The 55,766-nt window shown below is 62.3% G+C and carries 57 protein-coding genes (2 of these 57 running past the window's edge); 45 read left to right on the forward strand and 12 right to left on the reverse strand.

The features are described from left to right. A protein-coding gene (gene lysM, locus ACF8ML_RS25145) for a peptidoglycan-binding protein LysM (protein ID WP_016446469.1) crosses the window boundary here: on the reverse strand, window positions 1–77 show its beginning. The gene continues 394 nt to the left of window position 1, outside the view; the window shows 77 of its 471 coding nt (coding positions 1–77); it begins with the start codon at window positions 75–77; the stop codon falls past the left edge of the window. A gap of 185 nt (window positions 78–262) precedes the next feature. On the opposite strand from lysM, the gene ACF8ML_RS25150 reads away from it, so the two are divergent. The 20 genes from ACF8ML_RS25150 to ACF8ML_RS25245 all read left to right on the forward strand — a co-directional run bounded on the left by ACF8ML_RS25150 (window position 263) and on the right by ACF8ML_RS25245 (window position 20,758). Next, window positions 263–1,075: a type III pantothenate kinase gene (locus ACF8ML_RS25150; protein ID WP_016446468.1), complete on the forward strand. Its 813-nt coding sequence runs from the start codon at window positions 263–265 to the stop codon at window positions 1,073–1,075. A gap of 199 nt (window positions 1,076–1,274) precedes the next feature. Beyond that, window positions 1,275–2,981 (forward strand): type II secretion system ATPase GspE, encoded by a 1,707-nt coding sequence (gspE, locus tag ACF8ML_RS25155; protein WP_016446467.1) that lies wholly within the window; start codon window positions 1,275–1,277, stop codon window positions 2,979–2,981. Beyond that, complete coding sequence (locus ACF8ML_RS25160; protein WP_047469286.1) at window positions 2,974–4,191, forward strand: type II secretion system F family protein; 1,218 nt, start codon at window positions 2,974–2,976, stop codon at window positions 4,189–4,191. Before gspE ends, ACF8ML_RS25160 begins: the two co-directional genes overlap by 8 nt. Before the next feature lie 32 nt (window positions 4,192–4,223). Then, complete coding sequence (gene gspG, locus ACF8ML_RS25165; protein ID WP_392408261.1) at window positions 4,224–4,664, forward strand: type II secretion system major pseudopilin GspG; 441 nt, start codon at window positions 4,224–4,226, stop codon at window positions 4,662–4,664. Between the two features lie 52 nt (window positions 4,665–4,716). Further along, entirely contained in the window at window positions 4,717–5,163 is a 447-nt protein-coding gene (locus tag ACF8ML_RS25170; RefSeq protein WP_046240069.1) for a GspH/FimT family pseudopilin, read from the forward strand. Next, window positions 5,163–5,567 (forward strand): type II secretion system protein, encoded by a 405-nt coding sequence (locus ACF8ML_RS25175; protein WP_392408262.1) that lies wholly within the window; start codon window positions 5,163–5,165, stop codon window positions 5,565–5,567. The genes ACF8ML_RS25170 and ACF8ML_RS25175 overlap by 1 nt, the downstream gene beginning before the upstream one ends. Beyond that, on the forward strand, window positions 5,564–6,256 hold the full coding sequence (locus tag ACF8ML_RS25180) for a prepilin-type N-terminal cleavage/methylation domain-containing protein (protein WP_392408263.1): 693 nt from the start codon (window positions 5,564–5,566) through the stop codon (window positions 6,254–6,256). The genes ACF8ML_RS25175 and ACF8ML_RS25180 overlap by 4 nt, the downstream gene beginning before the upstream one ends. A gap of 47 nt (window positions 6,257–6,303) precedes the next feature. Then, entirely contained in the window at window positions 6,304–7,044 is a 741-nt protein-coding gene (locus tag ACF8ML_RS25185; RefSeq protein ID WP_392408264.1) for a type II secretion system minor pseudopilin GspK, read from the forward strand. A gap of 65 nt (window positions 7,045–7,109) precedes the next feature. Further along, the gene (locus ACF8ML_RS25190) at window positions 7,110–8,249 is read left to right on the forward strand and encodes a PilN domain-containing protein (RefSeq protein ID WP_047326208.1); all 1,140 of its coding nucleotides are present in this window, start codon (window positions 7,110–7,112) and stop codon (window positions 8,247–8,249) included. Beyond that, window positions 8,246–8,821, forward strand: coding sequence for a type II secretion system protein GspM (gspM, locus tag ACF8ML_RS25195; protein WP_047326207.1), 576 nt, complete (start codon window positions 8,246–8,248; stop codon window positions 8,819–8,821). The genes ACF8ML_RS25190 and gspM overlap by 4 nt, the downstream gene beginning before the upstream one ends. Then, entirely contained in the window at window positions 8,818–9,546 is a 729-nt protein-coding gene (locus ACF8ML_RS25200; RefSeq protein WP_374006150.1) for a hypothetical protein, read from the forward strand. The genes gspM and ACF8ML_RS25200 overlap by 4 nt, the downstream gene beginning before the upstream one ends. A 38-nt stretch (window positions 9,547–9,584) precedes the next feature. Continuing rightward, the gene (gspD, locus tag ACF8ML_RS25205) at window positions 9,585–12,107 is read left to right on the forward strand and encodes a type II secretion system secretin GspD (RefSeq protein ID WP_392408265.1); all 2,523 of its coding nucleotides are present in this window, start codon (window positions 9,585–9,587) and stop codon (window positions 12,105–12,107) included. A gap of 199 nt (window positions 12,108–12,306) precedes the next feature. Continuing rightward, on the forward strand, window positions 12,307–12,609 hold the full coding sequence (locus ACF8ML_RS25210) for a hypothetical protein (RefSeq protein WP_235434572.1): 303 nt from the start codon (window positions 12,307–12,309) through the stop codon (window positions 12,607–12,609). A 224-nt stretch (window positions 12,610–12,833) separates the two neighbouring features. Further along, window positions 12,834–14,534, forward strand: coding sequence for a cell surface protein (locus tag ACF8ML_RS25215; protein ID WP_392408266.1), 1,701 nt, complete (start codon window positions 12,834–12,836; stop codon window positions 14,532–14,534). A 281-nt stretch (window positions 14,535–14,815) separates the two neighbouring features. Continuing rightward, a complete protein-coding gene (locus tag ACF8ML_RS25220; protein WP_392422646.1) occupies window positions 14,816–15,544 on the forward strand; it encodes a peptidylprolyl isomerase in 729 nt (242 codons plus the stop codon). 218 nt (window positions 15,545–15,762) lie between these two features. After that, window positions 15,763–16,563: an ABC transporter permease gene (locus ACF8ML_RS25225; protein ID WP_392408267.1), complete on the forward strand. Its 801-nt coding sequence runs from the start codon at window positions 15,763–15,765 to the stop codon at window positions 16,561–16,563. Further along, window positions 16,560–17,846: an ABC transporter ATP-binding protein gene (locus ACF8ML_RS25230; RefSeq protein WP_047326201.1), complete on the forward strand. Its 1,287-nt coding sequence runs from the start codon at window positions 16,560–16,562 to the stop codon at window positions 17,844–17,846. The genes ACF8ML_RS25225 and ACF8ML_RS25230 overlap by 4 nt, the downstream gene beginning before the upstream one ends. Window positions 17,847–17,924: 78 nt before the next feature. Beyond that, window positions 17,925–18,911, forward strand: a complete 987-nt coding sequence (locus ACF8ML_RS25235; protein WP_160310738.1) for an acyltransferase — start codon at window positions 17,925–17,927, stop codon at window positions 18,909–18,911. Window positions 18,912–18,956: 45 nt separating this feature from the next. Next, on the forward strand, window positions 18,957–19,856 hold the full coding sequence (locus tag ACF8ML_RS25240; RefSeq protein ID WP_047326199.1) for a bifunctional 2-polyprenyl-6-hydroxyphenol methylase/3-demethylubiquinol 3-O-methyltransferase UbiG: 900 nt from the start codon (window positions 18,957–18,959) through the stop codon (window positions 19,854–19,856). A gap of 41 nt (window positions 19,857–19,897) precedes the next feature. Beyond that, entirely contained in the window at window positions 19,898–20,758 is an 861-nt protein-coding gene (locus ACF8ML_RS25245; RefSeq protein WP_047326198.1) for a cyclopropane-fatty-acyl-phospholipid synthase family protein, read from the forward strand. A 52-nt stretch (window positions 20,759–20,810) separates the two neighbouring features. Here ACF8ML_RS25245 and ACF8ML_RS25250 read toward each other — a convergent pair whose 3' ends face one another. Beyond that, a complete protein-coding gene (locus ACF8ML_RS25250; protein WP_392408269.1) occupies window positions 20,811–24,635 on the reverse strand; it encodes a methyltransferase domain-containing protein in 3,825 nt (1,274 codons plus the stop codon). A 348-nt stretch (window positions 24,636–24,983) separates the two neighbouring features. Between ACF8ML_RS25250 and ACF8ML_RS25255 the strand changes: the two genes are divergently transcribed. The 7 genes from ACF8ML_RS25255 (at window position 24,984) to ACF8ML_RS25285 (ending at window position 33,506) form a co-directional block, all read left to right on the forward strand. Then, the gene (locus tag ACF8ML_RS25255; protein ID WP_392408271.1) at window positions 24,984–25,757 is read left to right on the forward strand and encodes a glycosyltransferase family 2 protein; all 774 of its coding nucleotides are present in this window, start codon (window positions 24,984–24,986) and stop codon (window positions 25,755–25,757) included. A 5-nt stretch (window positions 25,758–25,762) separates the two neighbouring features. Then, on the forward strand, window positions 25,763–26,866 hold the full coding sequence (locus tag ACF8ML_RS25260; protein ID WP_203401067.1) for a glycosyltransferase family 4 protein: 1,104 nt from the start codon (window positions 25,763–25,765) through the stop codon (window positions 26,864–26,866). A gap of 109 nt (window positions 26,867–26,975) precedes the next feature. Next, the gene (gene argB / locus ACF8ML_RS25265) at window positions 26,976–27,866 is read left to right on the forward strand and encodes an acetylglutamate kinase (RefSeq protein WP_012203251.1); all 891 of its coding nucleotides are present in this window, start codon (window positions 26,976–26,978) and stop codon (window positions 27,864–27,866) included. Window positions 27,867–27,987: 121 nt separating this feature from the next. Then, window positions 27,988–28,707: a response regulator transcription factor gene (locus ACF8ML_RS25270; RefSeq protein ID WP_016446445.1), complete on the forward strand. Its 720-nt coding sequence runs from the start codon at window positions 27,988–27,990 to the stop codon at window positions 28,705–28,707. A 37-nt stretch (window positions 28,708–28,744) separates the two neighbouring features. Further along, complete coding sequence (locus ACF8ML_RS25275; protein WP_016451814.1) at window positions 28,745–30,232, forward strand: ATP-binding protein; 1,488 nt, start codon at window positions 28,745–28,747, stop codon at window positions 30,230–30,232. An 82-nt stretch (window positions 30,233–30,314) separates the two neighbouring features. Next, window positions 30,315–31,010, forward strand: a complete 696-nt coding sequence (gene slmA / locus ACF8ML_RS25280) for a nucleoid occlusion factor SlmA (RefSeq protein ID WP_012203254.1) — start codon at window positions 30,315–30,317, stop codon at window positions 31,008–31,010. A 780-nt stretch (window positions 31,011–31,790) separates the two neighbouring features. Then, on the forward strand, window positions 31,791–33,506 hold the full coding sequence (locus tag ACF8ML_RS25285) for an AIPR family protein (RefSeq protein ID WP_392408272.1): 1,716 nt from the start codon (window positions 31,791–31,793) through the stop codon (window positions 33,504–33,506). Window positions 33,507–33,714: 208 nt separating this feature from the next. On the opposite strand, the gene ACF8ML_RS25290 is transcribed toward ACF8ML_RS25285, so the two are convergent. The 10 genes from ACF8ML_RS25290 to ACF8ML_RS25335 all read right to left on the reverse strand — a co-directional run bounded on the left by ACF8ML_RS25290 (window position 33,715) and on the right by ACF8ML_RS25335 (window position 40,155). Continuing rightward, window positions 33,715–34,131, reverse strand: a complete 417-nt coding sequence (locus ACF8ML_RS25290; RefSeq protein WP_392408273.1) for a Mor transcription activator family protein — start codon at window positions 34,129–34,131, stop codon at window positions 33,715–33,717. 44 nt (window positions 34,132–34,175) lie between these two features. Next, complete coding sequence (locus ACF8ML_RS25295; protein WP_392408274.1) at window positions 34,176–34,652, reverse strand: regulatory protein GemA; 477 nt, start codon at window positions 34,650–34,652, stop codon at window positions 34,176–34,178. 2 nt (window positions 34,653–34,654) lie between these two features. Continuing rightward, window positions 34,655–35,176 carry a host-nuclease inhibitor Gam family protein gene (locus tag ACF8ML_RS25300; RefSeq protein ID WP_392408275.1) on the reverse strand — a complete coding sequence of 174 codons (522 nt, stop codon included), beginning with the start codon at window positions 35,174–35,176 and terminating at the stop codon, window positions 34,655–34,657. A gap of 5 nt (window positions 35,177–35,181) precedes the next feature. Then, on the reverse strand, window positions 35,182–35,442 hold the full coding sequence (locus tag ACF8ML_RS25305; RefSeq protein WP_392408277.1) for a hypothetical protein: 261 nt from the start codon (window positions 35,440–35,442) through the stop codon (window positions 35,182–35,184). Window positions 35,443–35,444: 2 nt separating this feature from the next. Beyond that, entirely contained in the window at window positions 35,445–35,597 is a 153-nt protein-coding gene (locus tag ACF8ML_RS25310) for a hypothetical protein (RefSeq protein WP_392408278.1), read from the reverse strand. A gap of 37 nt (window positions 35,598–35,634) precedes the next feature. Beyond that, window positions 35,635–35,856, reverse strand: a complete 222-nt coding sequence (locus ACF8ML_RS25315) for a hypothetical protein (protein WP_392408279.1) — start codon at window positions 35,854–35,856, stop codon at window positions 35,635–35,637. Window positions 35,857–36,285: 429 nt separating this feature from the next. Beyond that, window positions 36,286–36,906, reverse strand: coding sequence for a hypothetical protein (locus ACF8ML_RS25320; protein ID WP_392408280.1), 621 nt, complete (start codon window positions 36,904–36,906; stop codon window positions 36,286–36,288). Beyond that, window positions 36,903–37,634 (reverse strand): AAA family ATPase, encoded by a 732-nt coding sequence (locus ACF8ML_RS25325; RefSeq protein WP_269197511.1) that lies wholly within the window; start codon window positions 37,632–37,634, stop codon window positions 36,903–36,905. Before ACF8ML_RS25325 ends, ACF8ML_RS25320 begins: the two co-directional genes overlap by 4 nt. Window positions 37,635–37,693: 59 nt before the next feature. Then, a complete protein-coding gene (locus tag ACF8ML_RS25330; protein ID WP_392408281.1) occupies window positions 37,694–39,856 on the reverse strand; it encodes a Mu transposase C-terminal domain-containing protein in 2,163 nt (720 codons plus the stop codon). Further along, the gene (locus ACF8ML_RS25335) at window positions 39,856–40,155 is read right to left on the reverse strand and encodes a hypothetical protein (RefSeq protein ID WP_392408282.1); all 300 of its coding nucleotides are present in this window, start codon (window positions 40,153–40,155) and stop codon (window positions 39,856–39,858) included. Before ACF8ML_RS25335 ends, ACF8ML_RS25330 begins: the two co-directional genes overlap by 1 nt. 34 nt (window positions 40,156–40,189) lie before the next feature. Between ACF8ML_RS25335 and ACF8ML_RS25340 the strand changes: the two genes are divergently transcribed. The 18 genes from ACF8ML_RS25340 to ACF8ML_RS25425 form a co-directional block, all read left to right on the forward strand. Continuing rightward, window positions 40,190–40,597 carry a helix-turn-helix domain-containing protein gene (locus ACF8ML_RS25340; protein WP_392408283.1) on the forward strand — a complete coding sequence of 136 codons (408 nt, stop codon included), beginning with the start codon at window positions 40,190–40,192 and terminating at the stop codon, window positions 40,595–40,597. Between the two features lie 146 nt (window positions 40,598–40,743). Beyond that, complete coding sequence (locus ACF8ML_RS25345; RefSeq protein WP_392408284.1) at window positions 40,744–41,388, forward strand: lysozyme; 645 nt, start codon at window positions 40,744–40,746, stop codon at window positions 41,386–41,388. Continuing rightward, window positions 41,385–41,636: a hypothetical protein gene (locus ACF8ML_RS25350; RefSeq protein ID WP_392408285.1), complete on the forward strand. Its 252-nt coding sequence runs from the start codon at window positions 41,385–41,387 to the stop codon at window positions 41,634–41,636. Before ACF8ML_RS25345 ends, ACF8ML_RS25350 begins: the two co-directional genes overlap by 4 nt. A 7-nt stretch (window positions 41,637–41,643) precedes the next feature. Continuing rightward, entirely contained in the window at window positions 41,644–42,195 is a 552-nt protein-coding gene (locus tag ACF8ML_RS25355) for a hypothetical protein (protein WP_392408286.1), read from the forward strand. A gap of 5 nt (window positions 42,196–42,200) precedes the next feature. Continuing rightward, on the forward strand, window positions 42,201–42,491 hold the full coding sequence (locus tag ACF8ML_RS25360; protein WP_046986407.1) for a hypothetical protein: 291 nt from the start codon (window positions 42,201–42,203) through the stop codon (window positions 42,489–42,491). Further along, complete coding sequence (locus ACF8ML_RS25365) at window positions 42,492–42,989, forward strand: DUF1804 family protein (protein ID WP_392408287.1); 498 nt, start codon at window positions 42,492–42,494, stop codon at window positions 42,987–42,989. A 3-nt stretch (window positions 42,990–42,992) separates the two neighbouring features. Next, window positions 42,993–44,663: a phage terminase large subunit gene (gene terL / locus ACF8ML_RS25370; RefSeq protein WP_392408288.1), complete on the forward strand. Its 1,671-nt coding sequence runs from the start codon at window positions 42,993–42,995 to the stop codon at window positions 44,661–44,663. Continuing rightward, window positions 44,660–44,839, forward strand: coding sequence for a hypothetical protein (locus ACF8ML_RS25375; RefSeq protein ID WP_392408289.1), 180 nt, complete (start codon window positions 44,660–44,662; stop codon window positions 44,837–44,839). Before terL ends, ACF8ML_RS25375 begins: the two co-directional genes overlap by 4 nt. Before the next feature lie 3 nt (window positions 44,840–44,842). After that, window positions 44,843–46,333, forward strand: coding sequence for a hypothetical protein (locus ACF8ML_RS25380; RefSeq protein ID WP_392408290.1), 1,491 nt, complete (start codon window positions 44,843–44,845; stop codon window positions 46,331–46,333). Next, a complete protein-coding gene (locus ACF8ML_RS25385; protein WP_392408291.1) occupies window positions 46,317–47,192 on the forward strand; it encodes a hypothetical protein in 876 nt (291 codons plus the stop codon). Before ACF8ML_RS25380 ends, ACF8ML_RS25385 begins: the two co-directional genes overlap by 17 nt. Window positions 47,193–47,394: 202 nt before the next feature. Beyond that, window positions 47,395–48,228 carry a hypothetical protein gene (locus ACF8ML_RS25390; protein ID WP_392408293.1) on the forward strand — a complete coding sequence of 278 codons (834 nt, stop codon included), beginning with the start codon at window positions 47,395–47,397 and terminating at the stop codon, window positions 48,226–48,228. A 160-nt stretch (window positions 48,229–48,388) separates the two neighbouring features. Beyond that, entirely contained in the window at window positions 48,389–48,637 is a 249-nt protein-coding gene (locus tag ACF8ML_RS25395) for a hypothetical protein (RefSeq protein ID WP_392408294.1), read from the forward strand. A gap of 8 nt (window positions 48,638–48,645) precedes the next feature. Then, a complete protein-coding gene (locus tag ACF8ML_RS25400; RefSeq protein WP_392408296.1) occupies window positions 48,646–51,009 on the forward strand; it encodes a hypothetical protein in 2,364 nt (787 codons plus the stop codon). A 163-nt stretch (window positions 51,010–51,172) separates the two neighbouring features. Then, window positions 51,173–51,856 carry a hypothetical protein gene (locus ACF8ML_RS25405; protein WP_392408297.1) on the forward strand — a complete coding sequence of 228 codons (684 nt, stop codon included), beginning with the start codon at window positions 51,173–51,175 and terminating at the stop codon, window positions 51,854–51,856. Then, window positions 51,853–52,350: a hypothetical protein gene (locus ACF8ML_RS25410; RefSeq protein WP_392408298.1), complete on the forward strand. Its 498-nt coding sequence runs from the start codon at window positions 51,853–51,855 to the stop codon at window positions 52,348–52,350. The genes ACF8ML_RS25405 and ACF8ML_RS25410 overlap by 4 nt, the downstream gene beginning before the upstream one ends. Next, window positions 52,347–52,862, forward strand: coding sequence for a hypothetical protein (locus ACF8ML_RS25415; RefSeq protein WP_392408300.1), 516 nt, complete (start codon window positions 52,347–52,349; stop codon window positions 52,860–52,862). The genes ACF8ML_RS25410 and ACF8ML_RS25415 overlap by 4 nt, the downstream gene beginning before the upstream one ends. 197 nt (window positions 52,863–53,059) lie before the next feature. Beyond that, a complete protein-coding gene (locus tag ACF8ML_RS25420; RefSeq protein WP_392408302.1) occupies window positions 53,060–54,079 on the forward strand; it encodes a hypothetical protein in 1,020 nt (339 codons plus the stop codon). 79 nt (window positions 54,080–54,158) lie between these two features. Continuing rightward, window positions 54,159–55,766: the 5' portion of a tape measure protein gene (locus ACF8ML_RS25425; protein WP_392408303.1), read on the forward strand. It continues 1,584 nt past the right edge of the window; only the first 1,608 of its 3,192 coding nucleotides appear in the window; its start codon is at window positions 54,159–54,161; its stop codon lies off the right edge, out of view.

Here is a 55,766-nt window from a genome sequence, read left to right on the forward strand (position 1 = left end):
GCAGGCTCGGCTGCCTGTGCGGCGCTGCCGCCGAACAGCTTTTCGCCGGCTTCCTTGATGAAACTGAAAAGTCCCATGGGTGACTCCTGTTGGTGGGTGGAAAAACGGAAAGGCCAATGTAACGCCTAACAGTGGCAGCGCGCGCTGCCGGGCAGGAGCGCTCCCGGATTTTTGACATTTGCGCCATTCTTGCGTTCACGTCCTCACTCAGTTGTCGTCCATGGCTGACGCTATCCTCCGGAAAACTCCGATAATCCCGCCCATGACTTTTTTGGCCATAGACATCGGCAACACCCGCTTGAAATGGGCGATGTACGACGCGCATCGGCCTGGCGCTGCCCTGCTGGCGCACGGCGCCGAGTTCCTTGAGCACATCGAGCACCTGGCCGAAGGGCCGTGGAGCGACCTGCCCACGCCCACGCGCATGCTGGGCTGCGTGGTGGCTGGCGACACGGCGCGACGGCGCGTGCACGACCAGATCGACATGATGCTGGGCTGGGATTTCGAGCCGCAGTGGGCCGTGCCCAGCGCAGCCGAGGCCGGCGTCACCAATGGCTACGATTTTCCGTCGCGCCTGGGTGCGGACCGCTGGGTGGCCATGATCGGTGCGCGCCAGCACATCCTGCAGCGCGGCCCCGAGCGGCCCCTGATCGTGGTCATGGTCGGCACGGCCGTCACCGTGGACGCGCTGGACCAGCATGGCCACTTCATGGGCGGGCTGATTCTTCCGGGCCACGGCATCATGCTGCGCGCCCTGGAAAGCGGCACGGCCGGCCTGCATGTGCCCACGGGCGCGGTCACGCCATTTCCCACCAACACCAGCGACGCCCTGACCAGCGGCGGCACCTACGCCATCGCCGGTGCCGTGGAGCGCATGTACCAGCATCTCTACATGCACTGCAGCATGGAGCCTGCCTGCGTCATGGCCGGCGGCGCCGGCTGGAAGATGGTGCCCAGCATGACGCGGCCTTTCGAACTGGTGGACAACCTCATCTTCGAGGGGCTGCTGGTCATGGCCCAGCGCCGTTGGGGTGATGCCAGCGGCCTGCCCGCGGAGGCGGTGAAGGCGGCTTGAAGCCGCCTTGAACCACCTGACAACGCCTGAAACCGCCTGAGGCCACTTTTCATCGTGCAGCGCAGCATCGCGCCGCACGATTGCGCGCGTAACAGTTGATGACGGGAAGGCGGCGCCCCTGGGTGTCGCATGCTATGCCTTTGGCGGGGGATGCGGCGACAGTGGATAATCCGCGGCAATGTCTTCCACCAATCACCTCATGGAACCGATTGCCGCTGTCGAAGCCCCGATCAAGGGGCGGCTGGGCGAACGCCTCCTTTCCGCCGGCAAGCTGAACGAGCGCGATCTGCAAAACGCCCTGCAGGCGCAGCAGGAGTTGGGCGGCTACCTGGGCCAGGTGCTGGTACAGCTGGGTGTGGTGGCGGAAACCGACGTGGCCCAGGCGCTGGCCGAGCAGCTGCAGATGCGCTGGCTGCGTGCGGAAGAGTTTCCCGACCTGCTGCCCGACGTGCCTGGCCTGCTGGCCAGTTTTCTGGATGCGCAGTGCGTCTGCCCCATTTCGCTGCAGGACGGCGTGCTCGAAGTGGCCATGTCCGTGCCGCAGGACCCCTTCATCACCAAGGCGCTGCGCCTGGCCACGGGGCTGCAGATCAAGCCCGTGCTGGCGCTGGAGGCCGACATCCGCAAGGCACTGTCCGAAGCAGGCCAGGAACCCGAAGGGGAAGAAGGCCAGGACTGGGAATCGGACGCCACGGGTGGCGACTTCGTCGAACATCTGAAGGATCTGGCCAGCGAGGCGCCCGTCATCCGCCTGGTCACAGGCATCATTTCCCGCGCCATCGAGCTGCACGCCTCCGACATCCACCTCGAGCCCTTTGAAGCCGGCCTGCAGGTGCGCTACCGCATGGACGGCGTGATCCACGCGGCCGAACTCGTGCCGCCGCGCCTGAGCGCCGCCGTCGGCTCACGCGTCAAGCTGCTGGCCCATCTGGACATTGCCGAGCGCCGCCTGCCGCAGGACGGCCGCATCAAGACCCGCGCCAAGGGCCGCGAACTGGACCTGCGGGTCTCCACCGCGCCCACGGTGCATGGCGAGAGCATCGTCATGCGGGTGCTGGACCGCGCCAGCGTGAGGCTGCGCCTGGAAAGCATGGGCTTCGAGGCGGACACGCTCGAGAAATTCAACACGCTGCTGGCCAAGCCGCACGGCATTGTGCTGGTCACGGGCCCCACGGGCTCGGGCAAGACCACCACGCTGTATGCAGCCCTGTCCAAGATCGACGCGGTTTCCAACAAGATCATCACCGTCGAGGACCCGGTCGAATACCAGCTCGACGGCATCAACCAGATCCAGGTTCATCCCCAGATCGACCTGACCTTCGCCAACGCCCTGCGCTCCATCCTGCGCCAGGACCCGGACATCATCATGATCGGCGAAATGCGTGACGGAGAAACCGCGCAGATCGCCGTGCAGTCCGCCCTGACAGGTCACCTGGTGCTGTCCACGCTGCACACCAACACCGCCGCAGGCGCCGTCACCCGCATGCGCGACATGGGGGTGGAGAGCTACCTGATCACCTCCTCGGTCAACGGCGTGCTGGCCCAGCGGCTGGTGCGCACGCTGTGCTCGCGCTGCAAGCAGCCCGACACACTGCCGACGGCCGCCATCGAGGGCAGCGGCCTCAAGCGCTTTCTGCGCGAGGGCTCGCCCATCTACCGCGCCGTCGGCTGCGAGCACTGCCGCGGCACGGGCTACAAGGGGCGTACCGGCATCCACGAACTCATGGTCATCGACGAGCCGCTGCGCCGCGCCATCATCGAAGGCCAGGATGCCAACGCCCTGCATGCCATGGCCGCCAAGAGCGGCATGCTGAGCCTCTATGACGACGGCCTGCGCAAGGTGGCTTCGGGCGTCACCACGCTCGACGAAGTGCTGCGCGTGACCCAGGACCAGAGCGATGCCTGATTACAGCTGGGAGGCCGTGGACAGCCGCGGTCAGATGGTCAAGGGCACTTTTTCCGCTGCGGCCGTGGCCGAGGTGGTGGTGCACCTGCGCAAGAGCCGCCTGTCGCCCATCAAGGTCGAGGAAGCCGCAAGCCTGGGCAATGTGCCGCTGGCGGCGCGTGCGCTCAAGAAAGGCCGCATCAAGGCCGACGACATCCAGGGCATGACCACCGAACTGGCCATCATGATGCGTGCCGGCCTGTCGCTGGACAATGCGCTCAAGGTCCTGGTGGAGATGAGCCACAAGGTGCAGATGCAGGCCATGCTCCAGTCCGTGCTCGACAGCGTCAAGGCCGGCATGCCGCTGAGCCAGGCGCTGGGCAAGCACCATGACCTGTTCGGCGACTTCTATATCAACATGGTGCGCTCGGGCGAGGCCAGCGGCCAGATGTCGGGCGTGCTCAACCGGCTGGTGGAACACATGGCGCGCCAGCGTGCCCTGCGCGACAGCGTGGTCTCGGCCACCATCTATCCGGCCATCCTGCTGGGCGTGGCCGTGCTGTCCCTGGTGGCCATGCTGGGCTTCGTGGTCCCGCAGTTCGAGCAACTCTTCAACGACATGGGCGACGCGCTGCCCCTTCCCACGCAGTTCGTGATGGGGTTGGGCCATGCGTTTCGCAGCTACGGCTGGGCGGTGTTCATCGTGCTGGGCGCGCTGGGCTGGGCCTTTTCCCGCTGGGTCAAGAGCCCCAAGGGCCGCCAGACCTGGCAATCGTGGCTGCTGGGCCTGCCGGGCCTGGGTGGCGTGGTGCGCAAGTACCAGCTCACATTGTTCAGCCGATCGCTGGGCACGCTGCTGGGCAACGGCGTCACGCTGCTGACCGCACTGCGCATTGCCAGCGACACGGTCTCCAACGTCGCCATCCGCGAGCGCCTGGAAAAAATGGGTCCCATGGTCAAGGAAGGCCATCGCATGGCCCATGCTGCCCAGAAAACCGGAGAATTCGAGCCCCTGGCCCTGAATCTGGTGCGGGTGGGCGAGGAAACCGGCCGCCTGGGCGACATGATGCTGGAGCTGTCCAACATATTGAACCGCGAGGTCGAAAACGCGATCAAACGCCTCCTGACCATGCTGGAGCCGGCGCTGATCCTGGTCCTCGGTATCCTTATCGCCTCCATCATCGTGTCGATCCTGCTCGGAATCCTGTCCGTCAACGATCTGGCCGTCTGATGAATCTGAATTGTCTGAAAGGTATGTAGAAGATGATGCGCATGCAAAAGCAACTGCCCTCCCGCGCCCGCAAGCGTGGCTTCACGCTGATCGAACTGTTGGTCGTGCTGGCCATCCTGACCCTGCTGGCCGGCCTGGTCGGCCCCAAGGTGCTGAACCAGTTGGGCGGAGCCAAGACCAAGACGGCCGGCGTGCAGATTGCCGACATCGAAAAGGCGCTGGAGCTGTACAAGCTCGACGTGGGCCGCTATCCCACCTCGCAGCAGGGCCTGGACGCGCTGGTCAAGCAGCCCGCTGGCGTCGCCGGCTGGGCAGGCCCTTACCTGAAGGGTGGCGTGCCGAATGATCCCTGGAACAATCCTTACCGCTACACCTATCCGGCTGCCAATGGCGACCTCGAGATCCTCTCGCTGGGCTCCGATGGCACACCCGGCGGAGAAGGTGAAGCTTCCGATATCCGCAACACCAAGTAAGTTGCTGGTCTGACGCCTCAGTGCAACGCTGCCTCCGTGCCGGGAATGAGTCTTGAAGCGCGCCCATGGTTTCACGCTGATCGAGTTGCTGGTGGTCTTCGGCATCCTTGCCGCGATCATCGGCATCGTGCCGCCTGCCATGGGCAAGCTGCGCGATGCCGTGGACTATCGGCAGACGGTGCAGGACGTGACGGCCCTGCTGCGCAAGGCGCGCCAGCAGGCCACGTTGCAGGGCATGCCCGTGGCATTCGCTGTCAATACGAATAGCAGGCAGTACGGTATCGCCGGACAGGCCACGGCCAAGCTGCCCGACAGCCTGACGGTGCAACTGACCACGGCAGCCGGCATGGCCCTGCCCGACGGCAGCCAGACCATCGTCTTCCTGCCCGAGGGCGGTGCCACGGGCGGCAGCATTTCGCTCGCCCGCGCGCAAAGCGGCAGCGGCGTGCGTCTGCGTGTGGACTGGCTGTCCGGCCAAGTCACCAAAGAGGCCCTGTAGTGCGTCGGCGCGCTGGAGCCCGCACCCGGGTGCGGGGCATGACCTTGCTGGAGTTGCTGGTGGCGCTGTCCATCATGGCTATCTCGCTGGCGCTCATTTATCGGGCCGTTGGTGGTTCCGCGCGCGGTGTTTCCAAACTGGAGCAGAACCAGGGCGTGGCCCTGCTGGCCGATTCGCTGATGGACGCCTTCCCCATGGTCGATCCTGGTGGCACCCAGGCTTCGGGCCAGGATGGCATCTATGCTTGGCAAGTGACTTCGGCGCCTTTCCCGGTAAGCGACTTGCCTGAGACCGCCGTCCCCCTGCATGCATTGCGAATCACCATCTCTGCCGAAAATCGCAGCTGGGTCTTTGAAACCCTGCGTCCGCAGCGACCATTGCAGCCAGGCGAGGTAACGCGATGAGAGTGTCCGGCGTCAAGCCTTCGGCTTCGGCCAGGCAGCGCGGCTTCACGCTGGTGGAGCTGCTGGTGGTCATGGCTTTGCTGTCCCTGCTCATGCTGGGGCTGGCCTCGGCCATGTCCACGGTCTCTCAGACCCAGGAGCGTGTCGATGCGCGACTGGACCGCATGGACCACCAGCGTGTGTCCATTGCCTTCCTGCGCTCGGTTCTGGGCCAGGTCTCTGCCGTGCGCCGGCAGGCGGGCCTGCGCAAGCAAGGCGAGAGCGAGCTGTTTTTCGAAGGCGGCCCGCAGGGCATGCGCTGGCTGGGCATCATGCCCGCACGCTTTGGCATGGGCGGTCGTACCCACTTCCAGCTTTCCGTCGAAGGCGATGCCCTGGTGCTGCGCTTTGCGCCCTGGCAGGGGCCAGATGTCATGCCCGACTGGGGGCAGAGCCAGTCCTACGTGATCGATCGCGGTGTCACGGGTTTTGCCTTGCGTTACCAGAACGCCAAGCTGGGCGTGGCACATTGGCAGCCGCAATGGGGGCCCGAAAAGGACAACGAAAAGGAACTGCCGTCTGCCGTGCAGATCGAGTTGCAGTCGGCGTCAGGGGCGTGGCCGATGATGGTCGTAGCCATGAACACACCCGCAGGCTCAAACCCCGCTAGTTCGATGCGGGCAACCCTGGGGGGAGGCACGGTCTGGTGAGAGTTCGTTCAATCGAGTCGGTGCGCCAGCCTTGCGCGCAGCGTGGAATGGCCCTGGTGCTGGTGCTCTGGATCGTGGCCGCTCTGGCCATCTTCGCAAGCAGCCTGGGGCGCGTGGTGCGCAGTGAGGCATCGGTCATCGGTGTGACCCGGCAAATGGCTGAGGGCCGAGCGCTTGGGGAAGCCGCCATCTACCAAGTCTTGCAGCGAATTGCCCTCAAACCCATGGAATTTCGCGACTATGCCGTGGTTCCGGTGCCAACGCCAAAAGGGATAATAGAGGTGGCCATCCTTCCATGGAGCGGCCTGGTGAACATCAATGACGCGCCGCCAGCTTTGCTGGCGCTGCTGTTGTCCAAGGCGGCAGGCCTCGGCGGCGGAGCCGCCGAGGCGTTGGCCCAGGCCATTGTGCAGGCGCGCAATGGCGTGGACAGTCGCCAGCCGCTGCGCCCGGCCTGGGATGCGCCTGAAGACCTGCTGCAGGTGCCCGGTATGACCTATGCCATTTTTTCCAGCATACGGGACTTCATCGTGGCGGATTCGGACGGGCGCGGGGTTGTGAATCCCGGAGCTGCGCCGGAAACGCTCAGGCCGTGGCTGGAAGGGGGAGGCGTTGCGTCACAGCAGGGCCTGTCGGGTTCGCGATACTCCCTCATTGCGAAGGTACCGTTCGATGGCCTAGGCGAGGCATGGGTCATGCGTCAGGTGGATGTGACCGGTCCAAGTGGTCCCGGGCGCTTGCCATGGACCGTGCTGTCCGCCTTGCAGACCTGGAAAGGGCGCTTGTAGCGCTTCAAGTGCCAAGAAAGGAAGAATTTCAATATGGCTCAATGTGAGAGCGGGAGGGGATATCCATGCCGCTGCTGAGTTCCGACGCGAAGTTGTTCGGCATCGACCTGACTTCACTGGGCGACCAACTGCGTGAGGCATGGCTGCAACTGGCGCGCCAGCCTTGGGTGCGGCGGTGCGTGCCGCGGTTTTCCATCCAGGTGGTGGGAGGAGATTCCCGGCCTGATGGTGTGGCCTGGGTCAGGGGCGATCGCCTCGACTGGGCTGCGCAGTCCGATGGTGCAAGGACGGCAGCGCCTGCCTATGCAGCGGTTCTGCTGTCTTCCGAGCAGGTACTGGTACGTACGTTGCGCCTGCCCGCCATGTCACCCAAGGCATTGCGTGGTGCTGTGGGGCTGGATGTGCAGATGATGACGCCCTTTACCGAGGCGCAGACGCTCTGGGCCTTTGCCGTCCGCGCCCTGGACAGTGTCACTTCGGCGCAGCAGGTCGATGTGGTGATCACTTCGCGTGATCAGGTGCAGCGGGTCTTGAGGGAGCAAGGCTCCCGTCTGCCTGCCGGCAGGCTGCCCGAGGTCTGGGCGGAGTCCGTGGCACAGCCGATCATGATGACCGGGTTTGGCGAGCAGCCCCGTCTGGCGCGCGAGGCACGTCAGCGCATCTGGTTGTCGATCGGCGCAGCGATGGCGGTCGCTCTGGTTGCTGCCCTGGCCGCCACGCCGACGGCGCAGCTGTATCTGCGTGCCCAGGATGCCGGCGCCCAGTTCGCCCGGCTTACCCAGTCCACCCGTGATGTCGTGGCCAAGAGGCAGGCGCTGGTGACTGAGGCAGAAAGCGTCTCCGCACTGCTGGAGCGACAAAAAAAACAGATCGATCACCTGCGCGTGATGGCCCTCCTGACGCGGGTACTGCCCGATGACACTGCGGTACAGCGCGTGCAGTTCAGGGGAGACAAGCTCACGGTGCAGGGCCTAAGCGACGATACTTCCGAGGCTGTGCGCCTGCTCTCCAAGGAGTCGGGCTTGCGCGATGTGCGCCTGCCCAGTGCCGTGACGCGGTCCTCGCGGACCAGCAAGGAGAGCTTCACGCTGGAGGCCACGCTGGATCCGGCAGTGCTCGGCGTGCATGCCGTGGAGGATGCCAAAGCCGTGCCTGAAGCCGCAGATGCACCCGCAGCATCCACTTCGGCAAAGGAGGGTGCATGATGGTCGCCAAGCCAAGACTGCCCTTGCGCCAGATGGCGATACTGTCGATACCTGCCCTGGCACTGCTGATCCCCCTCATTGCCGGCGGCCTGTGGGTTCATGCCAAGCACAACTGGGGCCAGAGCCAGCTGGATCTCGTTGAGCCGCGCCATGCGCGGCTGTTGGGCCTGCGGGAGCAGGAGAAGGAAATCCAGCAGGCTCTTGAAAGCTTGGCCGACGCCAAGGCCAAGCATGTCTATCCCGGCGAAAGCGATGCCACGCAGACCGGCAATGCGGTACAGCAGCGCTTGCGCACTGCCCTGGACCGTGCCGGCCTTGCCATCGTCAGCAGCCAGGTGCGTCCCAATCCGGAAGAGGGAACCTATGAGCGCATCGACGTGGTGATGTCCACGGAAGGTGAGTGGACCGCCATTCAGATGGCACTTCTGTCCTTGCGTGACATCAGTCCCACTGTCTGGCTCGATGACCTGGAGGTCAACCTGCCCGGCAGCCTGCAAAATGCCAGCCCCCGTGTGGCGCCCAGGTTGAGTGCGCAATTCACCTTCAGCATTCTCCGGAGCAAGACACAGTGAAGCAGATCAACTGGCTGGGGTGGGGTCTCGGAGCCGCCCAGGTATTGCTGTGTGCCGCCTTGGCTGCGGCCTGGCTCACGCCGCAGATGCAGGTCAAGGACAGCAGGTGGGCGCCGCCCCAGCCCCTCAAGACGGATATCAGGGCGCTGTTGCCCACGTTGCCTGAAGCGCCGGCTTCCGGAACGCGCCAGGAGGATCAGTTGATGCTCCAGATGCAGGAGCGGCCTTTGTTCGCTCTCAGCCGCCGTCCGCCACCGCCGCCAGCGCCAGCGAAGAAGCCCGACGAGGAACCGGCAGAGCAGGATCAATGGGCCAAGGCGAAAATCATGGGATTGTTTGATGGCGCCGTCAGTGGGGCCATCGTGCAGTACGCGGGCAAGGAGCAGCGCCTTCTGGTGAGCCAGAGCCTGGGCGGGTGGACGCTGTCGCGAGTTTTTGATCGGGAGATCGAACTGGAGAGCGGGGGGCGCAAGCGCCGCCTGCCATTGACCAGGCCTACAACTGTAAAAGCAGGGGGAATGGGCAGTGCCTTGGCACCCATGGCCATTCCTCCACGTGCCCAGAGAGGCACATTCGCCGTCACCCGTTCGCAGCCGACGCAACAGCCGCAGACCGTCCAGCCTGCTCCTGTCACGCCGGCACAGCACAGCGATTCGGCACCCGTGCCCCAGGAAAGCCCATCCCAGAATGAGGGCGCAAGCCTGGGCGGTGGAGTGGTCCGGTAAGGGTCTCCCCGCAACTGAAAGAACAGCCGAGAAAATCTATGCAACTGTCCAATCGACCTATCCGAACAGCCTTGGCGCTTGCCGTCTGCCAGTTGCTGCTGGCATGCGCCCAGCCTGCCAAGAACAATTTCGTCAGCCACTTCGGCAGTGATGCCGCCGGTGGATATGTGTTCCTGCCTGAAGGCGATGACGGGCGGGAGGACGCCAAGAAGAAGCCTGCCACAGAAGCCGACAGTCCCAAGCCGCGGATATTGGAGGGTACGGGCAAGCTGCTGGGTGAGGCCAAACCCCTGCCGGCCGTGACGGGCAGTCCCGTCAAGCTCAATTTCGAGGATGCTCCCCTGTCCCAGGTGGTCCGCACGGTTCTGGGGGACATCCTGTCGCTGGACTATGTGCTGCATCCGCCGATCAACGGCAACATCACGCTGAGTACGCGCAACGCCATTCCTGCCGATCAGGCTCTCAACCTGCTTGAGACCGCGCTGCAGGCCAATGGCATGGCCATGGTGCGCGATGCGCGCGGCACCTACCATGTGGGCCGCGTCGATGCGCTCAAGAGCATAGGGGCCACAGTGCGCCAGGCTACGCCTGACAAGCCGATCGCGCCAGGTTACGGGACCATCATCGTGCCCCTGCAGTACATTGGCGCTAACGAGATGGCGTCCATTTTGCGGCCCATGGTGCCCGGTGACGCCATCGTGCGCGTGGACAACATCCGCAACCTGCTAGTGATGGCCGGTTCGCGGGCCCAGGCGGAAGGCTGGCTGGACATGGTGCGCACTTTCGATGTGAACCTGCTTGCAGGAATGTCCGTGGGCGTATTCCCCCTCAAGTATGTCTCCATCCAGGAAGTCAGCTCGGCGCTGCAGATCATGAGCGGAGGCGGTTCCGGGGCTGCCGCCCCTGGCGCACCCGGTGCCGCGGCCGGTTCGGTAAGACCCGGCGCTGCCGCAGGCGCCGCACCTGTGGCCGGTGCCGGCGCGGGAGCCGTGACGGCGCTGGGCGAGGGCAACCCCATGTTCGGCGCCCTGCGCATCATCCCCATCGAGCGTCTCAACAGCATCATCGTCATCACGCCGCGCGCCGCCTATCTGGACGAGGCGCGGCGCTGGCTGGCCAAGCTGGACCAGCCGGGTTCCGGAGGATCCCAGCCGCAGTTGAACATCTACCGCGTGCAGAACGGCAATGCCAGGCATCTGGCCAGCGTGCTGGCCGGCATATTCGGCGGCTCCACGGGCGGCAGCACGGCCAACAGCGGCGTGGCGCCGGGCCTGGGAACATCGACTTCCGGCAACAGCGGGTTCGGCAACAGCGGATTCGGCAACAGCGGATTCGGCAACAGCGGATTCGGCAACAGCGGATTCGGAAACAGCGGATTCGGAAACAGCGGATTCGGAAACAGCGGATTCGGAAACAGCGGCTTTGGCAATAGCGGCTTTGGCTCGAGCACCGGGCAACGCTTTGGCTCTACGACGAACTCGGGCTTTGGGGGCCAGACCGGAACGGGCCAAGGCATGGTCGGTGCGAATCTCGGCAGCGTGCGCGTCATGGCCGACGAACTCAACAACTCCGTGCTGGTCTGGGGCACGCCAGCTGAGTTCGAGCGCATCGAAGCTTCGCTCAAGAAGCTGGACCTGCCGCCCACCCAGGTGCTGATCGAGGCCAGCATCGTGGAGGTCACTCTTAATGACACATTGCGCTATGGCCTGCAATGGGCCTTCAGTGGCGATGTCGGCAACAAGGGCTACAGTGGAAATGGCGGATTGCTGGGGCAGGGGGGGAACGATCGCCCACCTGGTGCATCGTCCCTGGACACTGCCACAGGAGGTTTGGCGGGTCTGAGCCTTGGACAGGGCTTTAATTACACGCTCAAAAACTCCTTGGGCAACATCAAGGCCGTGCTGACTGCTCTGGCGGGCAAGACCCAGGTCAAGGTAGTTGCCAGTCCCACGCTGATGGTGCTGGACAACCATCCGGCGGCTATCGCCGTCGGTACGCAGCAGCCTTACAAATCCGGCACTACTGTGACTGGGACCTCGGGGACCGCCATCGACAACTTCTCTTATAAGGACACGGGGGTGAATTTGCAGGTCGTCCCTTCTGTCAATGCGGGCAATCTGGTAACTATGACAGTCAATCAATCGGTGACGGATGTCGGAGCCAGGGATGAAGTGACGCAGCAGCGCGCGTTCCTTCAGCGCCAGATCTCAAGCCGTGTGGCCGTACGGTCGGGTGAATCCATCGTCATGGGAGGGCTGATCCAGGAGAATTCGAATGAGGGCCGGTCGGGCATACCTTATTTGTATGATCTGCCCGTGGTCGGCAATCTGTTCGGCTCCACCAACAACTCAGGTGCCCGCACCGAGCTCATCGTCATCATCACCCCGCGCGTGGTGCGCACCGACGTCGACGTGCGCGAGGTCAGCGAAGACCTGCGCGAGCAGATGCGGTCCCTGTCGCCACTCCTCAAGTCCTCGGGTCGCTCCGCACCGGAGGATGCCTTCCCGGTGCCATCCAAGGCTTCGGTGGAGGTGGGGCCTCTCACGCCGGCTTCCAGGTAAGCGGACAGGTCTTTGGAACGTTCGGACCCTGCCTGCCTCGAAACTTCTTTCTGGAGAAAACCATATGAGCAACAAGATAATCAAACAGCCTCTTGCACGGGGTGCGCGATGGATGGCGTGGGCGGCCGGGGCGGCCTGTCTGGCGCTGGTGGCGGGATGCGCCACTACCTCGGATGCAGGCAAGACTGCGGAGGACATCGTGAACGCACGTTCCGCAGCCTTTCTCAAGGCGCGGCAGGCCGGCGAGGTGGACAAGGCCTACGAGTACCTCACGCCCACCTACCGCAAACTCAAGGACAAGGAGCGCTTCAGTCGGGAAAACGGCGGGGCTACCGCACTCAAGGGGGGCGAGCTGATTTCCACCGAGTGTGAGCCGACGCGTTGCGTGGTGCGCCGCAACTTCACGGCTAAGGTGCCCAGCATTCCCAATGCCGACATCCCCATCAGCATGACCGAAGCCTGGGTGATCGAGGATGGCAAGTGGTGGCTGCACCTCGACTAAATAGCGTGAACGGGCTCCTGCACTATTGTGTGCTTGGGTGAACGTCGAGGATAATCCGCTGTCCCTGTAACGGCGCTCGCTAGGTAAGTGTTGTTTTTTTCGCGAATGCTCACTTGCAAGCCCCCAAAAAGCCACATGGCGGCGTAACTGGCTGTGCTACGATTCCTCGGCGATCAATCGTGGTGGTTGCAACTACCTTATCTTTTTTACTGGAGATAGTTCTTATGAAGAAAAATGTTCTGGCCCTGAGCATTGCTGCCATGGTTGGTGGCCTGGGCTTTGCAGGCGCTGCATCGGCTGGCGTGATCGTCGGTACGGGTGCTGCTCCTACGGCTGCTGTGCTGGGTGCATCCAACGCCCAATCGTTCGCTCTGAGCGAAGGCGGCACGGGCCACAACCTGGTGGTGCCTTACTTCTCCGCTCAGAACGGCAACATGACCGTTCTGCACCTGGTGAACACCGACACCCGTAACGGCAAGGCCGTCAAGGTGCGTTTCCGCGGCGCTGCCAACTCCGACGACCTGATGGACTTCCAAGTCTTCCTGTCGCCCCAGGACGTCTGGACTGCTGCCGTGTCGCAAGGCGCCAACGGCGTTCTGCAACTGGCCAGCTCGGACAACACCTGCACGCTGCCCCGCCTGAACTCCGCTCCCGGCGCGACCGACGGTGCCAAGGCTTCCAACGCCGTGGGTTACTTCAACGGCACGACCGGCCGTCTGAACCCCAAGCTGTCTGACGCTGCACGTGCCAACGGCTCGCGTGAAGGCTACGTTGAAATCTTCAACATGGCTGACATCCCCAGCGCTGCTGTCTATGGTTCCACCACTGACGCACAGTCGGCCCTGTACAAGACCATCAAGCACAACGCCGCTGGCGTGGCTGCTTGCGACAGCACCGTGCTGAACCCCGCCGTGCTGACCACGGACTGGACCACCGAGGCTACCGCTGCTGCCCGCGGCCTGGCTACCCCGACCACGGGTCTGATGGGTGACTGGTACATCATGAACGTGCCGCAGACCACCACCTTCTCGGGTGCTGCCACGGCTCTGACGGCTGTTGATGGTACGAATGGCACGGGTGCTGCTGCCCGCGGCAACTACGTGCTGTTCCCCCAGCGCGCTACCCCTGTCGACGCAACCACGGCCAACCAAGTGACGGCCGACCCGCTGTTCCGTACGGTGAACGTGGGCCTGGAGAAGGATGCTGCCGGTGCTGTGACCGGCGGTACCTTCAACAACCCCGTGATCCGTGCTGGCCTGTACGACCTGCCCGACATGTCCACGCCTTACTTCGGCGCGCTGAGCAACACTCAGCCCCTGACGCAAGCTCAGGCACTGTCGCAAGCTCTGGCCGTGACCCAGGTCATCAACCAGTACGCCAACGATGCCAGCATCTCCGGCAAGACCGACTGGGTGTTCTCCATGCCCACCCGTCGCTACAGCGTGGCTCTGAACTACAACGGCGCAAACGCAAACAATGCTGCTGTCCGCGTGTTCTCCTCCGACATCCTGAACGGTGGTGTTGCGTTCTTCCACTCCGGCAACACCGAAGTGACGAACGAAAACGCTGATGCTCGTATCTGCGTGGCTGCCGATGGCCAGTCCTTCTTCGGTCGTGAAGAGCAATTCCGTGAAGACGGCGCTGTTCTGTCGCCCGGTGAAGTGGCTACCTTCCGCTTCTGCGGCGAAACCAGCGTGCTGAGCTTCGCTGACGCAAACGGCAACTCCGTTCTGGCCGCTACCGTGGCCCGTCAGGACACCGGCAACTCCGCCTTCAACCGCGGCTGGGCTTTCGCCAACGTGACCAACGGCGGCGCTGGCCTGCCTATCCTGGGTGCTTCCTTCCAGAAGCTGACCAACCCCAGCGCTGGCGCTGGCTTCTCGGGCACCTACGGTATCACCTGGCCCCACCGCTACGCTCGCTAATTTGTTTGCTTAAGCAAGCAACTTAGTCGCTAAATAGCACTCTAAGAAAGCGGGACGAAAGTCCCGCTTTTTTTATTTGTATCGACGAAAAAATGGTAAGCATGCGAATGACCAAGACTGCTTTTTCCTCTCTGCCGCGCACCGCGCTGGCCCTTGCCTTGATGGCTGGCTGCCTGCTGGGTGCCAGCGCCCGCGCCGACGAAGCCCAGGCTTTGATGGATGGCCCAGCCCGGATCACGACCAGCGACGTCAACGCAGATGCGCTGCGCACGCCGGACGCCTTGCGCAGCCAGGTGTTGTCCGACCCCAAGCGGGTCGAGCAGATCGTCACCAGCCTCTATGTGCGCCGCGCCCTGGCTGATGAGGCGCAAAAGCAGAAACTGGTGAAGCAGGCGGATCTGGATGCCGTCATGCGCCTTGCGCGCGACAAGATGCTGTCGGACGCCTGGTTGCAGAACATGCAGGCCAAGCACAATCTGTCGGATGCGCTGGCCGAATCCCAGGCGCGCAATGCCTACAATGCCAAGCCGGATCGCTTTTCGCACCTCGAGCAGGTGCAGGTGCGCCACATCCTGATTGCCGGCGATACTCCTGAATCCAAGGCCAAGGCAGAGCAGTTGCTTGTCCAGCTCCAGTCTGGCGCCGATTTCGCGGAGCTGGCCAAGGTTAATTCCATCGACAAGGGCAGCGCTGCCAAGGGCGGAGACCTGGGCTATTTCGAGCGTGGCCGCATGGTTCCCGAGTTCGATGAGGCCGCTTTTGCGCTGGACAAGCCTGGTGCCCTGAGTGCACCCGTGAAGACCAAGTTCGGCTACCACATCCTGAAGCTGGAAGCCCGTCGCCCCGCTGGTGTGCAACCTTACGCGGAGGTTCGTGAGCAGCTCGTGGCCGAGGTGCGTGCCAAGGCTGTGCAGGACGCCATCGACAAGGAAGCGGAAAAGCTGCGCGCCAAGGGCACGCTCAAACCTGATGCCATCAAGGCATACAGCGAAAGCGTCAAGAAGCACTGAGTCTCTTCTTGCTGGCTGCGCGGATGCCAAGCCTGATTGCGCAGGGGGCGACACTGCGTATTTCGAGCACAGGCAGCAAAAACTGACACTCTTTGCCTGGACAGCCTCATAAAGGCAGGCACAGACCCGGCGTCTTGCGCGAAAATACCGGGTTTGGCATGAACGAAGTGCCGCTGCGTCGCCATGCGACGTGGGCGGCACTTGTCGCATAACAACGCATGTACTCTTTATTCGGCGAATGCCGCGCGCTGTGGCAGGCACGCAGCCTGCTGTGGGTGATGACCCGGCGCGAGGTGGCGGCTCGCCATGCGGGCACGGCCGCAGGCGTGCTCTGGCCCTATCTGCAGCCCCTGCTCACGGTGGCTGCCTACTATCTCGTGTTCGACGTGGTGTTCTCCATGCGCCTGGGCGACAACGCGCCCACGCATGCCGTGGGCGCGTTCCTGGTCGTGGGCGCCTTGCCCTGGATGGCGTTCTGCGATGCCACCTCGCGTGGCATGAACAGCCTGATCGAGGCGGGCGGCATCCTGCAAAAGAACCCGCTGCCGCCCGTGCTGTTTCCGCTGCGGGCCGTGCTGGCCAGCAGCGTGATCTTCGGGCCGCTGCTGCTGCTGGTGGCGCTGGCCTATCTGCCGCAGCATGGCTTGAACACCTCCATGCTGGCCCTGGTGCCGCTGCTGCTGGGCCAGTTGCTGCTGTGCTCGCTGCTGGCCTATGCGCTGGCCATCCTGACGGCGGCGCTGCGGGATGTGGGGCAGTTGGTGACCTTCCTGCTGTCGGTGGGCATTTACCTGTCGCCCATCCTGTTTCCCCTGGCGCTGTTTCCCGAGCGCTGGCGCTGGGTGCTCTGGGCCAATCCCATGACGGCGCTGGTGCTGGGCTACCAGAATGTGCTGCTGCAGGGCCTGTGGCCCCAGCTTGCGGTGTGGGTGGCCCTGGGCGCTTGGCTGCTGGTGCTGGCCGTGCTCCTGAACGGCCTGGTGCGGCGCAGCCGCGATCAATTGGTGGACTGGCTATGAACGCCAAGCATGTCGAGCTGCCCGAAGACCTGGTTTTGCGCGTGCGCGACCTGGGCAAGGAATACAAGCTATACCCGTCGCCGCGCGCGCGGTTCAAGGCGCTGCTGACAGGAACCGCCACGCACCGCAGCCATTGGGCGCTGCGCGATGTGTCGTTCGAACTGCACCGCGGCCAGTGCATTGGCGTGATTGGCGACAACGGCGCAGGCAAGAGTTCGCTGCTCAAGCTGTTGGCAGGTACCTTGCAGCCGAGCTGCGGAAAGATCGAACGCGTGGGCCGGGTGACGGCCATTCTGGAGCTGGGCGCCGGGTTCCATCCTGATTTCAGCGGCCGTGACAATCTGTATTTCGGCGGCAGCCTGATCGGCATCAGCCCCGAGCGCATGCGCGAGCTGGAGCCCGAGATTGCTGCCTTCGCCGAGCTGGGCGAGGCGATGGAGCGCCCGGTCAAGACCTATTCCTCGGGCATGACCGTGCGCCTGGCGTTTGCGCTGGTGACGGCGGTGCAACCCGATGTGCTGATCATCGATGAAGCATTGGCCGTGGGTGACCAGCATTTCCAGAAGAAATGCATCGAACGCATCATGGCCTTCCGCAACAGCGGCTGCACTATCCTGTTCTGCTCCCACAGTCCGTACCACATCCGCCATCTCTGCGACGCTGCACTGTGGCTGCGTGGGGGGCAGGTGGCGCAGTTCGGCGATACCGAGCAGGTGCTTGCTGCCTACGATATGCACACACGCGAGCGCCAGGAGCGCGAGCAGCAAGCGCTGGAAGGCGCTGCTGCATCCGAGGGGGCAGGCGGGCGTGAGCAGGCAACGGCGCATGAGGCAGAGGCTCCGCCATCGGGGCCCGTGGCTGCCGTGGACAGCGGCACGGCCTGCATCCTGTCGGTGGATGTGAAGGATCTGGCCGAGCCTGAGGGCGATCAGCCTGGCCTGCTGCAGAGCCAGGATCTGGTGGTGACCATCACGGCGCGCGGACGCGGGGAGGAGCGCCCGCACATAGGCTTCATGATCGAGCAGTCCAAGGGAGTGGGAATCACCTCCCTGGCCACCCACGAAGATGGCGCTTTTCCGCGGCAATTGCCTGATGGAACCTGGCAGACGGTATTGACCTTCCCCGAACTGCCTCTGCACAGCGGCGACTATGTGATCAGTGCCTTCCTGTTCGATGAGACAGGTCTTGCCGTCTATGACGAATGGTTCCAGTTCCTGCATCTGCGCTTCATCTTCCCAAAGCCGCTGCCTGGATTGGTGCGCCTTCCTCATCACTGGAACTGAACGATGGCGCAGGAGTCGGCACGATCGCAGCAGCACGCGCCGCCCGCTGGCGAGGCCAGGTCGGGTGTTGATCCACGCTTGAATCTGCTCAAGGTACTGGCATCGTTCGGCGTGATCATGGTGCATACGGCAGTGCTGCGGGTGTCGCAGGTCGACTTGCACAGCCTGGGTTGGTGGGTTGCCAATATCGGAGACGCGGCCGGGCGCCTGGGCAGTTCCATGTTTGTGATGGTGGGCGGGGCGGTGCTGTTGGCGCGGCCTGCCGAACGTGATCCCTGGGGCATGGTGGGCCAACGCCTGTCCCGGCTGCTGCCCGCGCTGCTGTTCTGGTCGGTGTTCTATTTCGCTTGGCGCCAGTGGATGTGGGGCGGAATGACCTGGGCGGGCATCGTGCAGGATGTGGTGCTGGGCAGCCCCTGGTACCACCTGTGGTTCATGTACATGATGCTGGGCCTGTACCTGATGATGCCTGCCATGCGCTATGCGGTGCTGGGCGTGGGGGATGGCCCGGGATGGCGCCATCTCTTGGCAGTGGCAGCGGGCATGACGTGGTTTGTCTCCATCGCACAGACGCTGCAGAAGACCTCGCATGCCAGCTTCATCGGGCTTGCTCCCCTGTTTATCGTCTATTTCCTCGGTGGCTACTATCTGCTCAGGCGCCAGGTGCGCCTGACGTCATGGCAATTGTGGCTGGGCGTGATCCTGGCGATTGCGGGCATGGCAGGGGGTGTGGCATTGCTTTACCCGGCGCTCAAGGAGTGGGCCTTCGTGCTCTTCTACAGCAATCGCAGCCCGTTTGCGATGATGCTGACCTTCTGCGTTTTCTTGCTGGCACTTCGCTTTCCCGCGCACAGGGTGCCGGCCTGGGTCAATCACCTGGGCAAGGCCACTTTGGGCATCTATGCCATTCACCCCTTCTGGATCGATATGCTGGCACGTTGGGGCTATGGTCTTGCACAAGCCGGCAGTTACTGGCCTTTGATGACGCTGCTGGTGTTTGCGCTGTCTGCGGTGACATCGCTGGCGCTTTTTTCTCTTCCACCGCTGCGGCGCCTAGTGAGCTGAAGTCGGTTTTTCGGCCTTTGCACACAACTCTCCCCGGATAGTTCAATGAATACAACGAGTTCTCTGCCCACGGATTTGAGCGAAGGGCAACGTCTGCTGAAAGAAGCCAGCCAACTGCTGGAGCAGGGAGACAGGGCTGGCGCTGCCCAGGTACTGCTTCGCGCACGAAGCGAAAACGATGCGCTGCTGCAGGCTCATGAGCTGATCGAGACCCATGGCCTTGTGGGCTCGTTCTCCAACATCATGGGGCTTGAGTGCAGGATCTCGCCACAGGACGATATCTTTGGCTTCTTCCGTGGACATCCCTCCAGCCGCAATCCGCTGCGCGACTACTTCGCTGATGGTTGGCGCACGCTGTCGGAGCTGATGCTGCTGCTGGAGGCAGTGGACAAGCCCTTGCTGCACACGGCCAGCGTGCTGGAGTTCGCCAGCGGCCATGGCCGCTTCACACGGCACCTGGTCAAGGCACTGGGTGCGGAACGGGTCACGGTCTCGGACATCGTGATCGATGCCGTGGACTTTTCCAGGCAGACCTTCGGTGTGCAGGGCTTTGCGTCGGCCAGCGTGCCGGAGCAGGTACGCTGGCCTCAGCAGTACGAGCTGGTGTTTGTACTGTCGCTGTTCAGCCATCTGCCGCGCTCGACCTGGACGCGATGGCTGCAGGTGCTGCGCGATGCGGTGGCGCCGGGTGGTCTGCTGGTGTTCAGCACCCATGGCGTGAAGGCTGCGGATTTCGATAGTGTGACACTGGACGATGACGGTTTTTTCTTCGCACCGTCCAGCGAATCGAATGCCATTGATGCCAATGAGTACGGCACGGCGTTCACCTCGGAGCGTTTCGTGCTGGAGCGCATTGCCGAAACCTGGGGCAGTGATGCCTTGCGCCATCGTTCACTGGTGCATTTCTGGAACCACCAGGATGCCTATGTGCTTCAACGGCTGTGAACGGCAGCCAGGCCATTTGATAGAACAAAGAGGACGATTGCATGAGTTGGAAGCTGCGCTTGCAGGAGAGACTGTTCGGCCTGGCGCCATGGGATGCCGGCAAGATCACGGATGAATGGTTTCGTGCACATTTCAACTATGCTGCAGATCTGGCGCATGATTGGCTGGGTCGGGCGCTGGATCTGTCCAAGGCTCGGCTGCTGAATTTCGGCTGCGGCGATGGCATTACCGATCTGGCCCTGGTATTGCGCCATGGTGCGACGTCCATCCACGGCATCGACATCCGCCAGGAATACGCCAAGCTGCCGCGCATCGCGCGAGAGCAATTGGGCATGTCGCGCATTCCTGCAGCGCTGAGCTTTGAGACCATCGTGCCCAATTCGCCACTGGCGGGGCGCCATGCAAATTACGATGGATTGCTCAGTTGGTCCACCTTTGAGCATGTGCAGCGCGACAAGGTGCTGCCGATTCTGGCGGACCTGCACGCCTGCCTGCGCCCTGGCGGGGTGTTCTTCCTGCAGATTGAGCCGCTGTTCCATTCGCCCTGGGGCTCGCATCTGCGCCGCTATGACGATGTACCTTGGCACCACCTGATGGCTTCGGAAGAGGAGCTATGGAGCATCATCGACAAGCATGAAGGTCCGTTGGATGCTGCCGAGGTGGATTTCGGCTTTGCCGATTTCGGTGTCGATGGTTACAAGCGCTTTGTCTTCAAGGAGTACCAGGCGCTGAACCGACTCACTGCCGATGAGCTGATCGATATCGCCCGGCAGGCCGGCTTCGACGTGCTGCGCGAGGAGCGGCGCCATGTCGATATGCCCGTTCCGCAGGCGCTGCAGGGACGATATCCCGAGGATTGGTTGCGCAATAACGAGATCTTGCTGTTGCTGGGCAAGTCCTGAACTGCGCAGGCCTTGGCATCTTGGCGGCGCCTGCGAATTCATGGTCCAGGGCTCAGGCCTGCAGCCAGTTCTTGACACGCCGCTGCCAGTGCGCGGGGATGCACCTGGCCACGCCGCGCAGGACTGGCATGGAGCGCAACCGTGCCAGGGCGGCCAATGCCATTGAGCTGGCCACATGGGTTTCGCGCTGCAGGCGATGCGTTGCCAGAAAAACCTGGGGCAGGGGCTGGAGCACGGCCTGTTCGCAAGGCTGAAGGCCTTTCAGGTAGCTTTGCCCATAGAAGGCTTCGCCAGCCAGCGCCTGCGGCATGTCTGACGCAGGAGGAGTTTCCGGTGCCTGTGAGGCGATGAAATGCGCCTGACGTACCTTGGCGAAGAAATCCAGCCATTGTGCAGGGCTGGCATCCCAGGCGTGGACCCATGACCATTCACGCCCGGCAAGACGCTCCGGAAATGCACCGATATCGGGGCCGACGATAGGCAGGCCAGAAGCCAGGCACGCGCTGAGCGTGTAGCTATAGGTCTCCGGCCATTGCGCAGGGAACCAGGCCAGGTCGGGCTGCAGCCACTCCAGCAGCGCAGGCAGCTCCTCTTCCTTGTAGGCGCCATGCACGGTCAGGCGAGCGCGCGGCTGGGTCTGCAGGCTGCGGTAGCCGTAGCCCAGCAAGTGGAACTCTACGGGTGCGCCACGCTTGGCGGCCTCCTGCGCCACGGCTTCCAGCACGTCGGCGCCCTTGATGGCGCTCATGGCACCCAAGACCACGACTTTGAGCGGGGCTGTCTCGGCCAATGGTCGCGCCGTTGGAGCCGGCAGCTGTGCCGGCAGGTCGGTGTGGGCAACCGCCTGGACACGCGCGCCGGGCGCGAAGCCGGCGATCCGGCCGGCCGTGTCCTGGCTGGGCGCGAGTACATGGCGTGCATTGTTCAGCAGCAGTGCATTGCGATGGCGCCACTGGGCTACGGTGCCTGCGTAGGGGGCGGTGTCTCCCGGTTCGCAGCAGCCGCACTCTCCTTCATGTGTCGGTTCGATGTAGCGGTTGTCTATGCCGGTCAGCGATATGTTCTTGCAGTAGGTGTAGAAGTCGTGGGTCGTGAAGTCATAGGCCGCACCCAGGCGGGCGGGAAGGTCCAGGATGGCTTCGCTGTGGCCCAGCAGGTGCTGGTAGTGCACATGCACCACGCCAAGCTGGCGCAGGGCCTGCACCAGTTCCTCCATCTGGTCGGCGACGCGGAAGGCCAGCTCGAAGGCTTCTTTCTCTTCGGCGCGGCGCAGCACCACGGCGCCGCCTGCAGCAGGAGACAGGGTCAGGAACATGGCCTTGCCTTGCAGATGCTGCGCCAGTTCGCGCACATGGCGAACGGTGCCGCCCGCTCGATCATGCAGGACGGAAAGCACCACCGGCAGGTGCGCGGCGTCTGCCTGCAGGCGAGCCACATCAATTGCCAAGCGAGCCGTACATGCGGGATCCGCCTGGACGAAGGCCATGACATCGGCTTCGTAGCGCGGATGCAGCCTGCGCAGGGTTTCCATGGCGGCACGTTCACGCGGGCTCTTGCTTTCTCCGAAGCTCACGCCGCCTGTGTGCAGCACGAAGGTGTCCAGCAGATGCAGGTTGCGCCAGCCAGCGGCTGCGGCACGCTGGCAGAAGTCGTTTTCCTCGCCATAGCCCTTGCCGAAGTGCTCGGTGTCGAACAGGCCGACGGCGTTCAGGCTGTCGCGGCGGATGTACATGCAAAAGCCCACGCCGGTCGGCACGTCCACCACCTGGCCGGGATTGGTGCGCGCGCACAGTGCGTCGATGGCGGCCGTATCCATGCCGGGCGGCAGGTCGTTGCCCTCGCAAAAGCGCGGGTAGCTGCAGATGGTGGCGTTGTTGGAAAACGGCGTGACGGAGGCGATGCGTGCATCTCCGTAGGCAGCCTGGCGGATGCGGTCCAGCCAGTCATTGGCAACCACGGTGTCGCTGTTGAGCAGCAGCACGTCATGGGCGGTGTTCAGCGCCATGCCGCGGTTGACGGTGCCGACGAAGCCGAGGTTCTCCTCGTTCTCCAGCAAAGTGATGCGGGGCTCCTGCGCAGCCTTTTCGCGCAGCCAGGCCGTGACTTCGGGCTCCGGGCTGGCATCGTTGATGACCACGAGTTGCCAGTGCGTGCGGCAGGGGCTGGCCAGAACGGATTCGATGCAGTTGCGCGTGTCGTCCAGGCCGCGGTACACGGGCACGATCACATCGACGGGCTGCTGCGGCATCGGCTGGGGCACGGGTGTGTGGAGGACAGGGGCAGGCACGGGCGTGCGGCCCAGCAGGCGGTCAATGCGCATCTTGGCGTGGACGAGAGGGCGCGTGGCCCGGAAGACGGTGGAGTTCTCGATATCGCGCAGGTGCTGCTCCAGGCGCGCGAAGTCCCGCTGCACGCGGGTGGCCTCCTGCTGCCAGATGGCGCGTTCCTTGCTTTGTGCCGCGTAGCTCTCTTCTAGCAGAGCATTTCGATGCGAAAGGCCCTTGATGGAGTCACTCTTGTGCTGAATCTCAACATTCAGTCCTTGAAGCTCATTGGCGAGCCGGCTAAGGGTTTCCGCATGTTGCTGTTCATGCACCAGTTGCTGGGTGTGCAGTTGATCCTGCAGATCATTGGCCCGGCTGCGCTCCTGCGCGATCTGCCGTTCAAGCGGCTGCACGGCGCCCGCCAGCGCCAGATAGTCGGCCGACATGGGCCATCCCATCTCGATCTCCAGCGAGGCGCCACGCAGTGCAGCCAGGGTTTCTGCGGGAATGGGCAGTTCGAACCAGGGGTCATCGCCGGTCAGAAGCAGCATCAGCGAGAAGGCGCCTGCCGGATGAAGTCCATTCCACACGAGCTGATGATGCGGGCGTTGCCCCAGCAGGGCAGCGTCCGAATCCTCGGGCAGCCATTGCCAGACGACGGCGCCTTGCGCATCGAGCAAGGCCAGCCGATGCAGGTGTATGAAGCCCGGCCGGTCGGCCAGGTCCAGACGCAGATGGCTCAGTGAAGTGTTGTGGTCGGGCAGCGCAAAGCGCAGTGTCTGGCGTGCCTGGCCAATGATGCCCGTGGTGGAGAGCTTGCTTTCTTCGTCATAGCGGCCAGCGCGTGCCATGTAGAGCTGTGCCGTGAATAGGGCATGTGCCTGTGGATAGTTCACCGGCGGCTCGATGGCCTGTGCCTGGGCCGCCGGGGCGGCACTGGCGATGAACTGGTAGGCCAGTGCATCGGGCGTGGCCAGCAGGTGGCGGGCAACGGCAGGGGGCAGGCTGTCGTAGGCGACGCGGAACTCGGATTCGGGGAGCGCCCGTTCGATGGTGTCGATGTCGTCCACCTGCCAGCCTTGCTCGGCCAGAAAGCGCGACAGCGAGCGCCGCGTGAAAAAACGCAGGTGGGTGCGGTCCAGCAGGCCTTCTTCGCGGTAGCGGAATTCGCCATGCAGCAGTTCTGCCACCAGGCCGCTGTAGCCTGCATTGGGCACGGAGATCAGCAGACGGCCTTCGGGCGTCAGCCGCTTGCGGCATGCAGCCAGGATGCGCTCGGGCTGGCGAAGGTGCTCCAGCACGTCGGCGCAGACGATGTAGTCATAGCGTGCTTCGCCGAAGAGCTGGTCCAGGTCGCAGTCTTCCAGGTCGGCCACATGGACATGGCGGTAGAAGGGCGCTGCATGGCGTGCCTCTTCCTGGCTCAGGGTGACGCCGTCGCAGACGCATTGCTTGTGCTCGGCGAGAAAGGCGCCCAGCGCGCCGCTGCCGCAACCCAGATCCAGTATGTGCGCCTGGGCCCGGACATGGCCGGCCAGCACGGACAGCGACGTGCGCTCGTTCAGATCGACGGTGCGCAGGTAGACGTGGGGATCGGGAATGGGTGTGGTCATAGGAAAAGGGGTGCCGGGCAATCTCTCCGCTGGGAGCAGGTGCCGCAGCCGTATTCATTCATGCCAGACGGCCTTGGCCAGTCCGCAGCGGGCAGCAAGCTGCGCCCACGTCAGGGCGCAAAAAATCCCGGAAGTCCGGGCGGCAGATTGTCGCGCATCATAATGCCGGCCACTGCAGTGACTGCATGGCATGGCCGGGTAATGACATATTGCGCGGCTGTTGCATTTTTTTGCATTACGGCATGGCCGCTGACGCTTGACGAAGGCCGTCGGCGGAATACTCTGTGCCGCCGTTTCTGCGGCGCGTGATTCCCGTGCGGGAATTTGAAGATCTGAAGGGCGGCATTGATGGGTTCATCGTTGGTCGTGTCGGTGGTGAGCCACGGACATGGCGCTCATATCCAGAGGCTGCTTGAGTGCCTGGCTTCGGCGCGCCTTGCGCCGGTGTCCCGTGTGGTGTTGACGCTCAACATTCCCGAGGCGGAGCCCCAGGCGCCCGTGGCCGGCTGGCCCTTTGCTCTGGAGATCCGGCGCAATGCGCAGCCTCTGGGGTTCGGCTGCAACCACAACCGGGCGCTGGCGAGCGCATGGGAGCCGTTTGTCTGCGTGATCAATCCCGATGTGTTCTGGAGCGAGCAGGAGGAGCCGTTGCAAGACCTTCTGGCGCTGGTGGCCCGTCCGGGACTGGCCCTGGCCTATCCCCCCCAGATCGGTGAAGACGGCGCGCTGCAGGATTTCGAACGGGAGCTGCCATCGCTGTGGAATTTGCTGCGGCGCAAGCTGCGCGGGCGCGTGGAGCGGCATGTGGAATGGGTGAATGCGGCCTGCCTGGTGCTGGGCCGGGACAGCTGGCTGCGACTGCGTGGGTTTGACGAAGGTTTCTATATGTATTGTGAGGATGTGGATCTGTGCCTTCGCCTGCGGGTGCTGGGCGGAGAACTCAGGCGCGGCGGTTTGCCTGTGGTCCATGCGGGCCAGAGGGCGAGTCGGCGCAGCCTGCGCCACGGCGCATGGCACGTGGCCAGCCTGCTGCGGCTGTGGAGCCGCCCGGCCTACCGAAAGGCCAGGGCCCTGCCGCAGGCAGCGCTCTCGCTGCGCAGCCTGCGTGGAGAACCATCGTGATCTGGATGTCGGTACTGGCCTTCATGGTCTCCTTCATCGGCTGTGCGCTGCTGCTGCGCTGGGCCCGGCGGTCCGCAACGTCCTCCTACGGATACGACAAGCCGCAGCGTTTCCACATGGGCGAGGTGCCCCGGCTGGGGGGCGTGCCCATGTACCTCGGGCTGGCTGTCTCCTGGGGAGTCGGCACCTGGCTGAGCATGCGCGGAGATCCTTCGTCGCTGCGCATGCAGCTGTGGGTCGTCGTATGCCTGGCTGCCATGCTGCCGGCCGTGGTCGGCGGCGTCATCGAGGATGTCTCGCAGCGCCTGAGCGTGCGCTACCGGCTGGTGCTGACACTGCTGAGCGCCGTGCTGGCTGTTTTGCTGTGCGGCCTCACCGTGCCTCGGCTCGGCTGGCCCTGGCTGGAACAGGCGCTGGGTCCTGCCATGCCCTGGCTGGGCATGGGCCTGGCCGTCCTGGCCCTGACGGGCCTGCCCCACGCCTTCAATATCATCGACGGATACAACGGGCTGGCTGGCATGGTGGCCACCATCATCTGCCTGGCGCTGGCCCATGTGGCCTTGCAGGTGGGCGACCGCACGCTGGCCGCCATGCTGGTGACGCTGGCCGCCGCCACCTGCGGCTTCCTGGTCTGGAACTACCCGCGCGGCATGATGTTTGCCGGCGATGGCGGAGCCTATGTCTGGGGCCTGGCGATTGCCCTGGCCAGCATCGCCCTGGTGCAGCGCAATTCCGCAGTCTCTCCATGGTTTCCCATGCTGCTGCTGATCTATCCGGTCTGGGAGACGGTGTTTTCCATTTACCGCAAGCTGATGCGCGGCATGTCGCCGGGCATGGCGGATGCCCTGCATTTCCACCAGCTCATCTATCGGCGCATCGTGCGCGGCGTGTTCGACGATGATCTGGCCCGGCGCATGCTTCGCCGCAATAACCGGACCTCCCCCTATCTGTGGGCCTTCACGCTGCTGACCGTGGTGCCTGCGCTGCTGTTCTGGAGCAATACACCGGTCCTGGTGGGGTTCTGCCTGCTGTTCGTGGTCAGCTACGTGGTGGCCTATCTGGCCATCGTGCGCTTCAAGCTGCCGGGCTGGATGCAGAACAATGGATGATGACCGGGCGCCATGGGCGTTCCGTCATCCGGGCATGCAACACTGCCGCGCAGTTGCGGCACAATGCCCGCCTTGTTGTTGACTACTTCCACGCCCCCGGGCTAGCACCATGAACGATATCCTCTCGATTGCCCCCCGCGACAAGGCCGAAATCCTCGCCCAGGCCCTGCCCTACATCCGCAAGTTCCATGGCAAGACCATGGTCATCAAGTATGGCGGCAACGCCATGACCGATCCGGCCCTGCAGGCCGACTTCGCGGAAGACGTGGTGCTGCTGAAGTTGGTGGGCATGAATCCGGTGGTGGTGCATGGCGGCGGGCCGCAGATCGAGACGGCCCTGAACCGCCTGGGCAAGAAGGGCGAGTTCATCCAGGGCATGCGCGTGACCGACGCGGAGACCATGGAAGTCGTGGAATGGGTGCTGGCCGGCGAGGTGCAGCAGGACATCGTGGGCCTGATCCACCAGGCCGGTGGCAAGGCCGTGGGCCTGACAGGGCGCGATGGCGGCCTGATCCGCGCACGCAAGCTCAAGATGGTCGACAACAAGGATCCGAACATCGAGTACGACGTGGGCCAGGTGGGCGACATCGTCTCCATCGACCCCAGCGTGGTGCGCGCGCTGCAGGATGACGCCTTCATCCCCGTGATCAGCCCCATCGGCTTTGGCGAGGAAAACGAGAGCTACAACATCAACGCCGACGTGGTCGCCAGCAAGCTGGCCACCGTGCTGCAGGCCGAAAAGCTGGTGCTGCTGACCAACACCCCCGGCGTGCTGGACAAGGCCGGCAGCCTGTTGACCGACCTCACGGCGCGTGAGATCGACGCCCTGTTCGCCGACGGCACCATCTCGGGCGGCATGCTGCCCAAGATCAGCGGCGCCCTGGATGCTGCCAAGGCCGGCGTCAACGCCGTGCACATCATCGATGGCCGCGTGCCGCATGCCATGCTGCTGGAAATCCTGACCGACCAGGCCTACGGCACCATGATCCGCAGCCATTGAGGCCCGATGGCGCGGACTTTGCGGTTCGCGTTACCATCGCGCATGGCCCGGGCGTGGTCTGACGGCCTGGGCCGGTCTGCTGCAAGCCGCCTTTGGGCGGCTTTTGTTTTTTAGGTTTGATATGCGTTTGCTTCTTGTGGAAGACGATGTGATGGTGGCCAGCGGCATCAAGCTGGGGCTGTCCGATGCGGGGTATGCCGTGGACTGGGTCGGCAGTGCCGAGCGCGCCCTGGAGGTGCTGGCCCAGGAAGCCTTCGACCTGGCCGTGATCGACATCGGCCTGCCCGGTATCGACGGGCTGGAGCTCACGCGCCGCCTGCGCAGCAGCGCGGTGGAGAGCTCGGCCATGCCCGTGCTGATTCTGACGGCGCGCGATGCGCTGCAGGACCGCGTGCAGGGCCTGGACCAGGGCGCAGACGACTACATGGTCAAGCCCTTTGAGCTTCCTGAACTGCTGGCCCGGCTGCGCGCGTTGCTGCGCCGATCACAGGCAGCCACATCGGCCGTCCTCAGCTTCGGTCCCATCGAGCTGGACACGGCAGGCCGCCGCGCCGGCGCGCGCCAGCCTGCGCAAGACGATGAGAGCGAGGGAAAGCTGCTGCCCATCGACCTGGGCCCGCGCGAATGGACCGTGCTGGAATACCTGCTGATCCACGCGCCCAAGCCCGCCAGCAAGGACAAGCTGCTGCAGGCGCTCACGGGCTGGGACCGAGAGATCACGCCCAATGCGGTCGAGGTCTATGTCTCTCGCCTGCGCAGCAAGCTGGAGCCGCACGGCGTGGCCCTGCGCTCCATCCGGGGCTTCGGCTATCGGCTGGAACTCTCGCATACCGTTGCCTGATGCGGACATGGCGCATGGCCCCAGGCGCTGACCGCCCATGACAGCCAATCTGCGACTTCGCCTGCTGGTGCTGCTGGTGGTGCCGCTGACGCTGCTGGCGCTGATGGGCGGCTGGTTCGGCTACCGCTCGGCAGACGAGGCCTCCACCCAGCATGACCAGCGCCTTTTGCGCCTGCTTCCCGCGCTGGCCGACTCCGTGCTGGCACCGTCGATTGCCGAGGGAACGCCGCCGCTGGTCGCGCTGACGCCCGCCATCGAGGAAGTCTTGCGCCAGCGCGGCAACGACGTCGGATATGCCGTGGGCGACCTGCAGGGCCATGTCGTTGCCGGCGACACCTGGATCCGCTTCGATGTGCCTTCCACGCCGCTGGCCGAGTTCCACAGCCAGGAGCATGACGGCCTGACCTACCGCGTGGCCGTCATGCGCGCCGAAACCTATGGCGCCGGTGAAATGGTGCTCGTGCTGGCCGACGGTGGCGACGTACGCCAGCAATGGGTGCGCCAGTTGCTGCTGCATGTGCTGCTGCCCAGCGTGTTGCTGATCGCGGGCGCTGGCATCGCCATCTACTGGTCGGTCAGCCGGGCCTTCCGGCCGCTGCTGACCCTGACCCAGGCTGTGGAGCGGCGCTCGCCGCGCGACCTCAGTCCCATCTCGGAGCACAGCTCGCCGGCCGAGGTCCGCCCGCTGGTGCGCTCGCTCAACCGATTGTTTGCACTGGTCAACGCCCAGGCCGAAGGCCAGCGGCGCTTTGTGGCCGATGCCGCCCATCAATTGCGCACGCCGCTGGCGGCCTTGCAGGCCCAGGTCGAGGCCTGGGCGCTGAGCGCGCAGGCTGCCCAGGCCGAAGCGAGGCGCAAGGGCACCGAGGCCCAGGTGGTGCTCAGCGTGACGCAGATCGAGCAATTGCGCGACGCCACGCGGCGCACCTCGCAGCTGGCACGCCAGTTGCTGGCGCTGTCACGTGCCGACGCCCGCAATGCCGAAGTCCAGCCGCTGCAGCAGGTGGACCTCAAGGACCTGTGCGAAAGCATGCTGGAAATGTTCTTCGATCAGGCCAGCGCCAAAGGGCTGGACTTCGGCCTTGACGTTGCTCCGGCCAGTGTCTGGGGCCACAGCTGGCTGCTGCGCGAACTGGTGTCCAATCTCGTGGACAACGCCATCAAGTACACGCCGCCCGGCGGCAGCGTCACGCTGCGCTGCGGCATGTACCATGGCGCGGGGCAGTCTGCGGATGAGCCGCCAGGGTGGGCCTTCCTGGAGATCGAGGACGATGGCCCCGGCGTGCCCGAGGCCGAGCGCTCGCAGATCACGCAGCGCTTTTACCGCGCCCAGGGTGCGTCCGGCGATGGAACAGGGCTGGGATTGGCGATTGCCGATGAAATCGCCCTGTTGCACCAGGGCACTCTGGCCTTTGGCGCTGGCGCGCAGGGCAAGGGCCTGCTGGTACGCTTGGAGCTTCCATTGCAAATGCCGGCCGTGCTCTCGGAAACAGTAGCAGCGCAGCCAACAGGGACGCGATCCTGACGGTTGCGCTCATGGGGACAGCTTTGTGCGGAGTTGCCGCCGAGGGCTGTGAGAGAATTACTTACAAATAGTTGATCTGCTTATGTCCGAGTCTGAAGTCCTGTCGCCTTTATCCGCTCCTGGCGCTGATGTCGTTTCCGACGAAGCCGCCTCCGCTTCCGCCCCCACGCCTGCGCGCAAACGCCCCAAACCCGGGGAGCGGCGCGAGCAGATCCTGCAGGCGCTTGCGGCCATGCTGGAAAAGCCCGGCGCAGAACGCATCACCACGGCAGCACTGGCCGCTCACCTGGGCGTCAGCGAGGCGGCCCTGTACCGCCACTTCGCCAGCAAGGCACAGATGTTCGAAGGCCTGATCGAGTTCATCGAGCAATCCGTCTTCACGCTGGTGCAGCAGATCGTCGGGCGGGATGTGCCGGAGGAAGAGCGTCCCGCAGTGGATGGCATGCGCCAGGCCAGCCGCGTGATCTCGCTGGTGCTGCAGTTCGGCGAGCGCAACCCCGGCATGGTGCGCGTCATGGTGGGCGATGCCATCGTCTTCGAGCACGAGCGCCTGCAGGCCCGCATGAACCAGTTCTTCGACCGCATCGAATCCACGCTGCGCCAGTGCCTGCGCCCCGCCGCCGGTGCGCTGGGCTCCTCCGCCCCGACGGTCGATGCCCAGGTCGCCGCCAGCGTGCTGACGTCGTTCGCGCTGGGCCGCCTGCAGCGCTACGCGCGCTCGGGTTTCCGCCGCCTGCCGACCGAGCATCTGGAAGCCAGCCTGGCCTTGATGGTCTGAACATGGCCCAGCGGACCCCAGGGTCCGCTTTGCAGCAAAGCCACCCGCTTGTGCCGGTGGCTTTTTTCATGGGCATGCGGTGGAGGATGGGGGAGTGCTTTCTTTGGCACGGGGTTTGAGTCCTGGTCAATCCAAAATTTCCCAATGGTGGCTAGGAGTTACGTGTGTCTTATGACCTGAGACTGTGTTCGTTTCCTTTGGCACAGAATGGGCAAACCATAGGCACAGTCTGGTCAAAATGAGTTGAGAGTGATCCACATCGGGAGGTGTGCTCACGGGCGGGTCCTCGGGTTAAGAGGGTGAACGACATACCACGCTAGCGCCAAAGCTTCACCTTAGGTCGGACATGTGAGGTCGGACGCGGATTTCGCGTCCGACCTCATTTTTATTTTATGGATCAATGGCTTATGCGAAATTCGACCCTGGTGGGGCATGCGTCCGACCTCGCCAGGGTCGGACGTTCGCGTGCTCTACTTCTGCTTTGGAGGCTCGCTAGGACACAAAGAGGCTTCTTTGATGTGGCGCGGCCAAGAAACCGCACCAGTTAGAGGCAGCCCGATAAAGCAAAGCAAGCCTTCAAGTCGTCGTATGCAGGGTAGTGCTTATTAATGATATTGATTTCTCGATATTATCTTGAGCATGTGACGAAAATGGGGTAACTGCCTACTGGTGTTTCGCTAAGTCTATCTTCATCAGCACTACACTTGTGCTTGCACTTGCTTACTCCATCTGAGTAACGAAATTTTCTGTCGGCATTGAAATAGTGAAAAGGAGTTCCAGTTGGCCACCAGTCCAAAACCTCAAGTAAAGCTTGTTTTAACGGATACCCGTAAGGAACTCCTAACCGCTATAGATGCCCTGGCTAGACGTGGTGGAATATCTCGGGATAAAGCTATTACTGCTTGGTACGCTTCAACTCTTCTCGGGATTGAGGAGGATGAGGCGATTGATGCCGCATCGGTTGATGGTCATGAAGATGCTGGGTGTGACTTCATTTACATAGACAATGATCAACAAATAATCTATGTATTACAAGGCTATGTTTCTGATCGTCCTGATAGGAGCGCAGGATTAAAAAAATGGAATTCATTGCTCGCTGCAATTGTTTCTGTAAAAGACCCTATTTCTTTCAGGCACTCAGGGCGCCACGATATTTATGAGCTACTTACTGAAGTTGATACAACGAATTTTTCACTTGTAGTTGGGCTTGTAACACTTGCCTCTAAGTCGGATCAGATTGCTCGTCAACGAGAAGCTACTATCCGCTCGGGAACTTACGGAAAAGAAGTCGCATTTTTCTACGAGCACCAAGAATCACTGTTCGACAAATTCGTTGTCGCGCGTGCAGCAGACCGCAACGTTAATGAGGACACGCTTACATTTTCAGGGGAAGTTGCCGAAGTACGTGGCGAGTTTGGACAAGCGATTGTGGGAGCAGCGCCTGCTTCTGAGCTTGCACGCCTCCATAAATCATATGGAAATCAATTATTTGAGGGGAATGTTCGTCTATTTATTGGTGAGCGAAAAGGTAGTATCAATGAAAAGATTGTCGACACCGCTCATACTAGGCCAGGTGATTTCTGGGCGCTAAATAATGGTATTACCATAGTTGCTGATAATTTCGAAAAAAGGGAGCGAGGAGGTTATACGATTAGAAGATTTTCGATTGTTAATGGCTGTCAAACGACGGTCAGCCTTTCTCGAGCAATTGAGCGTAACCAAGACGCAGGAAAAGCTCAGGTTTTGATACGAGTTGTAGGTGCAAAAAAGGCTCTGTTGACTGATATTGTTAGGTATAACAATACTCAAAATCCTGTAAAGCTTTCTGCAGTTAGGTTGCTTGATCCTATCCAGGAAACGCTTAGAAGTGCTTTTTCGACAGTGGGATACACTTATGCGCCGAAGCAGGAAGGCGCTAAGACGACGAAAGGTCCTAAGCGGATTGAATTGGATCGTATAACCCAATATTTGGCAGCAATGTCGGATGATACGGTTTTGGAAGGTGTTGCAAGGAAAGCTGAGCTATTTGATCGTTCTTACAAAAGTATATTTCCACGTGGTCTTAAGCCTGAACGTGTCATGCTCGCGTGGCTGCTTGCCCAAGAGGTAGAGGCGGAGCGAACTTCTCTGCTCGAGAATTGTGACGCAGGGTCTGATGCTGTTATGAAGGCAATTCTTGGAATTCACGGTACTCCATGGGGAATTTATGTGGCTAACTTGCTTGTTGATAACGCCGGCTCTGATTTGAGTAAATTGACTTTAAAAAAGATGTCAACTGATGAATTCCGTGCGGCTATTCATAAGTACGCCAAGAAAGCGATGGAGCTATATTCAGAAATTGCCGTGAATATAGTTACAACAGAAGATACTAGTCTTAATGTAAGAAACGCATTGCGCGTCAAGCCTTTCTTAGATAAGTTGAAGCGAACCCTCACGCTTCGTATGGCTAAAGCAGCCTCATGGAAGTTGCCAAAGCTTCACGCCGTCGGAACGTGACTGTATGCATTGGACGTATTTGTAAGTTTCTGGAAGTATTGGAGTAGGTGTGGCTGTGTATTAGAGCTTTACTGCAGGTATTCTGACGCTATTCTCTGATCAACCTCTGGTAGTCAGTTTATCTCGTAAATATTCAATAGTTGGTTCATGATAAAATGCAGAACGCCCAACTTGAGGAAGTTGGGCGTCTTTTTTAAGCATATGGTTGCTAGAAAAGTTTACGCTGCTTTCTTTCTATTGGCGCTGTTACTCCCATAATTGCTACCAGCCTGACCACCTGGCGCTCAGTGAGCCCATATTCTGCAGCAATTTGTCGGGCGGTCTTTTGTGTTGCGTAATCTGAAGCGATACGTGCGTTGCGAACAGCCTGAAGAGCCCTTTCTGCTTTAGGAAGTTGAAAATGTGGCAAACCACCATATTCCTTTGAGAGTGTTTTAAGTGCCTCAAGGCCGATTGCTTTCACATAGGGGTGGTCTGCGGTTACACGGTCGGGAGTGGGGAAGTACACGCGTAATCCGCCCCATCCTTGAACCAAAGCCATTGTGGCTCTCAGACCAATCAAGCGCTCAAATTCCCGAAGTAAAGGAGGCAGCAGTTCTATAGGTATGATTAATTGGGATGGCATGATTTATAAAGTCGAATCCATAAGAATTATTTACTCATCCATGATCATTGGTTTTTTTGTGAAGTGCGCTTCGCTCGGTCCAGCATCGATTTGAGGACCTCGATAATCTTGGAGCCATCCGCTGTGGGTACAAACTTGATATCAGAGTAGCTAGTGCCTGTGGTTCGTGCAATAAATTTCAGAAGGCTGGCAAGACTGCCATCACGCAGGCCGCCTGATTCATCCAATTTCTTCCATAGCCACTTAATTTTTTCGGCCTGGCCGAAAGGTTTAAATGAATTGACCTTTGGGGTGAAGCCAAGCTTTGCCATGTGTGTCAGCATCTTGGCCCGGCCTGGGCCATCAAGCAGGGCAGAGCTGGTTACACCAGTCTGTTGATGCAGGTGATATCGATAGTCATCATCGCTCCAGCTCAGTGCCTGCTTGCCTTGGTGAATATGGCCCAGTTCGCGCTTGCGTTGGGCGTCCCCATTCGATTGGCTTGTATATATCTTGAATCGGTCACGAGAGGTGGCGTTCATGCTCAAACCTCCGCCTTGGCCTCGAAGGGCTGGACGATGAAGTCCTCAACCCCACTGACGAGCTTGATTCCCACAATGCCGCGAACGGCTTCGGGTTCGTTGAGGATGGCTTCCTTATTCACCTCTGCCTTGTTGCGCACGAACCGCTGCAGGTTCATGCGCTCCAGCGTTTTGATGACTGTTTCTGCGCCGCGAATGCTGACGCTGGTGGGGCGAAGGCGCCAGCTGGCGGTACCAGTGACGAAGTTGGCTGTTTTGCCGAGCTTGTCGTTCTCGCCGCACAGCTCTACACGGTGGGCCTCGCACCAGGACTGCACGCCCTCCTGCAGAAGCGTGATGCGTGCCGAAAGCGCTTCCAGCGTGGGCTGATGGTTTTGGGTGATGGCCGCGATGGCGTCGTTCATCTCCCCACGGCGGCGCTCGAATTCGCGCTGCAGGTCGCCGATTTGGCGGATGTATCCGGCGCAGTCATTCTTGCTCTGGGGGACTGCGGTTTGGGCTTGAGCTTTGAGTCGGGTTGCCATGGCGATTAGTGGTGATGGGTTGAGGGAAGGTCTGTCGATGCCGATGCGGTGTCATGACCGCTGAGCACGCGGGCGGCTTGTGCCAGTGCTGCCGCTGCGGAAGGGACCTGGCGCAGAACGCCGTGGCGCGCGGCCGTGTTGAGATAGGCCGTCAGCAGGGCGTTGAGTGCGACGTCTTGAGGTTGGCCTTGAACGAGCCGGGCGGCTCCGAGTGCCAGGCGCTCGACCGCGTCGACTTCCTCGTTGGTGGGTCCATAGGCAGCCATGGTCAGAACCCTCGCAGCTCGGTAAAGCCGTGGACCGCTGCGATGCAGAACCCTAGGGCCATGATCAGGATGAAGAGCACGGCGGTCAGGGCTGCCTTGGCGCACCAGCTCATCTCGCGCTGCTCATGCTCGATGGCCGTGGGGGCGAAGTGCATCGGCCCCTGCTTGAACGAGCCTTTGATTTGTTGGTGCTTACGCATAGTGGGGACCTCCTTTGAGCAGTTGAGAAAGACGTTCGCGGTGCATGTGCGTGAACGTTGAGTAGTCGTCTGCAGCGGACGCGATAGCCAGGCGTCGTGTGATCCCGTAGGCCCGCTGCAGGCGCTTGGCACGGCGCTTGATCCAGCCCAGGGGCGGGCGGTGGTAGTCGGCCTCGGTGAGAGGCAGCACGATGTGGATCACTTCACGCTGCATCGCCGTTCTCCTGGTCGACAGCGCGGCGAGCGCGCCGCTGTGGTTCCTTGGGTGCAGGCGGTGCGCTCGCCTCCCGGTGCGGGCACTGCCTGCAGGCCTGCCAGTGCTGCATATCGCGCGGGCTTGCAGTGGGTGCTGGGCGGTGTGCAAAGGCGCGGCACTGTTCTGCTGTGATGACTCGCTCATCTCCACTGGATTCAGCAGTCAGGTGTGGACAGGGATAGCGACCAAAGGTGCGCTGTACGCGATCCGCGATGCGCGAGGTGCTCGCGGCGCCACTGCCATAGGCGCCACTTCCGTTGAGCACTTGGCTCAAAGCAGCGGGACTAATTCCAAGTTGGCGAGCAATGTGGGCGCGCACAGCACCGGGAGCTTGTGCACGATCAAGGAGCATCGAGAACCAAGGTTCGCGCTGGTATGCGAGGGCGTTCATTGCTGTACCTCGCTGGCCTTGCGGCCGATGGCTGAGATATCGGGCGGTGTGACGCCAATGTCTTTAACGAGCACGTACCGGAAAAAGCCGTTGACGCGACGCGCGCTGATCTGCACGGCATCAGGGCGAACACGCGACCAATAGCGCATGTATCGAGACGCGGTGCTCTGCAGGCTTTCTGCGTTCCCGCCAGCATCGACCAGCACAGAGATGGCTTCTTCGGCTGTCAGCGCTGCACGGATGCGCAGGAGGTTCCACAGCCGGCTGTACAGCGTGCTCGGTCGTGGCTGCTTGTTCCGCTCGATCAGGGCCTCGACACGCACCTGCCTTGCCTGGGCCTGTATGGCGGTGCGGCACGCTTCCCTCCCTGTGGCCGTCAACTGCCAGGTCTGCGGGTTGTTGGGCTTGCGCGCACCAGGTCGGGCAGCATGAGGCGCGCGTTCCAACAGGCCGCGCTGCTGCAGTGTCTTGCAGGCCAGGCGTGCAGTTGTTGGCGAGCCAAGGGCCGGAATCCAGCCCTGCAGTTCGACGCTGGTAAATGGGCGCGGTGAGGCGCTGCTGAATTGCTTGCCGAGTCCGACGAGCACAAGAGGGACAAACCAGAAGGCGGGCTTCATTCAGCCCTCCTGCCCAGTTGCTTGCCATTGAATTCAGGGCACAGCGGACGGCCCTTGATGCATTCCAAGGTGACCTTGTCCCAGCCGTTGGCATCGGCCCACTGCTCCAGGTTGGCGATGGCGTTGAGCAGCAGGCGCATGCGGCCATTGGCCTGCTTGAGCAGCTCGGGCAGCACATCGTCTGCGATGGGCACTTCGCACTTTGCAGTGACCGTGGCCTTGACGTCGGCCAGGGAGATCGGCAGCAGCTCGACCACCTTGGCGACGCGGCTGGCGATGTGCCCATGGCGCGCTACCTTCATGGGGAAGTGCTCCATGCCGACGAGAAAGCACATCGTGCCCGTCATATCGGTGATGTCGCGCAGCACCTCCAGCAGTGAGCCCGTGGTGCCGACCAGGAAGTCGGCCTCGTCCACGATCATCGGGACCATGTCCACTGCCAGCTTGCCGATGATGCGGGCCTGCACCTCCTGGTTGCGACCTACTTTGGACAGTCCCATGCGCTCGGCCAGCTCATCAAGCATGGCGCGCTTGGTCCAGGTGGCCTTTGCCCGCACGAAGACCCAACCGCTGTCCGCCGCCCAGCGCTCGGTCAACTCGGATTTGCCGATGCCGTAGTGACCCTTGACCAGCACCAGGCCGGCCTCGCGTGCACCGCGCCGTTCGACCAGCTTCTGAGCTTCGGCCAGGCGCTTGAAATTTTCCGTTTTGACGAAACCTTTTTTCACGATACATTTCCTCTGTCTATCGATTGATCGCTGACACCGCCCTGTGACGTCTGCAAACGTCACAGGGCACTCTTAAAACCGGGCTGCTCGCCCGCGTCGTTCCACCCCATCCCCCGTCCCTCGTAGTAGTCGCGCAAGTCCGCGTAGTCCTCGCTGGCCGTGTAGTTGCGTAGCCATGCGCCGTCTGCATCGGTCCACTGGTCGCGGTTGCGCATCAGCCATTCGTAGCGGTTGCTGGGGGCGTCGAAGAAGGGGCGACTGGGGGCCACAAGAACTAGCTCGGCAGCGGGTGTCTCCGAGACGATGGGCAGTTCAACGACCGCAGCTGCGGGTGCTTCAAGCGCAAAAGTCCCGGGCACGTCGATGGGGGTATCCAGCTCTCGCAGGGCGGTTTGGATCTGCTGCTCGCGGCGCTTGACGGCGGTAGCCACGCGGCGCTCGCGGGCGATCTGCACGACTGGCTTGGGCATGGCGTCGATGCGGTTGGCGTTCCACAGCGCGTCGCAGACGAAGTCGCCATCCACCGTGTACACACGCACGAAGTTCGGGTCGTGGATGTCGTAGCGCACGCTGACCTCGCGGCCGTCCACATCCCGGCGCATCAGTTCGGCGGCTTGGTAGTCCTGGTTGAACAGCGTGACCTGGCCGCGCTTCGCTGTGCGCAGCACTGCTGGCATGAACAGCTCGCGCAGCTCGCCCATCGTGGGCTTGTGCTGCAGTTCCGGGTCGAACTTCGCGGCCCAGGCTTCGGCTGGTGTCATGTGCTTGCCGTCCTCGCGCTTGGGTAGGCTGCGGTGACGGTGCTGCGTGTTGAATTCACGGACCATGACCTCGACCGCGTCCACGAACTGCGCCCAGGTCGGAGCTTTGGTGCTGAGCTTGACGACGGCCCCTGTGGCCTCGGCACGACGTATAGCGCGTTGCTCGCTGGCAAGTTCGGCTGCGACCTTGCGGTAGGTGCCTCCATCCACATCGGAGCCTTGGTAGCTCCCGAACTGGCGTGCGCAGTTGATGGCATGGGTCTGCCAGCTGCGCTCGATGACCCCTCGGCCTTGTGGCTTGCCGGGGATGCCGGTACGGTGGTCAATGCCCAAGCGGGCCATCAAACCATCGATAGGGCAGTCCATGACCAAGGCGGTTTCGCCAGCCCCGTTGTCGGTGTAGACGATGGCCGGGATGCCCCATTGACCAATGGCATGGCGCAGTGCATCGCCAACAGCGATGACGTTCTCGGAAAGAGACACCGACCAGCCCACGATCATCCGCGTCGACCAGTCAATCACCATGGTCAACTCTGGAGCGAAGGGCGCACCGTGATCGGGATGGCGCACGCGAGCTTTGAAGGTGTGGCCGTCCATCACGAACACATCAAGCGGCAACAGCATGCTGGCATCCCGCTTCTTGTATGGCAGGCGCACGTCGCGCTCGGAACCTGTGTGGCGGGCTTTGATCAGGGCCACGCTGGCCTGAGCGGACTTGCCCAGCTTGTCGAGTGCCCGGCGGGCGCGGTGGTACAGAGTGCGCCAGCTATCGAAGTCGCGGCCCAACTTTCGCGTGACCTCCTTGGCGGCGCCGCTGAGCTTGCGAAAGCGTGGGTCGCGGCTGTGATACAGGCCCAGCACTGCGGCCACGTCGTCGTTGATCTGGTGCGGATCGCGCGCTGTCTCTGGCACGGGCAGAAGGCCCCACCATCCATTGGCGCGGTGCATGCCGACCCAGCGTTCCAGCGTGCGAGCGCTGACCGAATCGCCTCGCGCTCTCTGGTTGGCCTGGCGGGCGATGAATTGCGCCTCCGACCCCGCCTCTCCCGTAGTGATACGTGCTGCAAGCAGTTGGCATGCGCGACGCAGGCCGTGCATGTGCACCAGCTCATAGACCATGTTGACCAGGCGCACGCGCGCATCGGCCACATTCTTCTCGGACTGGCTGGGGATGCGCGAAGCAGTCGGCGCATGCGCTGCCGTGGCGCTCAGGAAAGAACGCACTGCTGGCGTGTCGACCACGGGCAGCGCGACGGAGCCTGCAGTGATGATTCGTTGGGCTGCTATAGCTGCGCGAGTTTCCTCGGGTAGATCGGCAGGGTTGTATTCCTTCCCGCCTCCAACTCGACCTACGCGCGGACGGCTTTCTACAGCCAGCGCTACGAGCTTGTCGCGGGTGCGGCGCTCGGACGTCGGCATGCCCGGCAAGCCCGCTATTTCTTGAGCAGTGAGCCAAGTCATCAACGGTTCGCTGCAGATGCTTGTGTCTGGCTCTTGGCGGAAGCCGTGCGAGGGTCTGTGGGAGCTACACGGCCCTCCTTATGTGCTGGGCGGTTGCGGCGTGCGGAAGGCAGCGGAAGGCCCATGGACTGCATCGCTCGACGGGACTCACCGCTGCGCCCCACAACGGCGCCACTGATGACCGCCCACACGATGCTGGTGCTGAACTTGTTGTCACGGCACCATTGCGCGACGGTGACGTTTTTGCGTTCTAGTTCGTTCAAAAAATCCCGCGCGGAACGGTGCTTCGCTGTCATCATTCACCCCTTCAAGGTTGACTAAGATGGAGCGATTATGAGTAACGAAAAACATACCAGCAAGGTAAATGAAAATGACCTTCTTGGTGTGTCGGACATCACGCGAGCTCGTTCTGAACGCGGGGCTCGCATCAAGTCCTTGCGCGAGTCCTTGCAACTCACCGTTGTTGACTTCGCAGCCTTGATGCATGTGACCAAGCAGACGCAACTGAAGTACGAGAAAGGTGCTACGGCACCAGATGCCGACTACCTTGCTGAGCTGTACTTTCAGTTCGCTGTTGATCTCGGTCCTCTCATTACTGGGGCTCCTCGTTCAAAGCCCATGAAGGTCACGGCAGATGTCGAAGAGATGCTGCGTCGCTATGAGGCGCTGCCGGCCACTGCCCGTAGGACAGTGGATGAGGTGGTCTCATTTGCGTGGCAAGCGCAGCAGAACAAGCGCTAAAAGTGCTTGGTGCCCTGGGACATTCGTCGTGTACATGGGTTTGACCCTGTAGTGCAGGGCGTGATACCGTAAATGCCCCTTCCTCCTCTTTAAGGCCGACGCTCGCCGGCCTTTTTTCTTTGCCGCCCGAACATGACAGTGGCGGCATGGCGAACACCCTTTCTCTCAGAAAATCCGTCTTGCGCTACGGCATCCCTCTGGTGTTGGGCGGGTCGGCCTATGTCACGTACATCTCCGGCTTCGAGGACGGCCCAGCGGATGCGCAAGGGCGCCCGGAGTTCCGCAACGTGGTCTATGCAGACCAGTTCGCAGGAGGCTTGCCGACCGCGTGCCTGGGACTGACTAAGAGCGTCAGTCCGGTGCCTGTGGTGCTGGGCGACTTTTGGTCAGACGCCCAATGCCAGGAGGTCGGTAGCCAGGTGCTGCAGCGCGGGCAGGCCCGCGTGCTGGACTGCATCCGCGTCCCTGTCACGCAGCCCATCCTCAACGCGATCTCCAGCCACGGCCACAACTTCGGCGAGGCGAGCACCTGCGCCAGTCGTGCCATGGGCCTGCTCAACGCGCAGCAGTACGAGAAAGCCTGCGATGCCCTGGCACATGGCCCCGATGGCACGCCGGCCTGGAGCTACACCAAGACGGGCGCCCGCAATGCCAAGGGCGAGTGGGAATACCGCTTCGTGCGGGGGCTCTACAACCGCCGTCTGAAAGAGCGCACTACCTGCCTGCAGGGCGTGGCTGAGCTGCGTGCGCGCTATGACTTCGCCAGCGGCACATGGAGCGTGCAGCCATGAAGGTCTACCTCAAGACCGACGAGTGGGCACTCATCAGAAAGCTGCGCGCTGAGAAGGCTGCTGCCGAAAAGGCAGAAGAGTTCCGCATGTCTACGGCGGAAACAGCGGCGCAGTTCTTTCGCTACCTGGACCAGGCGGGCATGGCGCCTTCGTTTTCCGAGTTCGTCAACGGCTTTGGCTACGAAGGCGAGGACGGCAAGCTGGTCTATGAATACGTGCTGCACATCAGCGCCGTGCTGTGGAAATGAGCGGCCGATGACACGCTTTCTTGAAGCCCTGCAGGCCGCCGTTCTCGCCGTCGCATTGCTGCTGTGCCTGGCCCTGGGCCTGGGCCTGAGCATGGTGCATTACCGCACCCAGGCCCGGGTGGCGACCGCTGCGCTGACGCGCCTGCAGGCCGAGGTCAGCGCCCAGAACACCACGGCCAAAGCCGAGCTGGACCGCCTGACGGCCGAGCGCGATACCGCGCAGGCCAAGCTCGACGCCAAACACCAACACCAGGAGAAAGCTGATGCAGCCGAACTGCAGGAGATTGCTCGCCTTCGTGACGAGCTTGAGCGCCGCCATGTGCGGGTGCGCATCGTCGCCCAGCCAGTCACCCAGTCCGTCGCCTGTGGGCAGGGTAGTAGTGGCCCCCCAGGTGAAGCGCCCGCCAGCACCGACGCTGGTGCAGCAGACACAGCCGAGGCCTACGGGCTACTTCCAGCAGGAAATTCTGCGCGCCTTGGAGCAGTAATACAGGAAATCGAAACCCTCAACGCGGCCTATGCATCGTGCCGCACCACCCTGATCGACAACAACCTCTGAGCGTCATGAGCGAGAACTTTCAACAAAATTCCGAACGCCGGCAGGAGCTGCTGTTGCTGGGCCAAATCCATGGCCTGGTGCAGTCCCTCAAAGATGGGCAAGACCTGCAAAACCGGCGCATGGACCGCATGGAGCAGCGCATGGAGGAGCACTACAGCGGCCTCGACTCACGGCTGCGTGAGGTCGAGAAGAAAGCGGCCGTGGCAGGTGCCTTGTCGGGCGGTGCCGTGGCTGTGGGGACTGCGCTGGTGGTCGAAGGTATCCGCCAGTTCATGAACGGTGGCCTGGGCAACTGAATGGCGCACGGCAAGGAAAAACGCACCCAACTGCGCGGCCTGTACGTCTATCAGCGCATGACGATGGATGCGGCCTGCAAGAAGCTGGGCGTTCCCCGCAGCACGGCCAATCGCTGGAAGCAGGAGGCGGCGGCGGAAGGCGACGACTGGGAGAACGGACGTGCGGCCGTGGCCTTGGGCGATGACAACTTCAAGGCCCTTTCCACCAAGCTGCTGGAGGACTACCTGGTGCAGCACCAGGCCACCATGGACCTGCTGCGCGAGACCAAAGGCATGAGCGCGATGTCTCGCGCCGAGACGCTGGCAAGCATGAGCGACAGTTTCAACAAAACCATGGCCGCGTTCAAAAGGCTCAATCCCGAGCTGGACCGCCAGGCCGTGCAGCTCGACGTGCTGCAGCGCTTTGCGGTGTTCGTGCGCTCGCGTTTCCCGCAACACCTGGGCGCGCTGGTGGACATGCTGGAGCCCTTCGGCGAAGAACTCGCCAAGGTGCGGTGATCCATGGCAAAGAACAGCAAAGATTTCCTGGCGGGGCTCACGGCCCTGGCCGACGATTTGCGCAAGCAGATCGACGCCAACCTCGACGGCTGGGATGTCAGTGCCGAGTCCATCGCGCAGCGGCGTCGGCTGGTTTGCGACCCGGTCAACGGGTACGAGTATTGGGACCGGCACTACTTCCCACACTACGGCAAGGCAGAGCCGAGCGAGCTGCACAAGTACCTCTACAAGCGCCTGCCCGAGATCGTCAATGCTGCGGCCGGTCAGCGCGACGCGGTGGCGGCGCCACGCGGAGAGGCCAAGTCCACCAAGATATCCATGAGCTTCGTCAGCTGGTGCGTTGTCACGGGCGCGAAGTGGTATCCCATCATCGTCATGGATGCCTTTGAGCAGGCGGCTGAGATGCTGGAAGCCATCAAGGCCGAGCTGGAAGCCAACCCGCGTATCGCCAGCGACTTCCCCGAGGTCGCTGGCCAGGGGCGGGTGTGGCGCGCAGGCGTGATCGTCACCAGGAACGGCCGCAAGGTGGAAGCCTTCGGCTCGGCCAAGAAGATTCGCGGCCGGCGCCATGGCGCGCATCGCCCCGACCTGGCGATCATGGACGACATCGAGAACGACGAGAACGTCAACACGCCGGCCCAACGCGACAAGCTGCAGTCCTTCGTGACCAAGAGCGTGCTGTCGCTGGGTCCGCCTGATGACTCCATGGACGCCATCCTGGTCGGCACCGTCCTGCACTACGACAGCGTGCTCTCGCGTTTCCTCAAAAACCCTCTGTGGAATCGCAAGGTCTTCAAGGCCATCATCAACTGGCCTGAGCGTATGGACCTGTGGGAGCAGTTTGAGGGACTGCTGCTCAATGCCGAGACGCCGCAGGAGGGCGAGGCTGCGGCCATGGCCCATTACCGCGACCACCAGGCAGAGATGGACAAGGGCGCCAAGGTGAGCTGGCCTGCGCTGCGCCCGCTGGTCAAGCTGATGCTGCGCCGCGCCCGCGAGGGCCATGACGCCTTCGATAGCGAGCAGCAGAACGACCCGGTCGCAGGCGAGGATGCTCCGTTCGCCAAGAGCATTCAGTTCTGGGTCAACCGCCTAGCCGAATGGGTGTTCTATGGCGCCTGCGATCCCAGCCTGGGTAAAGCGGGCAACAGCCGTGACCCGAGCGCCATCGGTGTCGGTGGCTACAACCGAGAGACCGGCGTCATGGACGTGGTCGAGGCCGCTATCAAGAAGCGTGTGCCCGACCGCATCATCAGCGATGTGATCGAAGTGCAGCGCGAATATGCATGCATCGTCTGGGGCTTCGAGTCGGTGCAGTTCCAGGAATTCCTCCGTACCGAACTGGTCAAGCGCAGCGCTCAGTTGGGCGTGCCTGTACCGGCGCGCGCGCTGATTCCCATCAGCGACAAGCTGCTGCGCATCGAAAGCCTGCAGCCCCATATGCACAACGGACTGATCCGGGTCCACAGCAGCCAGACCACGCTGATTGACCAGTTCCGGCACTTCCCCAAGGCTGACCACGACGACGGGCCAGACATGGTGCAGATGCTCTGGATGCTCAGCGTCACAGGCGGCATCGCAGCCGCAGCCCAAGGCGGCAATACCGCCCAACCCCAAACGGCCCGGGAGCGTTATGCGCGCCAGGCCGCACGCATGTTCAGGAGAAACCGATGACCAACGAAGAGCAAGACCTGCTGATGATCCGTGGCTTTATCGCCGGCCTGCCCGACGAGGACCGTGCGGGCGTAAATGTGGCCGCTGCCAAGCTGCGCGAGATCGTGACTCTGCACAACGACCACGGCCAACTGGCCCTGGCACTGGTGGCAGCCGAACTCGCTGCAAAGGACTGAGCCGTGGGTTTCATCGACCGTTTCAAATCTTTCGTCGGCCTGGGCGTCGAGCTGGGCGTGGAGCCTGACGTTCCGAGTGCTCAGCCCATGCGTGAAGCCGCATCGGCTCAGGGCTCCGGCGAGCAGGGATGGCGGCGCATCTCGGATGGCGCAAGCCAGCAGAACGAGCGCGACCTGGCACCCATGGCCCAGGACCGCATGCAAAAGCTCGCCGAGCACCTGTGGCAGAGCAATCTGATCGCCAACCGCTTGGTGGAACTGCCCTTGGCCTATCTGCTGGCCGAGGGCGTGACGCTGCAGTGCCAGGATGCGGAGCATCAGAAGCTGCTCAATGCCTTCTGGAGCGATCCCATCAACAACTGGCCGCTCAAGCTGCAGCCGCGCGTGCGGGCGCTGGGTCTGCTGGGCGAGCAGTGCTACATCGTCAACGAGCGCGAGGGGGATGGCTTCGTGCGCCTGGGCTACCTGGACCCGCGCCAGATCGCCACCGTGGTCAACGACCCGAGCAACCCGGAGCAGCCTATCGGCGTCGTCACCAAGCGGGACAACCGCGGGCGCCAATACAAGTACCGGGTGATCGTGCTTGGCGAGGATGAAGCGCTGTTCACAGAGAACACGGCACGCATCCGCGCCGAAGAATTCACGGACGGCGAATGCCTGCTGTACCAGCTCAACAAGTTCCCCAATGGCAGCCGTGGGCGCAGTGACCTGTTGGGCCAGATGGACTGGCTGGACGCCTATGACGAATTCCTGTTTAACGAACTGGACCGCATCGGCTATCTTCGGTCCTTCGTCTGGGATGTCGAACTCAAGGGGGCCGACGACAAGGCTGTGGCCGACTACGAAAAGAAGTTTGTGCCGCCTGGCCCGAACAGCACCTTTGTCCACAACGACTCTGTCACGCTCACAGCCAAGGCCCCGGAGCTGCAGGCGGCTGACACCAGCCAGAGTGCGCGTTTGCTGCGCAACCACGTGCTGGGGGGCAGCACCATGCCCGAGCATTGGTTTGGTGGTGGCGGGGATGTGAACCGCGCCGCTGCATCCGAGATGGGCGAGCCAACGTTCAAGACCTACAGCCTACGGCAATCGTTCTTGCGCCTAATGCTGGAAGAGATTGGCCGCTACGTGCTGCTGTGCAATGCCCGGACGTCGGCCGTCGTGCCCGATTGGTCGGATGACAAATGGCAGGTGACGGCGGTGTTCCCCGAACTGCTCAACCGCGATATCACAAAGTTCGCCAGCGCAATGCAAGCCGTGGTCAGCGCGGTGGTCCAGATGATCGACAACGGCCTCATGACCGAAGAGACTGCGCTCAAGATCGTTGCCGATGTGGCCCAGCGCTTCGGCCAGGACTTTGATGCCAAGACCGAACTCGGCAAAGCTCAGGAAGAGGCGAAAAAGCGCAAGGCGCAGAAGGCAGCCGAGGACGTGTTCACCAACCTGCCGGCGGATTTGGCGTCGGCCAAGGCCCAAACCGATGGCGCGCAAGTCTGAGCCGGCGAATAAGCCCAGTCGCGCATTTGAGGCTGAGCTTGCGCGGCGCCTGCGTGAACGGGCCAAGCTGTTGCTGGAAAGTGAAATCCAGGTAATACAGCTTCTGGCGGCTGCACGCACACAGATTCTGGCGACGCTTGCGGGCCTGCCTTCTGAGTGGCAGAAGTGGCATCTGTCGCGTCTGCTGGGTCAGATCGAGGATGTGTTGTCCGGGGCCAGCGCGCAGGCAGGCGTGGTGTTCAAGTCGCGCATGCAAGATGCCTGGCAGGCGGGCGAGGACTTCATTGACAAGCCCCTGGCCACCATCGGCCATTCCGTGGAGACGCGGCTGAGCCAGCTTGACGTCGGCGTCCTCAAGCAGATGCAGTCCTTCGGAGCGCTGCGCCTGCAGGACGTGGGTGCCGAAGCTCTGCGCAAGATTGGTCGTGAGCTGGGCCTGGTGACGATTGGCGCACAGACGCCGTTTGCTGCAGTCCAGGCGGTGCAAAAGTTGCTGGATGCCGAATCGCCCCGGCGCGCTGCCAACATAGTAAGAACGGAAGTCAGCCGATCATTTGCATTGGCGGCCGATGAGCGTTTGGAGCAAGCGGCAGCGCTGGTGCCAGGCCTTGGCAAGCAATGGCGCCGCAGCGGCAAGATCCACAGCCGCTGGAATCACGACATCATGGACGGCCAAGTCGTGGATGCGGGAGAGTCCTTCAAGGTGCCCAACCCTGGAGGCGGGTTCGACATGATGAAATGCCCCCATGACACCAAGGCACCAGCGGAGCAGATCATCAACTGTGGATGCATCTCTCTGCCTTGGCTTAAAAAATGGCGAGTGATGATGCCAAAAGCCAATCCGTCCGCGGACGCTTAGCATCAGCTTGATGACCATGAGGTGCCTTGGTCTCGAGTCTTGAGCTTCGCCAGGACCACGCTGTGACGCCAACGTATTGGCGGGCTTCAGACGCTTTAAACTGGTCGAAGGCGGCGACCCCCTGGAAAAATTCCGTCGGACCGTCCTGGCGCCGTTTAAAGGCATTTTAAAGCCAAGCAAATATCCTACTTCTAGAGGCAACATGGTTAAGCGTTCATATAATTTCTTATTGCTTCTTTTTCTCGGTTTTTGCGTTCTGATCCTGACTATGCTCACGGCGGAGTTTGGTCCTCGTTGTCTAGAGTGGATGAGTGGTATCAAAGACTTGAAGCATGACATTGCTTTTTCCGCGTTAAGCGCACTTTTTGGAGGGCTGGCTTTCGCTGGAGTGCTCGTAACACTAGAGGCAAGTAGAAGAGATACAGAACAACAGCGACAGCTTGAAAGTGATAAAGAGTTCGTTAACCAAGTCAGACAGTCCTACGAATGGGCCTATCTAGCATTGACCGGTGGCGAAGAAGGAGCAAATCGGCCTATTAGGAATAGATTGGCGTGGTTAACTTGTTCGCGCCACCTGCTAAGAGCTAAGAAGATCAAAAAAATGATTAAGACCGATGTCTACTCGATAATTCAAGGCGAGTATGAAGAATTTTGGCGCCATAGGTTTTTCTTGCTGACGAATGGCACTGTGGGATTGGATTTGCTCGCATCCCACAGTGTTGTAACTGGTTATGAGCCACATATTGATCTTGCGTCTGCATTGACTATTGAGCGATTCGCCTCTGCCGAAGACTGGGTTGATCCAACTCTTCAGGTGGATGAGCATTCCATCATGGCATCCTGGCATGAAAGCCCGACTAGATTATCAAAAGTTATTGAAAGCTATGTTAATAACGCGATGCCTGATGTAGCGCGTGAGCAGAGGGTTTATCGAGAAACCTCTTCGAATAAGAAAATTTCTCAAAAAAGATTCTTCGAACGTTTGAAATTTTGTTTTTTGAATTTTCAAAAACTGCGAGGAATATTAAGTAGGTGAAGAAGTATTTGTCTTTGAAGGAGTTAAACAAAGGCGGGTAACTTAGATTCACATATTTGGGGCCGACATTGGCCGGCCTTTTTCTTGGTTGACAAGATCGGCACAGTCACTCCATCGCAATGCCGCATCACATCGCGGCCCAACAACGATGGAGTGACCAATGCCCGATCCCAACAACAGCGACGCCGAAAGCGGCAAGCAACTGACGGCCGCCGAGGCCGCCAAGCGCGTCAAGCGCACCGAAATCGAAATGGTCGAAGTCCGTGGCCCTGGCGGCAAGGTGACGAAGCAACCCAAGGCCAAGCGCGTGCCCGTCGAGGCCGGTGAAGTGCTGTCATTCCGCGACTACGGCACCCATGTCGTGGTCGTCACCAGGGATGGCCAGAAGCTCTCCAGCGCTGACGATTGAGCCTCGGCATGCTCAAGCTCATCCCAGCCGGAACAGGCTATGCACGGCTCACAGAAGCCGTGACAACCGAGTACGGCCAACTGATTGATCTCGTCCGACAGGCCGTGCGCGACAAGCTGCGCCTGGCAGCGAATGGCGACTACTACGTCGACGTGCGCGGCATCTGGCCCGACCGCGCTGTTGTGCAGTTCAAGGGCCGCATGTACAGCTACGGCTACACCATCAGCGCCGACAACACCGTGGCCCTGGCTGATGCTGTCGAGGTGGTCGCCGACTATCAGCCCGTGGGCACAGCGACGCCGGCATCTGCGGCATCTGCGGCGCCTGCTGTGGTTGCAGCCGTGCGGGAAGCCCAGGGCAACGCCGCATTCCGCGAAGCCAAGGATGGCTCCATTGAGGTGACGCTGATTCGCGCGGGCCGCAGCGGCAATCGCAACTTCTACCCCGACGCGGCCCTGCGCGAAAGCGCCCCGATGTTTGAAGGCGTGCGCGTGTTCGCCAAGTCCGATGCCGAGCACATCGCCGGCAAGGGCAAGGATGTGCGCAACCTGATCGGTGGCATCTACGGGGTCCGGTTCGTGGAAGGCAAGGGCGCCGACTCGGGCTCGCTCGTTGGCACGTTCCGCGCCATCAATCCATCGGACCCCGCCGTCACCAAGATGGTCGAAGCCGTCAAGCGCGACATGCAGGGCCTGCTGGGCCTTTCCATCGACGCCGATGCACGCACACGCCAGCGCAAGGTGGGCGCAGAGACGCTGCGCGAAGCTGTGCGTTTCACGAAGGTTCATTCCGTCGATCTCATCGTCGAGCCAGGCGCAGGTGGTGGCCTGGACCGTCTGACCGAAGCCGCCGCCGACACCCCTGCTGATACCCCTCATCAATCCGAAGGAAACGCAATGCCTCTGTGGAAGCAACGCATGCTTGAAGCCATCTTGGCAAAGGACCCGGCGCAGCATGCCGCCATCAACTCCGACACCATCAGCGATGACGACCTGGTGCGCGTGCATGAGTCCGTGTGCGGTTCGCTGGTGCCGCCCGCAGGTAGCCAGCGCATGACCGAGGCCCAGGGTGACAACGCGCCCCTGACCCGCGCTGACCTGCAGGTGTTCGAGCTGCGCGGTGCTGCCCGCGAGCGTATCGCCGCCGCCAAGCTGCCCCAGGCTGCGAAGGACCGGCTGTCCGCGCAGGTCGCGACGGCTGCAGCTGACCGCCTGACCGAAGCTGCGGTGGGCGACATGATCAAGACCGAAGGCGAGTACATCGCCCGCATGTCGGAAAGCGGTGCCGTGCGCGTGCCGGCCTTCGGCGCTGGCTCCATCGTTGTGGGCGACCGTAGCCTGAGCATGCGCGACATGCTGGATGCGTTCTGGGACCCGCAGCACAAGGACCACGGCCGCGTGCAGTCGATCAAGGAGTGCTACATCGAGATGACTGGCGACCGCCTGGTCACGGGCCGGCTGCGCGAATGCGATCAGTCGCGCCTGGTCGAATCCATGGGCAGTGATTCTCTCGACCAGGTCCTGGGCGACAGCATCAGCCGCCGCATGCTTGCAGAGTACCGCGCTGCCGTGGATTTCGACGGCTGGCGCCAGGTCGTGAACGTGGTTCCGCTGAGCGACTTCCGCATGCAGCATCGCACGCGCTGGGGCGGCTACGGCGATCTGCCTTCGGTGTCGGAAGGCGCTGACTACCAGCCGCTGACTAGCCCCACCGATGAAGAGGCCACCTACAAGGCGGGCAAGAAGGGCGGCACGGAAGACGTCACCCTGGAAATGATCAAGAACGACGACGTGGGTGCGATCCGCCGCATCCCGACCAAGCTCTCGCGTGCTGCAAAGCGCACGCTGGCGAAGTTCGTCTTTGACTTCTTCCGCTCGAATGCGCCCATCTACGACACGAAGGCGTTCTTCCACGCTGACCACAACAACCTGTTCACGGGCGCGCTCACCAAGGCTGAGCTGGCGGCGCACCGCCTGGCGATGCTCAAGCAGACCGAACTGAACAGCGGCGACCGCATCGGCATTGCGCCTACGCGCCTGGTCGTGCCGGTGGACCTGCAGGAAGCGGCTGTCGACCTGTTCAAGCTGGCAACGAACAACGAGAAGACGTTCATGCAGGCGCTCACGATGAACATCATCCCGGTCTGGTACTGGACGGATGCCAACGACTGGGTGACGGTGGCCGATCCCGCCGACATTCCTGGCGTCGAGGTGGGCTTCCTGGACGGCCGGGAAGAGCCCGAGCTGTTTGTGCAGGACTCGCCCACTTCGGGCTCCATGTTCGCGGCTGACAAGCTGACCTACAAGGTTCGCCACATCTATGGCGGCGCGGTCTGCGACTTCCGCTGCGCTACCAAGGCCGTGGTGGCCTGATTCAACGGACACCTAGCAGAGAGAAAGCGCCGCAGGACCAGGGGCGCAGGGGAGTGGCTGTCCTCGGTGAAACAGCCCGGCCCGCCCCGCAAGGGGTGGGTTTGTAGAGCCTCATTGCCTGGGGCTGTACAAACCCAGCCGCTCAAAGCAACCACCACTCGATATGTCTCTCGCCGACTTCACCGCTTTGCTCAACGACCTCGCGCGCGACCAGGGCACCGTGCTGCAGCAAGATGCGCGCGACCGGGCGCTGGAGGCCGCGCGCTTGCAGTACAGCACGGATCGCCCACGGCTGCAGGTCGAGGATGTGCATTGGCCGCAGGGAAGTGTTGCGCCAACTCCCAGCGGCTGGACAGACAACGCATGGGTTGAAACTGCGGAGTACCCCATAGGGCGAGAGCCTGTGTCGCTGATTGAGGTGTCGCACTATTTGACCCCCAACGGCTGGCAGCTCATCACAACCCACTCAGTCCCTGCCGGCGCGGTGGTGCGCGTGACCTACATGGCCGAGCATGAGCTATCGGGTACTGCCGACACCATCCCTGTGCGGCATCGACTGCCTGTGGCGCAGTATGCGGCCCATCTTTTGTGCCACCAGCTCGCCACCTACTACAGCGCGCAGCGCGAGCCGTCGCTGGGGTCTGACGCCAGCATTACCGAGACGCGGGCACGCCAGTTCGCAGACCGTGCGCGCGAGCTGCGCACGGCCTACTTTGCCGGCGTGGGCGTGGTGGACCCTTTCAAGGCTTCTGGTGCTGCCAGTTCGACCAGCACGGCAGCGGCCGGTGTCGTGAGCTGGCCCTCTCGCAATCCGCGCCATCGTCTTGTTGGGCGACGTCCCTTATGAACCTGTCCATCAGCCTGGGCGATCTGCAGTCCATTGCGCGGGGATTTCGGGAAGCCCCGCAGTACACCGCGCAGGTGCTGCTCGCCACCATGACAGAGGCCACGCTGCTGGTGCAGCGGGAATGGCAAGAAAACCTGCCCCGGGCCTCTGGGCTGACGGCCGCGAGTATTGCCTCCGATGTGTTCAGCACGCCGGCTGGCGTGTTGGGCATCGTAGGCAGCAGCCAACCATCGGCGCTGTTTGTCGAACTCGGGACCAAGCCCCACATGCCGCCCGTGGCTGCCATGGAGCCATGGGTCAAGGCTGTCCTCGGTGTACAGGACCCAAAAGAGATCAAGCGTGTCGCCTGGCTGGTGGCCCGCAAGATCGCGCGAGTAGGCACCCCAGCTCAGTACCCCATGGCCCGTGCGGCGCAGTCCACCGAGGCCCAGATCGTCGCAATGTTTGAACGGGCGGCCGCCAAGGTGGCTGAACACTTGATAGGAGGCGCATGAGCATTCCCAACACATTGGCCGCGTCGCGCACCGCGCTGCACGCATTGCTGAGCGATGTGCCCGCTGTGGGCATCGTGCATGCATGCGAGCGCTATGCCGATGGAGAAGAGGGCTTCAAGCGGGCCTATCTCTACACGCACGCTGATCCGGCAACGGATGGCTTCGGCGCTGCGCCACACATTCGCGGCTGGCACATCCGCCGCGCGGGGACGACCGAAGTCACTGCCAATGGTCGCATCTTGAACGAGCACACATGGCTGGTGCGCGGTTACCTTGCTTTCAAGGATGCGATCACAAGCGAGCTGATTTTCGATGACCTGGTCGAGCGCATGCGTGATGCCGTGCGCGTCAACCCCGCCCTTGGTCTGCCTGGCCTGCTGGGCGCCAGCGTGGCAGAGGAGCGCGGCGTGCAGGTTGCAAGTGCTGGTCCTGTCGTCTTCGCGGGCGTCCTTTGCCACAGCGCCGCTCTCCAGCTCAAAACGCGCAATTGGGTTGAATGGAAAAAGCCATGACGCAAGCAACTCCCAGTCCTCGCAAGACGTCCAGCCGGCAGACCTTGGTGCGCGTGACGTTGGCGCGTGTGCATACCCACCGAGGCCAAGAGCTGCCTGTCGGCAGCGTTATCTCCGTACATCCAGCCGTCGCCGAATGGCTGCGCAGTGCTGGTGCCCTTTCCCCTAAATCGACCCCTGTAGAAAAGGACTGAACCATGGCAACAACGCCGATTACTTCGTCGCAGATCATCAAGCGGACCTTTGCACCCGCCGCTATGGTCGGGCAGGTGTATGCCCGCGAACGGGGCACCGCTGGTGTCCCTATGCCCATAGGCAACGTGTTGGCGCTGGAGCTTTCGCACAAAGAGGACGTGCAAAAGCAGACCGATATGACCGCGCTGGGTGGTGGCACGCATGCAGAGATGCGCCGTGTGACCGAAGTCGAAATCAAGATGACACTCGCCGACCTCAACGTGACCAACTTTGCCCGTGCCTCGTTGGGCACCGTGCGTGGCGTCGAAGGGGGCAACGTGGCTGGCGAGGCTCACAAGGCCGCGCGTGGCGGACTGCTGCGTACGGCCCATATCGCGCCGCGCAACCTGGTGCTGCGCAAGGGTACGAATCAGGGCACCTCGACCGTCTCGGACGAGGAACACCTGAACGTCAGCAAGGGCGACCTGGTCGTCCTCGCACACCCCAATGCAAGCAATGTGGTCGTGAGGGCCGGTAACAGCGTTGCCACTGCGACGGTTCTTGCAGCGGCGGGCAACTACACGCTTGTCCCGCAAGGCGTCCAGGTCACTGCCAATGCGCCGGACGTCACGAACGGCACGGGTTTCTGGGTCACCTATGAACATCCGGCCGTGGGCGATGTCGTGCCGGCGGCTGGCAACTACGAAGTGCGGGCGGCTGGCGTGTATGTGCTGCCTGACGCGCAGGGTTTGGCTGACGATGACACCGTCACACTGTCCTATGACTTCGGCAGCTACGCCGTGATCGAGGCTCTGACGACCAAGGCCAAGGAACTGGAGTTGATCTTCGAGGGGTTGAACGAAGCCGACGACGGCAAACCGGCCATCGTGGAAATCTGGCGCGCAAGCCAGGGCGTCGCTTCGTCCATTGGTCTGCTGGCGGACAAGGGATTTGCCAACCTGCCCGTCGCTGGCACAGTGCTCAAGGATGACAGCAAGACAGGGGAGGGGATCAGCCGGTACTACCGTGTGCGCAAGACCTAAATAGCACCCTCAAATAGGACTGAGGCCGACGCTTGCCGGCCTCGTTTTTTTCTGCCTGGCGCGAGACAGTTGCGCAATCATGGCAGACAAAAGCATCTCCTTCAAGATCAGCGCGGATTCGGCCGAGGCCCAAAAAGGCATCGGCGACGCGGGGGAAAGCCTTGAAGAATTCAGTAAAACAGCCAGCGAGACCAGCTCCGAACTGAACGAGCTGGCTAAGGCTACTGATACGAAGACCAAGGCCATCAAAGCAGGCCTGCAGGTCGAGCAAAGCGAAATCGAGCTGCAAGTCCAACACCTGGCTGCAGCGAAGGCCGAACAGCAGGCTCGCCTGCAGGCAGCCCAGGCCCAGGGCGACGAAGCCGCTGCCACACGGGCCGGCAATGCGCTGCGCCAGATCGAATCTGATCAACTTGGTCTCGTAGCACGCGCCAAACGTGCGGAAGCCACGGCCATCCAGCAAGCCGCAGATGCGCGACGCGAAGAACTTGCTGCTGTAGGGCCGCTGACAGCAGCTCAAGACAAAGAACTCCAGGCGGCCGAGAACCTGGCCAAGGCCCTGCGTGTCGAGGCCGCTGCAGCCGATCAGGCCTCGCAACGTGCGCGCGAACTGGGCGCCACTCACCAGCGTACTGCCGCTACGTCTGATCAATTGGGCGGACGAGTTGCGAGCTTGACGCGGCTGCTGGGTGAAATGGCTACAGCGCTGGGAGCTGCCTTCACTTTCCGCGAGATGGTTACCGCAGCGGCGCAAATGGAGCAGTTGCGCAGCGGCCTGGCGGCAGTTACTGGTGATGCCGAAAAAGCCGGGCAAGAGCTGGAGTTCGTCCGCGTCGTGGCGTCGCGTATTGGCTCCGATGTCACCGAGGTCGGTAAAGCGTTCCTGGGGCTTTCTGCCGCGACACGCGGCACTGCGGTTGAGGGCGAGCCGACGCGCCAGGTGTTTGAAGCCGTGGCGGCTGCTATGGGCAAGGCGGGCAAGTCGAGCGCAGAAACTGGCAACGCGCTCATGGCACTGTCGCAGATGGCAAGCAAGGGCGTTGTGCAGTCCGAAGAGCTGCGCGGCCAGCTCGGCGAAGCCCTGCCTGGCGCGCTGAATGCCGCCGCCAAGGGTCTGGGCCTGACAACGGCCGAGATGATGAAGCTGGTGGAAGAGGGCAAGATCACCGCTCAGGACATTTTCCCGGCTCTGGCACAAGGCCTAAACGAGCTGTATGGCGGTGCCCCGCAAGCGCAGACGCTGAGCCAAGAGTTCGTGAACGTCAAGAACGCCGCTGTTGATATGTCCGACCGTATTGGACAAGCAGGCGGCCTGCGTGTGCTGAAAGTGGGCGCGGAGTTGGCGCAAACGGCCATCCTTCTGCTGGGCGAGGGATTGGTCATAACCGGCCAGAAGATTGGCGTGCTCATGGGCGCGCTGGCAACGCTGGACTTCAAGGGCGTCAAACAGGCATTTGCGGACATCGAAGCCGAGAGCCGCGACAAGCTGCTCAAGGCTGCCCAGCACAACGGCGTGCTGCGAGACGCCATCATGGTGCTGGGGTCGGAGGCGGAGAAGACCGCACTCGCGCAACGGGAGCAAGCCCAGGCAACGATGTCCTCGGCCGCTGCAGCCAACCAGGCGAGTCCATCCTGGGTGAAGCTGCAGAGCGACTATGGCAAGGTTGCAGAGTCCATCCGCGAGCAA

Source organism: Delftia sp. WSY_10, assembly GCF_043104705.1.
GTDB classification, from domain to species: Bacteria; Pseudomonadota; Gammaproteobacteria; order Burkholderiales; family Burkholderiaceae_C; genus Comamonas; species Comamonas tsuruhatensis.

What these genes read in the sequence shown, in the direction of transcription:
- ACF8ML_RS25310 (WP_392408278.1), bottom strand. Translation starts at nt 35,597, where the DNA reads ATGCACTTCGCCCCCACGGCCATCGAGCATGAGCAGCGCGAGATGAGC.
- terL (WP_392408288.1), top strand. Translation starts at nt 42,993, where the DNA reads ATGGCAAAGAACAGCAAAGATTTCCTGGCGGGGCTCACGGCCCTGGCC.
- ACF8ML_RS25400 (WP_392408296.1), top strand. Translation starts at nt 48,646, where the DNA reads ATGCTCAAGCTCATCCCAGCCGGAACAGGCTATGCACGGCTCACAGAA.
- ACF8ML_RS25240 (WP_047326199.1), top strand. Translation starts at nt 18,957, where the DNA reads ATGAATACAACGAGTTCTCTGCCCACGGATTTGAGCGAAGGGCAACGT.
- ACF8ML_RS25320 (WP_392408280.1), bottom strand. Translation starts at nt 36,906, where the DNA reads ATGAAGCCCGCCTTCTGGTTTGTCCCTCTTGTGCTCGTCGGACTCGGC.
- ACF8ML_RS25260 (WP_203401067.1), top strand. Translation starts at nt 25,763, where the DNA reads ATGTCGGTACTGGCCTTCATGGTCTCCTTCATCGGCTGTGCGCTGCTG.
- ACF8ML_RS25300 (WP_392408275.1), bottom strand. Translation starts at nt 35,176, where the DNA reads ATGGCAACCCGACTCAAAGCTCAAGCCCAAACCGCAGTCCCCCAGAGC.
- ACF8ML_RS25405 (WP_392408297.1), top strand. Translation starts at nt 51,173, where the DNA reads ATGTCTCTCGCCGACTTCACCGCTTTGCTCAACGACCTCGCGCGCGAC.
- gspE (WP_016446467.1), top strand. Translation starts at nt 1,275, where the DNA reads ATGGAACCGATTGCCGCTGTCGAAGCCCCGATCAAGGGGCGGCTGGGC.
- ACF8ML_RS25245 (WP_047326198.1), top strand. Translation starts at nt 19,898, where the DNA reads ATGAGTTGGAAGCTGCGCTTGCAGGAGAGACTGTTCGGCCTGGCGCCA.
- ACF8ML_RS25420 (WP_392408302.1), top strand. Translation starts at nt 53,060, where the DNA reads ATGGCAACAACGCCGATTACTTCGTCGCAGATCATCAAGCGGACCTTT.
- ACF8ML_RS25330 (WP_392408281.1), bottom strand. Translation starts at nt 39,856, where the DNA reads ATGACTTGGCTCACTGCTCAAGAAATAGCGGGCTTGCCGGGCATGCCG.
- ACF8ML_RS25365 (WP_392408287.1), top strand. Translation starts at nt 42,492, where the DNA reads ATGGCGCACGGCAAGGAAAAACGCACCCAACTGCGCGGCCTGTACGTC.
- ACF8ML_RS25415 (WP_392408300.1), top strand. Translation starts at nt 52,347, where the DNA reads ATGAGCATTCCCAACACATTGGCCGCGTCGCGCACCGCGCTGCACGCA.
- slmA (WP_012203254.1), top strand. Translation starts at nt 30,315, where the DNA reads ATGTCCGAGTCTGAAGTCCTGTCGCCTTTATCCGCTCCTGGCGCTGAT.
- ACF8ML_RS25395 (WP_392408294.1), top strand. Translation starts at nt 48,389, where the DNA reads ATGCCCGATCCCAACAACAGCGACGCCGAAAGCGGCAAGCAACTGACG.
- ACF8ML_RS25390 (WP_392408293.1), top strand. Translation starts at nt 47,395, where the DNA reads ATGGTTAAGCGTTCATATAATTTCTTATTGCTTCTTTTTCTCGGTTTT.
- ACF8ML_RS25345 (WP_392408284.1), top strand. Translation starts at nt 40,744, where the DNA reads ATGGCGAACACCCTTTCTCTCAGAAAATCCGTCTTGCGCTACGGCATC.
- ACF8ML_RS25295 (WP_392408274.1), bottom strand. Translation starts at nt 34,652, where the DNA reads ATGAACGCCACCTCTCGTGACCGATTCAAGATATATACAAGCCAATCG.
- ACF8ML_RS25160 (WP_047469286.1), top strand. Translation starts at nt 2,974, where the DNA reads ATGCCTGATTACAGCTGGGAGGCCGTGGACAGCCGCGGTCAGATGGTC.
- ACF8ML_RS25215 (WP_392408266.1), top strand. Translation starts at nt 12,834, where the DNA reads ATGAAGAAAAATGTTCTGGCCCTGAGCATTGCTGCCATGGTTGGTGGC.
- ACF8ML_RS25290 (WP_392408273.1), bottom strand. Translation starts at nt 34,131, where the DNA reads ATGCCATCCCAATTAATCATACCTATAGAACTGCTGCCTCCTTTACTT.
- ACF8ML_RS25305 (WP_392408277.1), bottom strand. Translation starts at nt 35,442, where the DNA reads ATGGCTGCCTATGGACCCACCAACGAGGAAGTCGACGCGGTCGAGCGC.
- ACF8ML_RS25150 (WP_016446468.1), top strand. Translation starts at nt 263, where the DNA reads ATGACTTTTTTGGCCATAGACATCGGCAACACCCGCTTGAAATGGGCG.
- gspD (WP_392408265.1), top strand. Translation starts at nt 9,585, where the DNA reads ATGCAACTGTCCAATCGACCTATCCGAACAGCCTTGGCGCTTGCCGTC.
- ACF8ML_RS25335 (WP_392408282.1), bottom strand. Translation starts at nt 40,155, where the DNA reads ATGATGACAGCGAAGCACCGTTCCGCGCGGGATTTTTTGAACGAACTA.
- ACF8ML_RS25230 (WP_047326201.1), top strand. Translation starts at nt 16,560, where the DNA reads ATGAACGCCAAGCATGTCGAGCTGCCCGAAGACCTGGTTTTGCGCGTG.
- ACF8ML_RS25185 (WP_392408264.1), top strand. Translation starts at nt 6,304, where the DNA reads ATGGCCCTGGTGCTGGTGCTCTGGATCGTGGCCGCTCTGGCCATCTTC.
- ACF8ML_RS25255 (WP_392408271.1), top strand. Translation starts at nt 24,984, where the DNA reads ATGGGTTCATCGTTGGTCGTGTCGGTGGTGAGCCACGGACATGGCGCT.
- gspG (WP_392408261.1), top strand. Translation starts at nt 4,224, where the DNA reads ATGATGCGCATGCAAAAGCAACTGCCCTCCCGCGCCCGCAAGCGTGGC.
- ACF8ML_RS25315 (WP_392408279.1), bottom strand. Translation starts at nt 35,856, where the DNA reads ATGCAGCGTGAAGTGATCCACATCGTGCTGCCTCTCACCGAGGCCGAC.
- ACF8ML_RS25225 (WP_392408267.1), top strand. Translation starts at nt 15,763, where the DNA reads ATGTACTCTTTATTCGGCGAATGCCGCGCGCTGTGGCAGGCACGCAGC.
- ACF8ML_RS25360 (WP_046986407.1), top strand. Translation starts at nt 42,201, where the DNA reads ATGAGCGAGAACTTTCAACAAAATTCCGAACGCCGGCAGGAGCTGCTG.
- argB (WP_012203251.1), top strand. Translation starts at nt 26,976, where the DNA reads ATGAACGATATCCTCTCGATTGCCCCCCGCGACAAGGCCGAAATCCTC.
- ACF8ML_RS25350 (WP_392408285.1), top strand. Translation starts at nt 41,385, where the DNA reads ATGAAGGTCTACCTCAAGACCGACGAGTGGGCACTCATCAGAAAGCTG.
- gspM (WP_047326207.1), top strand. Translation starts at nt 8,246, where the DNA reads ATGATGGTCGCCAAGCCAAGACTGCCCTTGCGCCAGATGGCGATACTG.
- ACF8ML_RS25180 (WP_392408263.1), top strand. Translation starts at nt 5,564, where the DNA reads ATGAGAGTGTCCGGCGTCAAGCCTTCGGCTTCGGCCAGGCAGCGCGGC.
- ACF8ML_RS25190 (WP_047326208.1), top strand. Translation starts at nt 7,110, where the DNA reads ATGCCGCTGCTGAGTTCCGACGCGAAGTTGTTCGGCATCGACCTGACT.
- ACF8ML_RS25385 (WP_392408291.1), top strand. Translation starts at nt 46,317, where the DNA reads ATGGCGCGCAAGTCTGAGCCGGCGAATAAGCCCAGTCGCGCATTTGAG.
- ACF8ML_RS25375 (WP_392408289.1), top strand. Translation starts at nt 44,660, where the DNA reads ATGACCAACGAAGAGCAAGACCTGCTGATGATCCGTGGCTTTATCGCC.
- ACF8ML_RS25275 (WP_016451814.1), top strand. Translation starts at nt 28,745, where the DNA reads ATGACAGCCAATCTGCGACTTCGCCTGCTGGTGCTGCTGGTGGTGCCG.
- ACF8ML_RS25340 (WP_392408283.1), top strand. Translation starts at nt 40,190, where the DNA reads ATGAGTAACGAAAAACATACCAGCAAGGTAAATGAAAATGACCTTCTT.
- ACF8ML_RS25270 (WP_016446445.1), top strand. Translation starts at nt 27,988, where the DNA reads ATGCGTTTGCTTCTTGTGGAAGACGATGTGATGGTGGCCAGCGGCATC.
- ACF8ML_RS25410 (WP_392408298.1), top strand. Translation starts at nt 51,853, where the DNA reads ATGAACCTGTCCATCAGCCTGGGCGATCTGCAGTCCATTGCGCGGGGA.
- ACF8ML_RS25250 (WP_392408269.1), bottom strand. Translation starts at nt 24,635, where the DNA reads ATGACCACACCCATTCCCGATCCCCACGTCTACCTGCGCACCGTCGAT.
- ACF8ML_RS25355 (WP_392408286.1), top strand. Translation starts at nt 41,644, where the DNA reads ATGACACGCTTTCTTGAAGCCCTGCAGGCCGCCGTTCTCGCCGTCGCA.